The 57,671-nt window shown below is 52.1% G+C and carries 49 protein-coding genes and 6 pseudogenes; 26 read left to right on the top strand and 29 right to left on the bottom strand.

The window, feature by feature from the left end:
• Positions 1-88 precede the first annotated feature (88 nt).
• Together ACR1XV_RS18025 and ACR1XV_RS18030 are read left to right on the top strand one after the other, a co-directional pair.
• Positions 89-553: pseudogene (locus ACR1XV_RS18025) on the top strand (DDE-type integrase/transposase/recombinase); the annotation flags it as partial.
• Positions 554-942: 389 nt separating this feature from the next.
• Positions 943-1,701, top strand: coding sequence for a hypothetical protein (locus tag ACR1XV_RS18030; protein WP_480533882.1), 759 nt, complete (start codon positions 943-945; stop codon positions 1,699-1,701).
• 492 nt (positions 1,702-2,193) lie between these two features.
• On the opposite strand, the gene ACR1XV_RS18035 is transcribed toward ACR1XV_RS18030, so the two are convergent.
• From ACR1XV_RS18035 to ACR1XV_RS18055, 5 genes and pseudogenes are all read right to left on the bottom strand, one after another.
• Positions 2,194-2,730, bottom strand: a complete 537-nt coding sequence (locus tag ACR1XV_RS18035) for a hypothetical protein (RefSeq protein ID WP_480533884.1) — start codon at positions 2,728-2,730, stop codon at positions 2,194-2,196.
• Positions 2,731-2,922: 192 nt separating this feature from the next.
• The gene (locus ACR1XV_RS18040) at positions 2,923-3,117 is read right to left on the bottom strand and encodes a hypothetical protein (protein ID WP_480533886.1); all 195 of its coding nucleotides are present in this window, start codon (positions 3,115-3,117) and stop codon (positions 2,923-2,925) included.
• 41 nt (positions 3,118-3,158) lie between these two features.
• Complete coding sequence (locus ACR1XV_RS18045) at positions 3,159-3,287, bottom strand: hypothetical protein (RefSeq protein ID WP_480533887.1); 129 nt, start codon at positions 3,285-3,287, stop codon at positions 3,159-3,161.
• Between the two features lie 891 nt (positions 3,288-4,178).
• Positions 4,179-4,445, bottom strand: a pseudogene (locus ACR1XV_RS18050) (IS6 family transposase); the annotation flags it as partial.
• A gap of 149 nt (positions 4,446-4,594) precedes the next feature.
• A complete protein-coding gene (locus ACR1XV_RS18055; protein ID WP_480533889.1) occupies positions 4,595-5,512 on the bottom strand; it encodes a LysR family transcriptional regulator in 918 nt (305 codons plus the stop codon).
• A gap of 161 nt (positions 5,513-5,673) precedes the next feature.
• Here ACR1XV_RS18055 and ACR1XV_RS18060 point away from each other — a divergent pair, with 161 nt between their 5' ends.
• Positions 5,674-7,638, top strand: coding sequence for an alkyl/aryl-sulfatase (locus ACR1XV_RS18060; RefSeq protein WP_480533891.1), 1,965 nt, complete (start codon positions 5,674-5,676; stop codon positions 7,636-7,638).
• Between the two features lie 137 nt (positions 7,639-7,775).
• Here the strand turns inward: ACR1XV_RS18060 and ACR1XV_RS18065 are convergent, their stop codons facing one another.
• The 10 genes from ACR1XV_RS18065 to ACR1XV_RS18110 all read right to left on the bottom strand — a co-directional run bounded on the left by ACR1XV_RS18065 (position 7,776) and on the right by ACR1XV_RS18110 (position 18,366).
• Positions 7,776-8,186 (bottom strand): phasin family protein, encoded by a 411-nt coding sequence (locus ACR1XV_RS18065; RefSeq protein WP_480533893.1) that lies wholly within the window; start codon positions 8,184-8,186, stop codon positions 7,776-7,778.
• A 99-nt stretch (positions 8,187-8,285) separates the two neighbouring features.
• Entirely contained in the window at positions 8,286-9,554 is a 1,269-nt protein-coding gene (locus ACR1XV_RS18070; protein ID WP_480533895.1) for a DUF445 domain-containing protein, read from the bottom strand.
• A 9-nt stretch (positions 9,555-9,563) separates the two neighbouring features.
• Positions 9,564-10,379 (bottom strand): poly(3-hydroxyalkanoate) depolymerase, encoded by an 816-nt coding sequence (gene phaZ, locus ACR1XV_RS18075; RefSeq protein ID WP_480533897.1) that lies wholly within the window; start codon positions 10,377-10,379, stop codon positions 9,564-9,566.
• A gap of 12 nt (positions 10,380-10,391) precedes the next feature.
• Positions 10,392-12,026, bottom strand: a complete 1,635-nt coding sequence (locus ACR1XV_RS18080) for an alpha/beta fold hydrolase (RefSeq protein ID WP_480533899.1) — start codon at positions 12,024-12,026, stop codon at positions 10,392-10,394.
• Positions 12,027-12,048: 22 nt separating this feature from the next.
• Positions 12,049-12,516, bottom strand: coding sequence for a MaoC family dehydratase (locus tag ACR1XV_RS18085; protein ID WP_480533902.1), 468 nt, complete (start codon positions 12,514-12,516; stop codon positions 12,049-12,051).
• 174 nt (positions 12,517-12,690) lie between these two features.
• A complete protein-coding gene (locus tag ACR1XV_RS18090) occupies positions 12,691-12,936 on the bottom strand; it encodes a DUF6489 family protein (protein WP_480533904.1) in 246 nt (81 codons plus the stop codon).
• A 116-nt stretch (positions 12,937-13,052) separates the two neighbouring features.
• Positions 13,053-14,681, bottom strand: coding sequence for an AMP-binding protein (locus tag ACR1XV_RS18095; RefSeq protein WP_480533906.1), 1,629 nt, complete (start codon positions 14,679-14,681; stop codon positions 13,053-13,055).
• 76 nt (positions 14,682-14,757) lie between these two features.
• Positions 14,758-16,185 carry a coniferyl aldehyde dehydrogenase gene (locus ACR1XV_RS18100; protein ID WP_480533908.1) on the bottom strand — a complete coding sequence of 476 codons (1,428 nt, stop codon included), beginning with the start codon at positions 16,183-16,185 and terminating at the stop codon, positions 14,758-14,760.
• Between the two features lie 57 nt (positions 16,186-16,242).
• Positions 16,243-17,796: a GMC family oxidoreductase gene (locus ACR1XV_RS18105; RefSeq protein ID WP_480533910.1), complete on the bottom strand. Its 1,554-nt coding sequence runs from the start codon at positions 17,794-17,796 to the stop codon at positions 16,243-16,245.
• 12 nt (positions 17,797-17,808) lie between these two features.
• The gene (locus tag ACR1XV_RS18110; protein WP_480533912.1) at positions 17,809-18,366 is read right to left on the bottom strand and encodes a twin-arginine translocation signal domain-containing protein; all 558 of its coding nucleotides are present in this window, start codon (positions 18,364-18,366) and stop codon (positions 17,809-17,811) included.
• A gap of 434 nt (positions 18,367-18,800) precedes the next feature.
• On the opposite strand from ACR1XV_RS18110, the gene ACR1XV_RS18115 reads away from it, so the two are divergent.
• A complete protein-coding gene (locus ACR1XV_RS18115) occupies positions 18,801-19,442 on the top strand; it encodes a TetR/AcrR family transcriptional regulator (RefSeq protein WP_480533914.1) in 642 nt (213 codons plus the stop codon).
• Positions 19,443-19,532: 90 nt separating this feature from the next.
• Positions 19,533-20,120: a shikimate kinase gene (locus tag ACR1XV_RS18120; protein ID WP_480533916.1), complete on the top strand. Its 588-nt coding sequence runs from the start codon at positions 19,533-19,535 to the stop codon at positions 20,118-20,120.
• A gap of 240 nt (positions 20,121-20,360) precedes the next feature.
• Here ACR1XV_RS18120 and ACR1XV_RS18125 read toward each other — a convergent pair whose 3' ends face one another.
• Both ACR1XV_RS18125 and ACR1XV_RS18130 read right to left on the bottom strand, forming a co-directional pair.
• Positions 20,361-21,584 (bottom strand): MFS transporter, encoded by a 1,224-nt coding sequence (locus tag ACR1XV_RS18125; RefSeq protein ID WP_480533918.1) that lies wholly within the window; start codon positions 21,582-21,584, stop codon positions 20,361-20,363.
• A 55-nt stretch (positions 21,585-21,639) separates the two neighbouring features.
• The gene (locus ACR1XV_RS18130; RefSeq protein ID WP_480534123.1) at positions 21,640-22,056 is read right to left on the bottom strand and encodes a DAHP synthetase I family protein; all 417 of its coding nucleotides are present in this window, start codon (positions 22,054-22,056) and stop codon (positions 21,640-21,642) included.
• A gap of 683 nt (positions 22,057-22,739) precedes the next feature.
• On the opposite strand from ACR1XV_RS18130, the pseudogene ACR1XV_RS18135 reads away from it, so the two are divergent.
• A pseudogene (locus tag ACR1XV_RS18135) lies at positions 22,740-23,194 on the top strand (IS5 family transposase); the annotation flags it as partial.
• Positions 23,195-23,304: 110 nt separating this feature from the next.
• Positions 23,305-24,335: pseudogene (locus ACR1XV_RS18140) on the top strand (IS110 family RNA-guided transposase).
• 336 nt (positions 24,336-24,671) lie between these two features.
• Here the strand turns inward: ACR1XV_RS18140 and ectB are convergent.
• The 8 genes from ectB to ACR1XV_RS18180 all read right to left on the bottom strand — a co-directional run bounded on the left by ectB (position 24,672) and on the right by ACR1XV_RS18180 (position 33,956).
• Positions 24,672-25,928, bottom strand: a complete 1,257-nt coding sequence (gene ectB, locus ACR1XV_RS18145; RefSeq protein ID WP_480533920.1) for a diaminobutyrate--2-oxoglutarate transaminase — start codon at positions 25,926-25,928, stop codon at positions 24,672-24,674.
• A 147-nt stretch (positions 25,929-26,075) separates the two neighbouring features.
• Positions 26,076-27,017 (bottom strand): prephenate dehydrogenase dimerization domain-containing protein, encoded by a 942-nt coding sequence (locus tag ACR1XV_RS18150; RefSeq protein ID WP_480533922.1) that lies wholly within the window; start codon positions 27,015-27,017, stop codon positions 26,076-26,078.
• Positions 27,014-28,084, bottom strand: a complete 1,071-nt coding sequence (locus ACR1XV_RS18155; protein ID WP_480533924.1) for a hypothetical protein — start codon at positions 28,082-28,084, stop codon at positions 27,014-27,016. Before ACR1XV_RS18155 ends, ACR1XV_RS18150 begins: the two co-directional genes overlap by 4 nt.
• Positions 28,081-28,827 carry an SDR family NAD(P)-dependent oxidoreductase gene (locus tag ACR1XV_RS18160; protein ID WP_480533926.1) on the bottom strand — a complete coding sequence of 249 codons (747 nt, stop codon included), beginning with the start codon at positions 28,825-28,827 and terminating at the stop codon, positions 28,081-28,083. Before ACR1XV_RS18160 ends, ACR1XV_RS18155 begins: the two co-directional genes overlap by 4 nt.
• Complete coding sequence (locus ACR1XV_RS18165; protein WP_480533928.1) at positions 28,824-29,594, bottom strand: glycosyltransferase family 2 protein; 771 nt, start codon at positions 29,592-29,594, stop codon at positions 28,824-28,826. Before ACR1XV_RS18165 ends, ACR1XV_RS18160 begins: the two co-directional genes overlap by 4 nt.
• Positions 29,595-29,606: 12 nt before the next feature.
• A complete protein-coding gene (locus ACR1XV_RS18170; RefSeq protein ID WP_480533930.1) occupies positions 29,607-30,413 on the bottom strand; it encodes a hypothetical protein in 807 nt (268 codons plus the stop codon).
• 40 nt (positions 30,414-30,453) lie between these two features.
• Positions 30,454-31,677: an aminotransferase class I/II-fold pyridoxal phosphate-dependent enzyme gene (locus ACR1XV_RS18175; protein ID WP_480533932.1), complete on the bottom strand. Its 1,224-nt coding sequence runs from the start codon at positions 31,675-31,677 to the stop codon at positions 30,454-30,456.
• Positions 31,678-31,718: 41 nt separating this feature from the next.
• Positions 31,719-33,956 carry a CaiB/BaiF CoA transferase family protein gene (locus ACR1XV_RS18180; RefSeq protein ID WP_480533934.1) on the bottom strand — a complete coding sequence of 746 codons (2,238 nt, stop codon included), beginning with the start codon at positions 33,954-33,956 and terminating at the stop codon, positions 31,719-31,721.
• Between the two features lie 274 nt (positions 33,957-34,230).
• Here ACR1XV_RS18180 and ACR1XV_RS18185 point away from each other — a divergent pair, with 274 nt between their 5' ends.
• From ACR1XV_RS18185 to ACR1XV_RS18240, 12 genes are read left to right on the top strand one after another with little or no spacing between them, the layout of a single operon-like run.
• Positions 34,231-34,584, top strand: coding sequence for a Rid family hydrolase (locus ACR1XV_RS18185; RefSeq protein WP_480533936.1), 354 nt, complete (start codon positions 34,231-34,233; stop codon positions 34,582-34,584).
• The gene (locus ACR1XV_RS18190) at positions 34,577-35,251 is read left to right on the top strand and encodes an RraA family protein (RefSeq protein ID WP_480533938.1); all 675 of its coding nucleotides are present in this window, start codon (positions 34,577-34,579) and stop codon (positions 35,249-35,251) included. The genes ACR1XV_RS18185 and ACR1XV_RS18190 overlap by 8 nt, the downstream gene beginning before the upstream one ends.
• Positions 35,190-36,443: an MFS transporter gene (locus tag ACR1XV_RS18195; RefSeq protein ID WP_480533940.1), complete on the top strand. Its 1,254-nt coding sequence runs from the start codon at positions 35,190-35,192 to the stop codon at positions 36,441-36,443. Before ACR1XV_RS18190 ends, ACR1XV_RS18195 begins: the two co-directional genes overlap by 62 nt.
• Positions 36,440-37,780 carry an ATP-binding protein gene (locus ACR1XV_RS18200; RefSeq protein ID WP_480533942.1) on the top strand — a complete coding sequence of 447 codons (1,341 nt, stop codon included), beginning with the start codon at positions 36,440-36,442 and terminating at the stop codon, positions 37,778-37,780. Before ACR1XV_RS18195 ends, ACR1XV_RS18200 begins: the two co-directional genes overlap by 4 nt.
• Positions 37,781-37,785: 5 nt before the next feature.
• Positions 37,786-38,574: a class I SAM-dependent methyltransferase gene (locus ACR1XV_RS18205; protein WP_480533944.1), complete on the top strand. Its 789-nt coding sequence runs from the start codon at positions 37,786-37,788 to the stop codon at positions 38,572-38,574.
• Positions 38,571-39,521, top strand: coding sequence for a hypothetical protein (locus ACR1XV_RS18210; protein WP_480533946.1), 951 nt, complete (start codon positions 38,571-38,573; stop codon positions 39,519-39,521). The genes ACR1XV_RS18205 and ACR1XV_RS18210 overlap by 4 nt, the downstream gene beginning before the upstream one ends.
• Positions 39,518-41,365 carry a CoA transferase gene (locus tag ACR1XV_RS18215; RefSeq protein ID WP_480533948.1) on the top strand — a complete coding sequence of 616 codons (1,848 nt, stop codon included), beginning with the start codon at positions 39,518-39,520 and terminating at the stop codon, positions 41,363-41,365. Before ACR1XV_RS18210 ends, ACR1XV_RS18215 begins: the two co-directional genes overlap by 4 nt.
• Position 41,366: 1 nt before the next feature.
• Positions 41,367-42,704, top strand: coding sequence for a nucleotide sugar dehydrogenase (locus ACR1XV_RS18220; protein WP_480533950.1), 1,338 nt, complete (start codon positions 41,367-41,369; stop codon positions 42,702-42,704).
• A gap of 24 nt (positions 42,705-42,728) precedes the next feature.
• The gene (locus ACR1XV_RS18225; RefSeq protein WP_480533952.1) at positions 42,729-43,721 is read left to right on the top strand and encodes a DUF2332 domain-containing protein; all 993 of its coding nucleotides are present in this window, start codon (positions 42,729-42,731) and stop codon (positions 43,719-43,721) included.
• A 38-nt stretch (positions 43,722-43,759) separates the two neighbouring features.
• Positions 43,760-45,016: a CaiB/BaiF CoA transferase family protein gene (locus ACR1XV_RS18230; RefSeq protein WP_480533954.1), complete on the top strand. Its 1,257-nt coding sequence runs from the start codon at positions 43,760-43,762 to the stop codon at positions 45,014-45,016.
• Positions 45,013-45,792 (top strand): cyclase family protein, encoded by a 780-nt coding sequence (locus tag ACR1XV_RS18235; RefSeq protein ID WP_480533956.1) that lies wholly within the window; start codon positions 45,013-45,015, stop codon positions 45,790-45,792. Before ACR1XV_RS18230 ends, ACR1XV_RS18235 begins: the two co-directional genes overlap by 4 nt.
• The gene (locus tag ACR1XV_RS18240) at positions 45,776-46,882 is read left to right on the top strand and encodes a serine hydrolase domain-containing protein (protein WP_480533958.1); all 1,107 of its coding nucleotides are present in this window, start codon (positions 45,776-45,778) and stop codon (positions 46,880-46,882) included. The genes ACR1XV_RS18235 and ACR1XV_RS18240 overlap by 17 nt, the downstream gene beginning before the upstream one ends.
• A gap of 84 nt (positions 46,883-46,966) precedes the next feature.
• Here ACR1XV_RS18240 and ACR1XV_RS18245 read toward each other — a convergent pair.
• Positions 46,967-47,176, bottom strand: a pseudogene (locus tag ACR1XV_RS18245) (transposase); the annotation flags it as partial.
• Positions 47,177-47,526: 350 nt separating this feature from the next.
• Here ACR1XV_RS18245 and ACR1XV_RS18250 point away from each other — a divergent pair.
• Entirely contained in the window at positions 47,527-48,009 is a 483-nt protein-coding gene (locus ACR1XV_RS18250) for a GNAT family N-acetyltransferase (protein WP_480533960.1), read from the top strand.
• Between the two features lie 251 nt (positions 48,010-48,260).
• Here the strand turns inward: ACR1XV_RS18250 and ACR1XV_RS18255 are convergent.
• Both ACR1XV_RS18255 and ACR1XV_RS18260 read right to left on the bottom strand, forming a co-directional pair.
• Positions 48,261-48,913 (bottom strand): annotated as a pseudogene (locus ACR1XV_RS18255) (IS5 family transposase); the annotation flags it as partial.
• A 276-nt stretch (positions 48,914-49,189) separates the two neighbouring features.
• Positions 49,190-50,089: a S66 peptidase family protein gene (locus ACR1XV_RS18260; protein WP_480533962.1), complete on the bottom strand. Its 900-nt coding sequence runs from the start codon at positions 50,087-50,089 to the stop codon at positions 49,190-49,192.
• A gap of 708 nt (positions 50,090-50,797) precedes the next feature.
• Here ACR1XV_RS18260 and ACR1XV_RS18265 point away from each other — a divergent pair.
• From ACR1XV_RS18265 to ACR1XV_RS18285, 5 genes are all read left to right on the top strand, one after another.
• Positions 50,798-51,244, top strand: a complete 447-nt coding sequence (locus ACR1XV_RS18265) for a cytochrome P460 family protein (RefSeq protein WP_480533964.1) — start codon at positions 50,798-50,800, stop codon at positions 51,242-51,244.
• Between the two features lie 120 nt (positions 51,245-51,364).
• On the top strand, positions 51,365-51,961 hold the full coding sequence (locus ACR1XV_RS18270; protein ID WP_480533966.1) for a cytochrome P460 family protein: 597 nt from the start codon (positions 51,365-51,367) through the stop codon (positions 51,959-51,961).
• A gap of 115 nt (positions 51,962-52,076) precedes the next feature.
• Complete coding sequence (gene hemA, locus ACR1XV_RS18275; RefSeq protein ID WP_480533968.1) at positions 52,077-53,327, top strand: 5-aminolevulinate synthase; 1,251 nt, start codon at positions 52,077-52,079, stop codon at positions 53,325-53,327.
• A gap of 56 nt (positions 53,328-53,383) precedes the next feature.
• Positions 53,384-53,824, top strand: coding sequence for a pentapeptide repeat-containing protein (locus ACR1XV_RS18280; RefSeq protein ID WP_480533970.1), 441 nt, complete (start codon positions 53,384-53,386; stop codon positions 53,822-53,824).
• Entirely contained in the window at positions 53,821-54,666 is an 846-nt protein-coding gene (locus tag ACR1XV_RS18285) for an MBL fold metallo-hydrolase (protein WP_480533972.1), read from the top strand. Before ACR1XV_RS18280 ends, ACR1XV_RS18285 begins: the two co-directional genes overlap by 4 nt.
• Positions 54,667-54,749: 83 nt before the next feature.
• On the opposite strand, the gene ACR1XV_RS18290 is transcribed toward ACR1XV_RS18285, so the two are convergent.
• Positions 54,750-55,622 carry a LysR family transcriptional regulator gene (locus tag ACR1XV_RS18290; RefSeq protein WP_480533974.1) on the bottom strand — a complete coding sequence of 291 codons (873 nt, stop codon included), beginning with the start codon at positions 55,620-55,622 and terminating at the stop codon, positions 54,750-54,752.
• 381 nt (positions 55,623-56,003) lie between these two features.
• On the opposite strand from ACR1XV_RS18290, the gene ACR1XV_RS18295 reads away from it, so the two are divergent.
• Positions 56,004-57,539 carry a mechanosensitive ion channel domain-containing protein gene (locus ACR1XV_RS18295; protein WP_480533976.1) on the top strand — a complete coding sequence of 512 codons (1,536 nt, stop codon included), beginning with the start codon at positions 56,004-56,006 and terminating at the stop codon, positions 57,537-57,539.
• Positions 57,540-57,671: the final 132 nt, after the last annotated feature.

Genomic DNA, 57,671 nt, shown 5'->3' on the forward strand with positions numbered 1-57,671 from the left:
GCTTCGATAAATGCCTGACTTTGATTTTGGAATCTATCGCCTTGCCAATATCGGAGGCACAAACGGGTTTCAATTTGGCGGCACCGTCACCCTTCGAGATGATTACAGCCGCTATATCATCGCCTGGAAGGTCTGCACGACGATGAAGGCCAATGATGTCACCGATCACTGGACCTGACTTTGCATGCTTCGGGCTGTGCCCAAGCGACCGTCGCCCACAAACCGCGCCTGCTCAGCGACAATGGGTCCAGCCACATCTCTGGTGAACTTGCAGAATGGCTGGAAGATCAGAAAATCGATCATGTCCGAGGGGCACCATACCTTGAAGAACCGCATCTTGCTGGAAAACTACTACCTGCCCGGTGATCTCAGGCAGCAGATCGACGCCTTTGTCGATCACTACGCCCACCGGCGCTATCACGAGAGCCTGCAAAACCTCACACCCGCCGATGTCTACTTCGGGCGCGGCCACGCCATTTTGAAACAGCGAGAAAGGTTCAACCGGAAGACACTCGAAACCCGGCGCTTGCTTCACCGCAAATTCGCCGCATAATCAAACCAACAAGATGTGCCTGATCCTCTCTTAGCTCAGGCGGCCATCTGTCCCAAAATTCCTGACGACGGACAGCCAGGTTCGCAATAGAGATATCCGTTTGTGCTGGTCCGTGCTCAAAAGAGCTTTTGGGCGCTTCCAGATTCGCTAACCGGATAACAAAAAATGCTGAAGTATTGTAGAACCATTCTTGACGCAGAAAAGTATGAACTGCGTCAAGTTAAAGAAACAATCAGTTACAACCTTAAACATGTCTTTGTCCAGATTCGTAGGCGACCCAGATCTTTTAAATCCTGTACAGTAATTGAGGCTTTAGGTCTTGACTTACTGAGTAACCAATTTCGTGATCTGAACTTCAGAGCAAGTCGCAAGGAGTATTGAAAGTAAGTATGCCACTCATTGCAAACGCAGATTTTTCAATCGCATCGACTGGCTGGTCCGTCAGCGGAACAGATTTCACGGCTCCTGCTTACGATCCCGGAAACAACTGCATCATCTTCGGCAATGGTTACTACGATGCGCAAGACGGTGATCGGCTAGAGCAGGAAGTGGGTCTGCAGAGGGGCCAAGAATACGCCCTAACTTTTTCCGTCACCAAGATTAGATCTGCAACTGGAGATTTTAGACTGGAGGTTGAACTGATCTGTTTTAATGGCAGTGTTGGTAGCACTCAGCTTCTGGACGCCATTGCCGTCATCAACGATGTTTCCAGCAATGTCACCAGTACCTATTCTTCGCACTTCGATGCCCCTGTTCTTAGAATTCACGGGGCATTTGGGAACGGCGGCACCGACTCCCTGTTTGTCCATGATGGCTTCGTTCTGGCCTGTTTTACCGCTGGAAAGAGACTACTGACCAATCATGGCAAAGTTGAAGTTCAAGACCTGAAGATCAGTAACGTGCCCGTCACTCATCCAACGTCCGAGAGGCCTCGGGAATCAAGGCGCTTCATACGCAGGGTTGTCAGCCAATTCATCTACATAATAAGAGCGACGGGCAGATGGCAGGGAGAGTGGTTTCCGTCGAAATCTAGGTTTTCGCTCAAGACACCCAACTTGGCAGCATCTGCGTTAAAAGCCATCACTGAAGCGATACCCAAGGAGATGTGTCTAAACCTCCTGCGCCCTTCACGATGGGAATGGGCCTGAAACTCTCTGTCACAAACCGCGAATAAGGAACTAAAGAGCGTGACACAATTTTTCCATCTCTTGGCTACTGCTCTAATTTTGAGCGCATTGTTTTTTTCCTTCATCGCTGGAGTTCTCTATGAGCAAAGTCGAAACGACACGAGCGCCACAACATCAATATTGTTGGCCGTGCTTGCCGCGACAGCCTCGTTCGCGCTATTCTGGTTCTTTTGACGCCCAGCAGCAACAGCGTCTTTTTCCTTACAATAGCAAATCAGGAACGGATTGACAAAAAAAGAGCAGCGAACATGAGGAATGATCTTCGATGACGAATAGATATCGTGCCTGGCTGTCAATCTTGGCAATTTGTTGAACCTCGCGACGATCAACCGTAATTCAGAAAGAGAATTGGTTAATCTGGCGCATTGGCTCTCACCGGACAATTCGGTCAACGGGTCGCTACCGCTGTTTTAACGGCGACCACCGGCAGAAAGCGGAATGAACAGCTTAGTGCTACCGACAATTGTCCAAACGTATCTCCAGTTCTTCTATGCTGGAGATCATTTTGTCCTTTTGTTGTTGCAGTCTCCGGTGTTCAGAGTACGGTTCTTCCTCCGTATAAAGTTGCGACGCAGTAGTTTCCCCGCCAATTGATTTCCACATCATGGGAGAGTGAATACTTATTTCAGCATCGAGTCTGGCAATGTCGCCTTTCCTTTCACCAATTCTTGTTCGAATGTAGTCACATTGGGAAGCAACTTCGTTTTCTTCGAATTTGTCGATTTCTGTTTCAAGGCTCCTGATCCTATCATTCTTCCCCTCAAATTCTGCCTCAAGTTTTGCTAGATGCTTTTCAGCCTCTTCGTACTTTGCTTCCCAGCGAACGGCCTCCTTAGTTTTCTCCGAAATTTCTGAATTTGTACTGTGTTGCCAATAAATGAATGAAGCCGCTGCGCCGCTGACTACACCCATGACTGCTCCTGCGGCAAAAGCTATAGTAGCTTTGTCGCCGATACCTTCTCGCAACCATCTCAAAATCTTGTCGATCATACCTGTATTCCAAAAGCCGAAAACTAGTCGAAAAGTGATTTAGCTCTTGTCGAATGTCTACCCAAATAAGGCCTAACTGAACCGAACGCGTATATTTGGGCGGCATGAGGAACTTAGTGGGAACACCAGCTTGTGCGTTCGGTTGCTGTTCTCCCAGCCAATTAGGCTGGAAGAACTTAATGAGAGAGGCACTTAAAGCTCTAAGAATTGCGCGATTGCTAGGATGGAAGCTTCATGTGCCGTTGATCTATTCCAATCTTCCGGATCATCAAAAATGAGGTCTTCGCCTTCTTCAAGCAGAAATTGCGGCGCATCTTCGGTGCAGATCGGGAAAAATGAATAGTGATAGGCATCTGAGATCACATTATACGTGGCGTTCGGGAACATGTCAGCCAGCCACTGCCTTCGGCACGTACATCTGTTGCAAACTAAGGGAAACTGTCACCAAGTGATATTAGCGGAACCGGGCGATTGATGAACTCGGCGCTTTCTGGAACGGCGGCGTAGATGAAGCCGGGGTCCACCGCGACGATGTTTTTGAAACGTTCATCCGTCATATTGATGGAAAATTCCTAGGGTAGGTTATCAAAATCTACTCCACCGTGTATGAGGAACAGACAGTCTTGGGTGGTTTCGCCGAATTTTCGGCAATAATCACGGTAAGCTTCGGCATCAAGTTCCAGGCCGCCAGCCCAAGCACTATCGAACCGCCAAGTGAAAAGCCCAGGGCAGTTATCAGGTCGCAGTTGATATGTTCGGAGAATTAGGGATCTGCCAGAACATGGTCGAGCGCAGCGCTCATATCTGCGGCGCGCTCCGACAATCGCACTGTCTGGCGCGGTGAACTGTCGCCAGTTGTTGTGCCTGGATGATTCAGGACTAGAACCAACGCGCCGCGTTCGGCCAAGCCGGTTGCCGGCCAGGCGGTGCCATCTATACTACTGCCGCACCCGTGGGAGACGACAATCAACGGTAGTTTTTCATCGGGCAAGGCTGCCCCAATATTAGTTTTGATGGGTTCAAACACCGCGTTACCGCCGATTTCACCGGCATAGGTCGCACGACCGACAGGTGGTCATAGCCCTACTGCAACCTGCCCAACGCGATGGTCAGTCTTTATCGAGAAGCGGTCGAAACCGACAGCCGGATCTGCATGGGCGCTGACGGCTAATAAAATGGCGAAGGAAGAGGTGAAAAAGATTGAATGCATTTCAGGTCTCCAATGTTGAATTGATGACCCCTTATCGGCGGGTATTTTGTGAATGCGCGTCCTCGAACCGGTTTCAGGTCGCGATGAACGGGTTCTTGGTCTATTTGGCGACTATGTTGATAATCCCTATCCCCTTGATGGTTGATATGATTTTGGGCTTTCTTGCCTTTCGCCATTTGTTAGCAAAGGATCGGCCTGCGCTCTTCTTGGTCCTGATCGCGGTTTGCGGGTTTCAGTCTTTGATCGAGATGATCACTTCGTCCAAAACCCACTTGTCGGCCAGCCGTGGCCGGTCTCGCCCGATGCAATTGGCGAAATGGCCGCCAAAGCGATTAACACATTGCCGGACGGTTTCCCTACTGACCGAAACTCCGCGCTCAGCGAGCAGATCTTCTACATCGACAGTGCTGAGCACAATTCGATGGTTGGCCTAGGCAGCATAGGCGATGATCTCGTGCAGAATATGAAAACCCTTCAGGCCCGGCATTTTGGACGGTATCTTTATGCTTGAGGCGTAACCAGTTCGGAACGCTCAAACAAGTTGGCAATCACCTTGAATGAGATCGTCACGTTTGGCTCCTGTCAAAATAAGGGACACCACTAACACGAGGATCTAGTCTCAGACAGAGATGCCGAAAGATTGCGACAAAGCCCCTAGAACGTTTCCGAGGTCGAGACGGACTGGCTCCAGACATTCAACATGTTCCGCAACACTTGGAACGACGGAGACAGCTCGGAAATCCGATTGTGTATTATCTGAGCCTGCCAACGCAATGATCGATCCGAATGAACAATCACAGCGAGGCGTGACTCATTCAAATATGGTTGCACGAGATGCGACGGTGCTGCGGTAAGCGTATCGCCTTCCAAAACGGTTCGGAACAGCATGTCGTAGTCGTCGGTGATCAGCGATATGTGCGGTGTTACGGCCTCCGTACCGCCAAGAGACTGAAACCAATGCTGCATTTCCACGGGCACCTCGGGGATAGCCAGCGGGTACTTCCAAATTTCTGTTTTACTTACAGTTTTTTTGGTTGCCAGCGGATGCCCGGAACGGCCGACAAAAATCATTCTGTCTTGCAAAAGCGGTGATACAACGATGTTGGGTAAACGGGATTCGCTGCCCGTTGTGGCAATTCCGAGATCAATCTGCCCAGCTTCGACCATTTCGATGATACGTTTGGAATAGCTGATCTGGAGCCGAAGTTTGATGTTCGGAAAGGCATTTGCAAAAGCGGGGATGACGTTGCGCAATGCTCCATGCATGAGAACCGGTCCCGCTGCAATCTTTATCTCGCCACGTTCACCGCTCGACAACAATTGGATATCAGATTCAAGCCGGTCCAATCGCGAAAGGATATCAATTGCATTGTCAACGATATGCTGTCCAAAAAGAGTTGGCGCGACACCCCGGCTTGTACGGTCGAATAGTGAAACTCTCAGCCTTTCCTCGAGCTTTGAAATACTTGCGGTCAAGGCTGGCTGGCTCATGTTAAGAGCCACTGACGCACGATTGATTGTCCCGTATTCGGCTATCGCCAAAATCTGTTGCAAATGCCGTGCTGTGATCATAACGCCCTCGCATCTCGTTATTAAGTTTGTCTATAACAGTTACTGTTTTATTCGATTTCTATTATAACGCTTTGGCCTGTAAAACTTCAAACTTCATGTATCCGTGCCGATGGTGATCAATCGAAAACCGAAGATCTCCAGGCCGCTGAATGGAGGACAGAATGATACCCAGACGTTTGACCCGATCCCTGCTCTTGACGACATCGCTAATCTTAGCGGGGGGGCAGCCAGGGATAGCTCAGAATAATCCGGCAGAACCGTCCACGGCCACGGCCAACGCGGCGGTTTTGGACTTGCTGGACTTTTCTGACCGTCAGGATTTCGATGATGCCGAACGCGGATTCATCGCCGCGATCACAGACCCAGCAATCAGCAATGCCGAGGGCCGCGCTGTCTGGGATATCGCCGGATATGAATTTCTCGCGGGTGAGGCACCTGCCACCGCAAACCCTTCGCTCTGGAGGCAAGGGCAGTTGAACAACATACACGGTCTGTTCGAAGTAACCGACGGAATCTACCAGATCCGCGGATATGACCTGTCCAACATGACCCTCATTCGAGGTGAGACCGGTTGGGTCATCATTGACCCACTGCTTACTGCGTCCACCGCACGCGCGGGTCTTGCGCTGGCCAACGAAAATCTGGGCGAGCGGCCAGTTGTGGCCGTTATCTACACCCACAGCCACGCCGACCATTTCGGCGGAGTTCGGGGTGTGGTTGATGCCGAGGCGTACGCTGCCGGCGAGGTCGATATTATTGCGCCGGAAGGCTTTATGGAGCATGCCGTGGCCGAGAATGTGCTGGCCGGCAACGCCATGACACGCCGTGCGTCATTCATGTATGGTAATATGCTGGAAAAGGGTCCAACCGGCCAAATCGGCTCAGGGTTGGGACAGACAACTGCAAGCGATGTGGTGACGCTGCTTCCTCCGAACCGGATCATCTCGGAAACCGGGGACACTATGATGGTCGATGGCGTCGAGATCGAATTCCAGATGGCCAACGGGTCCGAAGCACCGTCGGAATTCCTGATGTATTTTCCGCAATTTCGAGCGCTCTGCATGTCCGAGGTGACGAGCCACGTGATGCACAACGTTTATACGTTGCGGGGAGCCAAGGTTCGTGACGCGCTGTTGTGGTCGAAATACATCAACGAATCGCTGCAGCTTTTTGATGGACGCGCCGATGTGGCCTTTGCCAGCCACCACTGGCCAACCTGGGGCGAGGACAATATCCGCGAGTATTTGATCAATCAGCGCGATGTCTACCGCTTCATCCATGACGAAACGCTGCGTATGGCCAATAGCGGCATGACTCCGCGCGAGATTACCAACTCGATCAAACTGCCCGAAGATCTCGCTAGGTCGTTTTCGACGCGCGGCTACTATGGCAGCCTGAAGCACAATGCCGAAGCGGTCTACAATTTCTACCTCGGATGGTATGATGGCAACCCAGCCAACCTCGACCGTCTACCGCCGGCGGAATCAGGTGCTCGCTATGTTGACTTCATGGGTGGTGCAGAAGCACTTCTTGAAAAAGCGCAAGCCGCCTTTGATGCAGGCGATTTTCGCTGGGTGGCTGAGGTTGTGAATCACCTGGTTTTTGCTGATCCGGAAAACACAGCAGCACGCAATCTGCAGGCAGCGGCGCTAACGCAGCTGGGATATCAGGCCGAATCCGGTCCTTGGCGCAATGTGTATCTGAGCGCTGCAAAGGAATTGCGGGATGGGGTGAAACCGGCGCCGGCCCCCATTATCGGCCCGGACGCTCTTGCAGCCATGACGAACGAGATGTTTTTTGACTTCATGGGGGTGAGCCTGAACCCGGAGAAGGCCGCTGGCAAAGAACTGGCGATCAATCTTCATTTCACGGAGACTGGCGACAAGCATACGTTGGAGCTGAGCAATTCCGTCCTGACCAACACGTCGAACGTTCAGTCGAACGATGCGGACCTGACCATTTCGCTGAATCGTCAAACGCTTGGTGCGCTGCTGCTGAAGACGATTACATTTGAGCAATTCGTAGGCTCTGAAGCGACGTCCTTTGATGGCGATCCGATGGTCTTTGCTCAGCTCATGGGCATGATGGACGCATTCGACTTATGGTTTCCGATCGTTACACCGTAGGAGGATTGGCTTGCGCTGCCCGTTAAGGGCAGCGCAAGCATACTGAAGGAGCGGCGCGACTTGACGGGAATTCTTAATAGAGAAAGGCATCGCCGGAGAATCCGGTGATGCCTCTTTTCTTTACGTCGTGTAGCAGATCAAGCCGCCGGCTTTTTTTCGGGCAAGTAGGCCGACATTGCTTCCTTAATCGGCACATATGCTTCTTTTGCTTTGGATTGAGCCAGATCGAGCACTTCGCGTGTGTTGGCAGCGCTTTGTTCGATGCGGTCATGAGCATGTGCAACATGCAGGTCCAAAAGTTCGCTCATACACTTGGCCTTGATGCTCTGGCGTCCCAAATCGGTAACGCTCTTGGTAGCTTCACCGGCATAGCCAAGAAGCGCCTTGTCAACTGCAATCACACCTTCCAGGGCGGTACGGCTGCCTGTGATCAAGGCAGAGAACAACCCGCTTGCCGCTTTTCCGGTCTCGGCCACTCGGTTGGTGACGTTGTCAATGGCACCGTGGGTTTCAGTGCCAGTAGCTTTCGTCTCGATCTTCTTAGACATGGTCTTGATCCTTATTCATCGGTGATGTGAGTGGAATGTAAGACGGAAATGCTGCAGTGCAACAATTGAAATGCTGCGACGCAGCGTAATATTCCATAACTAGAATATATAATGCCCGGTAACGTGAAAAACTCCACCCAGTACGGCGCCCAGTATCGATCCGTTGATCCGAATGAACTGAAGATCGCGGCCCACTTCGGTCTCGATCCGGGCCACGAGTGCGTCACTGTCCCACTCTGTGATAGTTCTGGCCACATATTCGCGCACCGGTGCGCGCATTGCTTCGAACATTGTCAAAAGCGCCGTTTCGAGCCGATCGGAAATTGCGGTTCGCGCTGAGTGGTTGTCTGCCAGATACCGGGCAATTTCCAGAATTGCATCTGTCATAGTGTCAGAGAACCCATCCGGATCGTTCGTGACCTGTCTGTCGATCTCGGTCAGTGCCGCCTGCAGCAAATCCTCGACCGCGTGGGTGAAGGCCTTTGACCCTGTCCGATCTCTCAGGCTATCTTCGATAAAGCGCGAAATGACCCGATCCTCGCGGAACCGATCAATAATCTCCGTGACTGAGTGAGCAAATGCGGCACGGCGCGGTGACTCGGCATTGCTCAACTCATTGAGCACCGACATGACACCCTCGACCAGCAACGACGCCATTTGCCGATCGATGCCTTTGGCGATCCACCAGCGGCTGCGATCTTGTACCATACGCACGATTGCCGGGCGGTTTTCGTTGATCGCCTTCTGTACCTGTACCAGAACCGCATCAAGCAATTCGGTATCCAGCGATTGCTTAAGAAGGGATGAGACCTGATCCTCAAGTCGGTCAGATGCGGCCAGACGTCGTATCGTTTTCGAAACCAACTGCCTGACAGGTGCGGGAGTGCCGCGCTCAACTTGGACGTGCAGGAGCATCCGGAGCGCCCAAGACAGTTCCTGACCGATGATCTTGGCATTTTCACGCTGTGCTAGCCAATCGGTGATTTTGTGCAGCGGATCCACGGCTCGGATTTGCGCCAGCAGTTGCTCGGGAATCACGAAGTGCTCGTCGATGAAACGCGCGATGTTCTCAGCCGCACGTTTTTGGTTTTTGGGTAAAAGCGCCGTATGTGGAATTGGTAGGCCCAGAGGGCGCCGGAATAAGGCTTCGACTGCAAACCAGTCAGCCAACCCGCCTATCATGCCTGCTTCCGCCATCGCGCGGGCGAGAAGGATCCAGCGGGGCGGGTCGTCCGGGATAGAGGTCGCAACGAAGACCAACAGCAGGCCGCCAAGAAGAGTTGATGCGGTCCGGCGGACCCCCCTGGCGTCGTCCGCCCCCGCGCCCGTGGCAGCGACGTGCGCGGATGGAGGTTTGGAAGCGTGCATGTTAGCCCCTCAGGCGGCAGCCTTACCGTCTTCGTGAAGGAATGACTCGACCCGGTCGGCAATACGCTCGGCCTGCGTCAGGACAAACATGTGTCCGCAATCGACTGTTTCCAGCCTGGCATTGGGCAGACGCCGCGCCAGAATGCGACCATTGACCGGCGGTACCAACGGATCGTCCTCACCCATCAGGATTAGCGTTGGTATCCTGATCCGGCTGAGCCAAAGATAGCTGGTCCAACCCCAGGCGGCGAGCAACTGGTAGATGTAACCGCGAGTATCGCCTGCCTGCATTGCCATCGTGTGGTCCTTCAGCAGCTCCTTTTCGAATGCAATTTCACCACCATAAATATCCTTGGCTATGGAAAACAGGTAATCGGGGTCGGTATAGCGTCGCGGGGTTGCCATCTTGCTGAGCACGCTGACGCTGCCGGGAACCATAACGGCTCCGGCTGTCGTTGCGGCCAAGGTTAAGGATTGACAGCGGCGCTGATGGTCATGCACGAATTGCTGCGCCAGCGCACCGCCCCAGGACACACCGAATACGTCCACGTTCCCGATCCCCAGCTGGTCAAGAATGTCCCCGAGCATACGCGACAGATTTGCAAACCGATAGGGCAGCGTTGGCGTCGGCGATCCGCCAACGCCCGGAACATCGAACGCTATGAGGCGAGTACGTTTGAAATGTTCTGCGAAGGGTCCGATTGTGGTCAGGCTGGCACCGATCCCGTTGCAGAGCAGCAATGTTCTTTCAGCGTCTTCGTCGCCGATGACCGCAACATTCCACTCCTGACCCGAGGCTGTTAGAGTTTGTTGTTCTATGTTCATTCTATTAGATCCTCAGGCGTCTTCCAGCAGATAAGCCCCCGGCGCGTCCATAAGTGGTGAGTGAGCCTTGTTGCCCAACGATTTTGGCGCCAGTTTCTTGTCATTCGCGCGCGCCTCCAGCCATTTGGCCCAGTAGTCCCACCACGAACCCTCGTGTTTTTCTGCGCCCTCCAGGAAGGTCTCGGGACTGCCGTGGCTGCCGGTGTTGGTCATGTAACGCGCCTTGGGATTGCCGGGTGGGTTGATGATCGCCTGGATGTGCCCCGATTGTGACAGAACGAATTCGTTGTCGCCGCCAAAACCCTGCATCGACAAATAACAACCCTCCCACGGTGTTATGTGGTCAGTTGTGCCGCCCAGAATAAACTTGTCACAGGTCACTGCCTGCAAATCGGTCTCCACATCTCCGACATACCAGGTGTTTCCCTTCTTCATTCCGCCTTGTTCCATCAGCTTGATCATGTCGCCATGCAACTTGCCGGGCAGATTTGTTGTATCGGCATTCCAATAAAGTATGTCGAAGGCTGGCGGTTCGTTGCCCAGCAGGTAATTGTTGACCCAATAGGCCCAAATCAAATCGTTGGGGCGCAACCACGCAAAAGCTTTTTGCAAGTCCTTCCCGGGCAGGACACCCTGCGTTCGAGAAAACATCCGCGCCAGTTCCAATGTCTCGAAATTGGCGAAGAGCCCCATAGCCGTTTCCTTTGCTCCGGCAATGTCCAAAATTGCCACCAGCTGCGTGTGGCTATTGGCACGGTGTATTCCCTGTGCTGCCCAATACGCCAAAAGCAGGGAAGCTGTGATCCCGCCGGAACAGGCACCGACGATGTTGAGATCTTTCGAATTGGTGATATCGCAGGCTACTTCGGTTGCACGATCAAGAGCATGCACATATTCGTCCATGCCCCAATGAGCGTGCTCCTCGCCTGGGTTACGCCAACTGACAATGAAGACCTGATGGCCCTGTTTGAGAAGATATTCCACCACAGAACGATCTGGTGCCAGATCCCAGATGTAGAACTTGTTGATCTGTGGCGGAATAATGAAGATTGGACGTTTGAATACCTTGGCAGTCTGCGGCGTGTACTGGATCAGCTCCAGCAGATCTTCGCGATAGATCACCGCCCCCTCGGTCAGGGCCAGGTTTTCTCCGACAGTGAACTTGGATTTATCAACCATCGAGGGCAAGCCGTTGTTATTCAGCATGTCTTCGATGAGATTTTTGGTGCCGCTCAACAGGTTCTTACCGCCTTTTTCCAGCGTCACCTTCATCGCCTGCGGATTGCCCATCAACATGTTGGTAGGTGCCATCGTGTCGGTCACAAGTGAGGTTAGGAACTTGGCGCGCAGTTTATCCCGGTCGTCGATTTCGAGTTCCTCGACCCAGTTGTTGAGATGATTGCACCAACTCAGATAGCTGGTCATCATTGCTTTGTAGACAGGGCTAGACTGCCAGATCGGATCGGAAAAGCGGCGATCACCGAGAGCCGGTTGTACATCTGATCGGCCGGTCATCGCGCCAACACTCTCCATCACAAAGCTGTAATATGAAGCGAGCAGTTGATCCGGTTGCTTCAGGGATGATGTATAGAACTCGGCCATCGCTTTGGCCATGTCAGCCGATGTTTCCATAGTTTTCTTAGGCATATCCAGCTCTCCCTTTGTGTCCTTAAGAAATGACCATTGCCATCAGTTCGGCAACAACGGCAGGAGCGTCTGCTTCCGCCTCGCCCAGTGTGCTGTCTATCGTGAGAAGTGTGCGGCCCTGGCCTTTGTCTTCAGCGGCTGCGAGCTTGTAACTGGCCTGCACCTTCGCGCCCGCGACTACCGGGGCCAGGAATCGCACCTTGCCCAGCCCGTAATTCAGAACGGCCTTGGCATCAGGTGGGATGACTCCGGAATTAATAGCATCTGCCGCCAGCAGCGACAGCGTCAGGAAACCGTGCGCGATCGGCGCGCCGAACGGACTTTCCTGCTTGGCGCGGTCCACATCAACATGGATCCACTGATGGTCCCCGGTCGACGTGGCGAATCCGTTGATCCGATCCTGATCGACAAGGATTGGATTCGTGCTGTCGAATTTCCAGCCTAGGAAATCGGCCATCGTTGCGGTGCTGTATCCATCGGGAGCAGCCATTGTTTTCCTCCTGTCATTTTTCGGTGCGCACCGGTCACGGCGAGCAGGTGGTGATTTCGAATTCGGCGGTCCGCGTAGGATCGGCGCTTCATGGAGCGTGAGATCCTGAAACAGCTTGCCCATTCATCAAGGGCGCTTTGGTTCGTCGGGTGTCGATCCTCGTCGTGTTGTCGGTTACGTCTTTTCCGGCAACGCTGATTTCATCAGATTTTGGACCATCTCTGGCATCATCTCGAACCCCGGAGCCGCCGACTTCGTCCAATTGCGGATCAGCGTCTCAGGTGAGAAGTTGTTGGGATCGGCCATCATTGCCGCGCTGATCTTCTCCAGCCATTTTTCCTGTAGAGAACGCACGTTCGGTAATCCGATGACTTCCCGGGCTTCTTGTGCGGTGCAATCGATTTCAACGGTGATCTTCATCCTTCAGCTCCTGTTGCGCGACGGAATTTGGGGGCTCAAGCCAGCGCGGCGCCAGCCTCGACCCTGTGGAGCTGCGCGCCGGGCCCAGTTTCGTGGGGTGGCGCACAGCGTTCGTATCAGAGATCGCGTAATTCGCGCCGGAGAATCTTGCCGACCGCGGATTTGGGCAATTCGTCAGCGAAGGTGATTTTGCGTGGTGTCTTGTAGGCTGTCATTTCCTTGCGGCAGTGCGCGACGATCTGCCCTTCGGACACCTCCGCACCGGTTTTTTTGACCACGAAAATGCTGATCGCTTCACCGGTTTTTTCGTCGGGAATGCCGATGCAGGCACATTCTGCTACCCCGTCGACGGCGGTCACGACTGCCTCGATCTCGTTGGGAAACACATTGAAACCCGATACGATGATCATGTCTTTTTTCCGGTCCACGATACGAAGGTAGCCACTTTCATCGAACACGCCGATGTCGCCCGTACGGAAATACCCGTCTTTGGTGAAAGCCTCCGCGTTGGCGTCCGGCTTGTTCCAGTATCCCGACATCACTTGCGGTCCGGTGGCGCAGATTTCGCCGCGTTTTCCCAGAGGAGCGATCTCATCGTTATCATCCAACAATTTAACGTCGGTTGATGAAACGGGCAGGCCGCACGAGCCGGTAAATTCTGGTCTGCCCACCGGCACGATAGTCAGCAGCGGAGAAGTTTCCGACAGCCCATACCCTTCGGTAATGTGCTGTCCCGTCAGCGCCTTCCAGTTCTTCGAAACGGTTTCGATAATTGCAGCTCCACCACCGATCGAGACTTTAAGCTTGGAAAAATCCACCTGCTTGGTGCCTGGGTGCATGGCCAGACCCGCAAATAGCGTGTTAACCGCCGGAAAGACCGTGACGCCGGCATCTTTGATCGCCGTATGGAAGGCGTCAATGTCGCGCGGGTTGGGGATCAGGATCATCTTGCAACCCAGCGACGTGTAGGTCAGCAGAAGCATAAGGCCAAAAATGTGATAGAGAGGCAGTGCCAGGACAACCACCTCTTCCGTTGGTGTCGCCGCATCCGAGACAAAGGCTTTGTATTGCTCGATATTGGCTACCAGATTCCGGTGGTTCAGAACCGCACCTTTGGACGGGCCGGTGGTGCCACCGGTATATTGCAGGAAAAGTAGGTCATCGCCGGTCAACTTGACCTTCGAATAGCTGAAATCCGCGCCCTGTGAAAGAATGTCGGTCAGCGCGATAGTATCGGACAGACGACCATCCACTTGCGGGCTCTGCAGAGGCAGACTAGTTCCATCCGCCAGATCCATGGTGATGACTTGCTTGACGGGTGTGTTGTCGATGATCTCGGCCAGAACCGGTGTCGAACCCGAAAAAATCACAATGGTCTCAGCGCCGGAATCCTGCAATTGGTGCTCCAACTCGCGCGAGGTGTAGAGCGGGTTCACATTCACCTGGCAGGCGCCTGCACGCAGGATACCCAGCATGGCAATCGGAAACGCAAAGACGTTGGGTGCCATCAGCGCAACCCGGTCGCCCTTCTTTACACCTAGTTCGTTTTGCAGATAGGCGGCCACCGCTCGCGATTTTTCCTCGAGCGTACCGAAGGTCATCTTGTGGCCGAAACATTCAAGCGCAACCAGATCCCTGTATCGCTCCGCTGCTTGCTCAAACAAGGCTACGATCGACGGATAGGCATCGGAATCAATATGATCCGGAACGCCGGGATCGTAAGAATTGAGCCAGTGTCTGGTCATTGTCTTCCTCCTTGAAAATGACTGGGCTGGTGGGGTTGTTACTTTTTTTTCCAACTTTTGCGCGCGGTAGGCGGGGTCAGACGATTCTGCGCATCGCCTTGCCTAAGACCTCAACTACGCTTCCGTAGGGCGGATGAAAAAGCTGGGTGGCGCGTAGTCGACGCTGATACATGACAGGTTTGACCTTGGACATGGCATCGAAACCTGCCTGACCGTGGTACGACCCCATGCCACTATTTCCGACGCCGCCGAAGGGCAGGCTGTCGTTTGGCACGTGCCAGAGGCAATCATTGACGACCACACCGCCTGAAACCGTCTCCGCTAGTATCTTGTCACGCTCGCTGCGGCCTTTGGCGAATAGGTAGAGCGCCAGCGGTCGGCTTCCTGCATTGATATGTGAAATAGCGTCATCGAGCGTATCATATGCCACCACCGGCAGGATTGGCCCGAAGATCTCCTCCTGCATTACTCGTGCCTGTTTGGGCACGTCCAGCAGCATTGTCGGCGGGAAGTAGCGCGCGTTTGATCGCTCTTTGGGGTCTCCGTGCGGGCGTACCGCAGTTGCGCCATCGCGTACCGCCTCTTCTACAAGTGTGTGAAGCCGTTCGAAATGCCGGTCGGTGATGATCGTGGAGTAATCCGGGTTGTTTTCCCAGGTCGGGTAGAGCTTGCGCATATAGGCTCCGGCCGCTTCGACAAAGCTGTCCTGCTCAGCACGCGGCACAAGTGCATAATCGGCCGCTATGCAGACCTGTCCGGCATTGGCCAATCGACCATGGGCGATGGACTTAGCCGCAGTGGTGATATTGGCCGACTTAGTCACCAAAGCGGGTGACTTTCCCCCTAACTCCAGCGTTACCGGGGTCAAGTTGCGGGCGGCGGCTTCTGCCACTTTGCGACCCACCATAGTTGATCCGGTAAATATGATGTGGTCGAAGGGCAGGGCGCTGAACGCCTGAGCGACCTCGACTCCCCCTTCAGCCACAGCGAGCTCGCCGGGCGAAAAAAATTCTGCAATGGCTTCGGCAAGTACCGCATTGGTCGCGGGGGCGAGTTCACTTGGCTTTAGCAACACGCGGTTGCCCGCCGCGAAGGCGTTGGCGATCCCGCCCATGGCGAGATAGACGGGGAAGTTCCACGGTGTCATAACACCAACCACCCCTAAGGGTTGTGGAATCAGGCGACTCTTAGCCGGCAAAAAATGCAACCGTGTCTTAACCTTGCGTGGGTTCATCCATTTGCGAAGGTGGCGCCAGTTGTCGCGGATCTCACTGATTGAAAGCAGAATGTCGAACATTGCAGATTCATGGTGTGATCGATGGCCGAAATCTTTACTCATCGCCTCGACCAACCTGTGCTCGTATTTACAGAGGAGCTTTTCCAGACGTTTCAAACGGTTTTTCCGGGCTCTCAAGGTTGGGAATCTCTCGGTCTCGTAACCCGTTCTCAAAAGGCTGAAGGCGTCATGCAGAGTAGTAGTTTCTGAGTTCACTTGAGTATCCATTTCAGTAGCCTCGCCAGTTTCTTATTTGTTGTGATCCCACGCAATCTGTCTGCGTCCTCAGGCCATTCGCGCAGCCAAGGCACCTGCATTTTTTAAAGTCATTCCGTAGATTGATTCCTGCGGGTTGGCTCCGATGGACGTTGGGAAGACTGACCCGTCGAACACGGACAGATTTTCGATTACGTGGTGCGATCCCTCGGAATTGACGACCGAGCGTGCGGGGTCTTCGCCCATCATGCACCCACCCATGACATGAGCCGAACCGACAAGAAGATTCATAATCCCCATGTCCACACGATCCAGCCAAGCCCCCGCATCATTCATCGAGGTCAGCCGCTCGGTTGCCAAATGCCATGGGTAGACTGCCGTCGCGCCAGCAGCAAACTGCACTTCCATCGCCGCCCCAAGAGATCGGACCAACCCTTCGCGAATGTAGTCGGTGATCGGGTAGTCGACGGTTTGGTGGCGCTCACCAACCAATTCGACCGTGCCACCCACCGCGCCATCATGAAAGCCATCGCGTAGGAGCGAAACGATAGATTGCATTCGCGGCAGGTCTTTCATCAATTCTGCACTGCCCCGTCCCATGGTCTTGTCGAAAACCCCCGCGGCAAACACAGGCTGCAGCGGTGTCACTTCCAACTTGAACCCAACGCGATCGTCCTCGGGCCAGAGGAATTCGTCCGAATAGGCTGATTGCGGTGCCCCGTAAAAAGGCTCAGTGATCTCGTCCATGACGGCCAGCGATGCGCTGACCGGGTGCAAGAAAGTCCGCTTGCCCAGCAATCCCGAAGGATCGGGGATGTCCGAACGCATCATTAACGCGGGACTGCGGATTGAGCCGCAGGATGCGACCACGTGCTGTGCCTCGACAGTTACTCGCTTGCCATTCGGATTACCCTGCGCATCTAGTGCGCGGCACTCAACACCGCTGGCACGGGTACCGTTATGAATGATGCGCACTGCCTCGGCGTTGTGAACAAGTGCCCCGCCCGCATTGAGCATGCCCGGAATGGTGGTGATCAGCATCGACTGTTTGGCGTTAAGAGGGCAGCCAAGGCCGCACAACCCGGTGTCACCGCAGTATTTGACATTGCGCTTGATGATGGCAGCATGAAATCCCAAAGCTTCACATCCGCGTTTGAGCGCGGCATTGTTGGCATTTGGTTCGAACTCGTCCCAGAGCGCAATGTTAAGCCGTTTTTCGACCGCGTCGAAATGGGGGGCAAGGTCGTCCACAGACGCCCCCCTTACTTCGTACACGTCCTGCCATTGGTTCAGGGTTTTTTCGGGCGTGCGAAAGCTGGTGGTCCAGTTTACCGTGGTTGATCCACCGACGGCGCGTCCCTGGAAGACAATGATGCCCTTATCCTTGGTTCTCTGGGCGCCGGCCTCCTGATAGAGCATAGGGTAAGCCTTGCCTTCGTTTTGCGAAAACGTTTTGGCGGTGTGATAGCCGCCAGCTTCAATCAAAACGACCCGCAATCCGGATGTGCTGAGCACCTCGGCGGCATAGCCGCCGCCCGCTCCAGATCCGACAATCACCACGTCTGCCGAGAGTGTTAGATCAGCTTCGATCCTACTTCCGTTGTAAATTTCATGAATATTCAAGGTCACCCCCCATCAAGCTTCGTTGTCAACAAGTGGTCCGTCGTAGCCCACCATTTCCCAACTGTGCCGACTGCTATAAAATGCCGTAACAGGCAGGTCGCGCAGTACAACGAAGGCTGTGCGCTTTAATGCGAGGGAAGACGATGCGAGGTCATTGAGGTATTTGTGCACCTGGGCACGGCTGGCCGTTTCCCAATTGCCCCACCGCCCGCCAAGAATGAAGCGCGTCGGTGCGTTGGCGAGTAGCCCCAGAAGATCGGTGATCTCCTTGCGGCTGGTTTCTGGCAGATCGGTCAGCAGGACGTCGACGCCGCGCAAAACATCGTCGATCGCCGCGGTGCGTTCGGTTTCCTCTTCTGGCAGCATGCCATCAAGAACGGTATCTGAAACGGCGCCGAAAACACTTTGTGCGCCAGCATCAAGATGGCTGAGAGATTCAAGTCTTTTAACCACGCCTCCATCGGTCAAACGGGTCGCGACAATGCCACCACCTGCCAGAAGCGCAGCGCCGACGGCACCGTACTTTAAAAACCTTCGACGGGACACGTCGAATGGCGCCGAGTACTTCATCTCATTTCCTCTCAGTTCAGCTAACCCTTGCAGCCTCTGATAAGTCGCCGTGCCCTCACACGGCATCAATGTGGCGCTGTCGTCACCCGTTATCGAGCGCGCCTTCTCCTCCGAGACGCGGTTCGAGCGGCCCTATCAGTACTCCGAACAGACCGGGCAAACGTTACGCTGAGCCTGTGCCGGAAATCCCTGAAAGCGGATTCACTACCGCTGTCCGTCATCGAGACTCCCCGATGATGGGTCCTGATGCCCAGCATGGCTCTGTGATTCTGTTACCCAAACACAGTAATCATATTTTTGAAACATATTTTTAGGACAATTGTCCAGATTAAATGTATTATTTTTCTTCTAGTCCAAGAAACCACTCAAACAAAGCCGCAGTTTTCTTGCCGGATCCACTTGATTTAAACAGGTAAAAAATTCAAATAGTGGACATGGATGAAATGCCCGCAAAACTCAAACAGCGTGTCGAGCGAAAAATTGCTAAGCGGGACGCGAAGCGCCGGGAAATTGCATCAAGTGCGATCGAGGCCCTGAAAGAGTTGGGCTATGCGAACACATCGCTTCGGGATATCGCCGAGAAGAGTGACTTGTCCCTTGGAATGATGCACTACTATTTTGAAGATCGCTCTGAACTCATCATCTACTGTATCCGGATTTACAAGCTTGTATTCGTACAAAAAATCGCTGATGCATTGGATTCCGTCGGGCACTCTTCACAGGTGATCGACACACTTTCTGAAGCGTTCGTTGCTTCGATTATCGACGATAAGATGATCCATCGCCTTTGGTACGACATTCGCACGCAAGCGATGTTCGACGAGAACTTTCGCCCCGTAGTCGCTGAAATTGAGGCAATGCTGATCGATGTCTTGCGCCGAGTCCTCGTAAAATCGGGGCATCTCAACCCCGTTCAGGTTGAAATCAAGTATGCTTTGGTTGACGGTATTTTCCGTTTCTTGATGCTAAATCAGATTACCGGAACGCCACTCACACGCGAGGAATTGTTACTCGAGTTTAAGGCGCATTTGACACCCATTTTGGGTCCTACAACGACCGATTCCGGTGCGAGTTAGGGACCAGCTACATTAAACGGTTTTGATCGATACGCCGAGCGCTTCAAAGCCTTCGCACACGGAAACGAATGGGATTTGCAGGAGGTCGTTGTGGTTTCACCGCCCAAACGGATCATTTTTGTTGGCCCCGGTGGAGTAGGAAAGACGACGCTCGCCAGACAGGTTGCCAAGGCCCGATCCCTCGTCCATTTTGATCTCGATGAGATGTTCTGCGCCGAAGTTCAGAACATCCGACTTTTCATAAGAAACTACGGTTATTCAGCCTACACTCGTCGAAATGGCGAACTTTTATTGGCATTTTTGGAGAATTCGCCAATTCACATGGTGTTGTCGCTTTCATCAGGCATCCTCAGCGAAGATATGGTTGGGCCGATGCGGTCGGTTTTGCTGTCCGCTGTGAAAGCCAATGGAGCGCCCTTCCTAGTTATTCCTCACACTGACGATGAGAATGCGGCGCAGATTGTAGCCGCGCGGCAAATCCGACGTGGGTTTAACCTGGAATCCGAACCTGAGCGTATGAAGTACCTTCGGCGGATCATCGAATACCGTCGACTCGGATTTCCTCAATTGCTGAATGCGCAAGCCGCAGCCTTCGATTTGGATGGCGTACTGAAGCGCATTGATGCCAGCTTCAATGGTAGCAGCAGAAAGCGCGAAGCTCCGGTTCAATTGAGCTGACAGGGGTACTGATCAAAGTACTGATGCTTTGACAGCCGCGGAGTCTATGCCACCTTGTGTCATTTTCTTTTCGGCTCGTGCCCGGTTGACAGCTAGAAGCGTTTCCAAGCCAGAGTCATGAGAACATTCGCTGTCCATCTTGGCCTAACCGGACTGAGCGTGCATATTCGGGCACTATAAGGAACAAGAAGCGAACTTTGAGGCAGATCATTGAACCAACTATAGTGTTCAATGGTCAGATCAAATTCTTTTCGGTCTACGGAAATGCCAATCGGCTTGCTTGCGCGTACCGTTTAAAACCGAGGTCAGGATAAGGGCGGCGGCGACCGCAGCAGAAAGTGTGAATGACCAAGCACTTGTCAAAACGGGATTATCGATTAGCATTGAAAATGTGGTAGCGAATAGGAAAGCTACGAGGCTGGAGCATGATGCAACAATTGAAGAACCGAGACCGGCCAGGGCACCGAGTGGGCGCATTGCAAACGCATTGAGATTGCCGAACAAAAGACCAAGGGCGAAGAAACCTAACCAAACTATGCAAAGCAAACCCGCCAAGGGTGGGTGCTCGTCGAAGAAAGATGCGGCAACCAAGAGGCCAACGCCCGACACCGCCTGAAGAGATACGCCGGTAAGAATAAGAAGTTCCATGCTTTTGCGACCGACCAGCCAGACATTCATCAACAGTGCCGCACCAGTTCCGGTCGCGATGAAACCAAAGAGCGCAGGCACAAGCGAAGGAAGGCCGTACAACGCACCGAATATGTCCGCCACCACCGAAAAATAGGTCAACTGTGCGCCGAAGATTAAGCCAGTGGCTATCACCGCCGTAAAGACATCGAGACGGCTGACCACAAACCAGATGTTGCGCGCCTGAAGTCGAGGTTTTAGTGGCACGCGGTTCTCGACGGAAAGCGTTTCGGGATGCCGTACCCACAACCATTTGCCAAGCCCAAATGCCAGTACAAGGTAAGCCCAGAATACACCGCGCCACCCAATAATAACCGCGATTGCTGCGCCGACGGCTGGTGCGATCATAGGAACCAAAATGAGCAAAGTGAAAATTACAGACATGATCTTGGCCATGTTAGGCCCAGCGTAGCAGTCGCGGATCATCGAGCGTGTACCAATTTTTGGTCCAGCCACACCTATGCCTTGAAGGATGCGGCCAAAGACCAACACAGCGAAAGAATCCGCCATAGCTGCAACGACCGACCCCGAGACAAAGACCGCGAGACCCGCAATCACGGCAGGGCGACGGCCCACTGCATCGCTAATCGGTCCTATTATCAATTCTCCGATAGCCATGCCGAGCACAAACGCCGTAATCACCTGTTCTCCAGATACCTGAGAAGCTGGATGAAAAGAGGCTTTAATCATCGGCATTGTTGGCAAAATACCATCTATAGCAAAAGCCGTAAGCGCAGTCAGAGCGATATAGAGGGTAATACGTTCGAAACGCTTCATCACCGTCATCGAACTACGATTGCGTCACAATGCTGGCTCCTTGTGGCGGGTAGCATTAGGCCAGCTCGAATTCGGGTAAACTCTTGACCAGATCATCCACAGATTTCATCTGAATGAGGTAGTCTTTCAGCCGATCAAGGGGCAGCGCGCTAGGGCCATCGCATTTCGCATTGTCCGGATCAGGATGGGCCTCAAGAAACAGCCCCGCAATTCCCACTGCTAGGCCTGCTCGACCCAGCTCTGCAACTTGGTGTCTGCGGCCACCTGATGCGCTAGCTCCTGTATCTCTCATTTGCAGCGAATGCGTCACGTCAAAAATTACTGGCGCGTCATTGCTGCATTCTTTCATCGTTCTGATACCCAGCATATCCACGACCAAATTGTCATAGCTATCAAATGCAGAGATATTTTGCCTTTCCGGAACGATTAACCCTTTGTAGTTAAGGCCAATTGTTTTGACCGCCTTTGCAATCCTGCCTTCGCCGCCAAGAAAAGTTGCCTTTTGTGGTTAAATTTAGGGTAAAGGTTCGCCCCTCCTTGCAGTCGAACATCAAACTCTGGGCTCAAACAGCTAGAAACTTGCCTTTACTTCGGTGTCAAGCGGCTACCAGACCTTGAAAGCTATATTGAAATCAAATCTCGCTGGGATCTGCCGTAAGTAAGCAGCTGTTTACCTTCTCAAATTGACCCGCTTGCAACATGGAAGTACGCTACTTGATGATTGACAGCAGTTTCGGGAGAAGAAGGCGATGGCTAGAATCAAATTTCCCTCGGACGCAGAGCTTTCCGTTTTAGTTCGCGATGCACTGGCTCAATCGATAGAGCGGGCGACAGAGCCAACTTGGCGCATTGTACTACTGCCAATGTTTCTGGGGGCCGCATTTGCCCTGGCGACAATGGTCCTTGCTAAGTGGCTCGTAGATATCGGCTTGTTGTGATAGCTTCTACTGAATAAGTGGCTGCTACAGATACGATATAGTCGCCTGTTGCTGGGTGTTTCGGTTTTTCTAGGTAGAAGCACCACAACGAGGAATGGTTGGAAACCCCAGAAAACACCTATGCCTGAGACCTCGAGTGTAGACGAAACCCAAGATACTTTTTGGATGTATTCTGGTGTCGCCATGTTCGAGCGGGCATAATCTTCCATATAATAAGCTAGCCTCCAGCCTGCGGTTGAAATAGGGGGGCGTGGCAGACTGATCGGTAGGACCAAGGGTGGCATGAACACAAAGCTGCACGCCGTCGCCGACAGTGTTGGTCGACCTATTCGGCTCTTCTTCTCTGCTGGTCAGGTTAACGACTCCACAGGAGCCAGGGCTCTGGTGAACGGCCGACCATCGGCTGAATGGTTACTGGATGATTGCGGTTATGATGCGGACTGATTCCGTGAAGCCCTGATAGACAAGGGAATAATGCCTTGCATTCCAGGCCGAAAATTACGCGACAAGCCTGTCCGGAACGACAAGCGCCGCTACAATCGTCGCAACAGAATCGAGATTATGTTCGGACGCCTGGAGGACTGGCGTCGTGTCGCCACTCGCTATGATCGATGCCCGAAGGTCTTCCTCTCGGCCATCGCGCTCGCAGCCACCGTCTTGTTCTGGCTGTAAATCAATGAGATGCCGTAACAGGGCCTGCGTCACGCACCGCCGTTGCCACTTGTCATATCTGCGTCGCGCTGTCGCCATTCCCGTATTGAATCTGCATGGAGGACTACGGGATGAGATTGTTTATTGGATTGGATGTATCACTCGCCATGACCGCTATTTGCGTGATCAGTGAGCATGGCGAGATAGTCAAAGAGGCTGAGGCGGCGAGCGATCCCGAGATTCTGGCCCGTTGGCTGGGTGATTTGGCCCACGGCATCGCCGCGATTGGCTTAGGGGCTGGACCTATGTCGCAGTGGCTACATCGAGGGCTGGCAGAGTTAGGCTTGGATGCAGTGCTTATGGAAACCCGCCAGGTGAAGGGTGCATTGAAGACTATGCCGATCAAGACGGATCGGCGGGATGCCGAAGGGATTGCACGTCTGCTCCATCTAGGCTGGTTCCGCCCTGTTCACTGTAAATCCATCTCGGCTCAGGAAACTCGCGCTGTACTCGGTGCTCGGAAAGCTATTCAACAGAACATGATCGCTTTTGAAAAGTCACTAAGAGGACTGCTGAGAAACTTTGGCCTCAAGGTGGGGGCACCTCACGCGGCAAGTTCGAGCTACGTATCCGCGAGTTGGCAGATGGCAATCCCATGTTGGAAACCGCTACCGAACCTATGCTGCGTGCCAGAGCTTCTCTGCGACAGGAGCTTGCGGTGCTCGAGAAGCAGGTTCGCCAGCTCACTCAAGACGATCCGGTTTGTCGTCGCTTGATGACGATGCCTGGGATCGGCGCAGTTGTGGCATTGACCTTCCGGGCAGCCGTCGATGACCCGTCCCGCTTTCGGTCTTCAAAGAGAGTTGGTCCTTGGGTTGGCCTGACGCCTTCTCGCAACCAATCCGGTGAGCGTGATGTGTCCGGCGGCATAACCAAGGCCGGGGATGTCAATCTGAGGCGAGCATTGTGTCAGGCAACAACCGTCATGATGAACCGCGGGCGGTCGACATGGCTTCGAACATGGAGAACCCAGCTCGCCCAACGCCGAGGCCGGAAAATAGCAATGGTCGCCCTCGCGCGTCGCATCGCGGTCATTCTCCATCGAATGTGGGTCGATGGCACCATATTCCAGCCCGACGCAGCACCGAACACTGTCTGCTAACCTATCCGTTGCCTGCCTGACAGCAGGCCTTTGAGGTCCCGCAGGGACGTGGTTCCGATGATGCCGAGGTCTGGACCGTCGCTGACTTCCGTCAAGCACGCCTATGAGATGGGTACATGGGAATTACATCGAACCAGCATCATGTTGGCAGCCGTCGCGCTGACCACGAACCGAAGCATGTACCCGAAGGATCTCAATCGAAGGCCATGAAAGAAAGCAGGACGGACACAAACCAAGAAAAGCTACACCGCCTTGGCGGATCAAGTATTCTGCGTAAAACAGCTTGAATGAGACGACCCCGTTACCGAAGTCTGGAGCCTAGACTGAATACTTCGATTAAGAATACTGTCGGCATGTGGTCGTGGCTTGCGCCACGATTTCCAGACCCGTGGAGAGCACCTCGTCTGAAGTGGTCAAAGGCGGCAACATCTTCAGTGTATTTTCTTTGGGTCCGCAAGTCTCGACGATGAGACCATTTTCAAAGCACTTTGCCGATACTGCATTCGCTTGAACTGCGTCGTGAAATCGAAGCCCAAGCATCATTCCTTTGCCCACGACAGATACACTTTGGCAGTCGTCCTGAAGTTTGCATAACTGCGCCCGCATCCAGTCCGACTTTTTACGCACGCTTTCGATAAATGACGTGGAAGACCAAAACTCTTCGAGAGTTCGCGTAGCTGCCACAAAGGATAGGCACGATCCTCGAAAAGTGCCGTTGTGTTCCCCTGGTTTCCAACAGTCAAGTTCGGGCCGCAGCAAATTGAATGCCATGGGAAGGCCAATGCCACTAATGGACTTTGAAATGCAAATAATATCTGGTTCGATTCTGCTGTCATCAAAGGCAAAGAAGTCTCCCGTACGACCGCACCCGGTCTGAACTTCATCCAAAATCAAAAGCGACCCAAATCTTCGGCAAAGGCTCTGCAGCGCTTTTAACCACTCTGAAGATGCGACATTTAAACCTCCTTCGCCTTGAACGACTTCAACGATAAAGGCAGCAGGAGGACACCAGCCAGAACAGGGGTTTTTTAGCATTTTTTCGATAAAATCTATACTGTCGAGTTCATCGAGAAACCCTTCGAAAGGCACTCTCGTTACGTTGTCCAATGGCACCCCAGCTGCAGCCCGTTTGGTTTGTTCCCCGCTGGTTGCTAGGGCTCCTAGGGTCACGCCGTGAAATGCATTTGAAAAAGCATAGATACCACTGCGTCCAGTCACTTTGCGTGCCAGTTTAAGTGCAGCCTCTACCGCATTAGTGCCGGTCGGGCCTACAAATTGGAACTTGTAATCCGCAATCCCGCGATCACGCAAGATTCTGCGTACTAAACTGTTAACAAATTTACTCTTCGCGGTAGTATAGAGGTCGAGCGATTGAACAATGCGACCTTCCGTTAGATAGTCGATTACTGCGTCGCGGATTGCCGGATTATTGTGGCCATAGTTGAGTGATCCGGCTCCGGCAAGAAAGTCGATGTAGCGGGTGCCCTCAGAAGTGAAAATGTAGGATCCTTCTGCTCGGTCAAACTCGACGGGAAATTGTCGACAATAACTCCGCACCTGCGACTCGTGCATTTCCAGCGTGCTTGGTCCCATAGTGGTTTCCTTTCATTTTATTGACTTCCGCAAGCGATTGGTGGCTCTTACGCGCTGCTACCAGTCTGTAGCTGTAAGCGCCCACGATAACTCTTCAATTGCTTCCTCCAGAGAGCGAGCCCTTCTGAAGGGGGGGTGAGCACCGAGTTAATTGGATGACAGTGCCTCAAATGAGAGCAGAGGTACGTCAGGTGAACGATAGTGATACTTGCCTGTACGCGTGAGTAACTCAGTTAATTTCTCAGCCTCACCCCATCTTATGAACCGCTGCATTGAGGCAAGTAACTCTGAAAAACGGCCCAGCACTTCAAGCATGACGTCTCGATTGGCGACACAGCTGTCGCCCAACTGACTAGGATCAAAAGGAAGGATCGAGCTTGTAAACCTACTAAATATCTCTGCAGAGAATTTTGTGCATTCGACACCAACCGTGGTCTCTAAATCTTCTATTGTGGCGACAATATTGTGTGTTATCAAATGTGGAAGTAACAACATAACCGCAATCATCGTATCGCGGTCTTTTGGGTTCAATATTTCCACCTTGGCTCCAAAACTTACCCAAAAACCTTGAAGGGTTAAAATAGCTGGAATGTCGGCCATTGGGTTCGGCATTATGACACACAAGTACTCGCGATTGGGATCGGCCAATGACGGGTTATCGGATTTCATACTAGCCAATAGTTGTGACTGCACAAAACGCAGGTGCGGAGGAATTTTCGATTTGAGTTGCTCGAGAACTGGATGGTTAACGGCGTTCAGTTCCGTAATTACTGCGCTTGGTTTCAGCACAGAAGCAAGTTCGGCGATGACTGCCGGAAAAGAACTACAAGACGTGCCTAGTACCACCAAATCAGCATCGGTCACAGCCGCTTTGGCTTCCGAAGAGAAAGTGCAGTTGTTTTTAAGCACTGTCGTATTGACCGTGAGCCCCGGATCCATTTCTGCGGCACCTTGTAATACCAGCTCAGCGTGCGATGTCAGGTCGATACGGTGGATGGGTCGCTCCAACGACGCGCGTACCCCTTCGATTTCAATCAAGGCGATCTTACTAATTCGGTCGGGTGGTTGGGTGTCTTCCAGTTCAGTCATTTTCTGACCTCGTCTGTAATAGGGCTGGAAGACGAGATTGGATTGCTCGTTAGCTTGGGTTCGCGGGGTACGTTTAATGCTTGGTTTGTCTCGACGAAAGGAAGGAGCTTACCTCGAGTATGGATAAAGTTTTTAGCATCCATCGATTTGACGGTGAATTCCGCGCCGGATATGGCAAATTGGATTTCATAGTTGGAAAAAAGCTGTTCTTGGAGTGCGTCACGATCAAAATTGTGAGCATCAATGTTGAGTTGAAACCAAGGCTGATCTGAACGAGAATACAGGCATTGAAATTTTGGTATAGAACCAAAAAAATGTGATAGCTCGTGTTCGAACTGCGATTTTTTCAGCAATCCACCCTGAAAATTAATAGAATCCGATAGGCGGCCGAGTAGTTCGAATATCCTAGACTCTTTGTCTGGCACCATTTGAATCATGTCGCCAGTAGACATGAGATCAGGAAAGCTGCCGCCTCGTAGCCGAACTTGCAGTTCGCCCTTTAGTGGATTTTGGGGTTTTGTGGGAACAATTTCCATTTCGGTCTCGTCGAAAAACTTGTACAGAAATCGATCTCCACAGCGTCTGTGGAAATGTGCAATCGGGCCGTGCTCGGTAGTTGAATAGGCTAAGGGGAGAATAGAAACACCCTCACGTTTTGCTAAGTCAAGCGCAACAGTGGTCGGCGCGTCGCCAGCAAAGAGAATCTTCTTTACACGGATTCCGCTATTGAGGTACTTGCTGACATTGGTCCCCGTGGTTGCTATGCATATATCTGAGATCGTTTCGGAGAGATGCCTAAGTTCTTCGAGGCATCCGGGACCGAGACCAATATAGCTGACGCCGAGGTCGCGACAGATTGCTTCCGTGAAGTAATAGGCTCCGTTGAGCTCTGCTGGCCAAAAGGCATTCACGACGACTTCGCCGTCGTATACTGAACGCAAACAACGAACTCCCCGATCAAGCGCTTGCTGGTCCGCTTCTCGCGAGTGTGCGATGTATCGTGCCGGACCGCTAGTGCCACTTGTACGAAACAAAACAAATGGAATGTTTAAATCACCCTTGATCATGTTTTTTCCTCCCAATTAAGTGCTGTGCCGCCGTCAAAAGCTATTATTTGACCGGTCAGGTACGGAGATTTTGTGAATAGAAGGTCGATCGTAAAAGCCGCCACCTCGTCAGGGTTTGCAGCGCGCTTGAAGGGTGAATAGCTCTTCATTCGCTTTTCAATTTCCCCGCGGCTGATCCGACCGTGATTAAAAACTCTTTCGGTAAGCGTTTGGGACGGAGCAATGGCGTTGATGGCAATTCCCCGTCCAGCATATTCTGCCGCAGTACCTACAACGAAGCCATTCAATGCGGCCTTCATGGAACTGTAGTGAAATCCGCGCCGCCTAGTTCCTCGTACAGCGGCATTGGAACTAAAAAGGATAACACGCGCGCCATCTGCAATTCGAGCATCTGCCCGGATCAAGAACTCCATCGCTGAAAAAAGCCCCACTTGGAACTCGCGACCAACGGTTTTCATATTGGCTTCGCCAATTTTTACTTTGGTGAAGTTTGCCGCTGCACAATGCACGAAATAGCCAACCCTTAGGTTTTCCTTTTCAAGCGGTGCCATCGCGTGCATGCACCAATCCGAATCTTCAAAATCGATATCAACTGTGATTACTTGTGGGTGATCGGCCAGAGAGGTACTGCTCGCATTGCGGCTAACCGCGATCACGGTGACACCACGTGCTAGTAACGCTCGACAAACCGCGCCGCTGATCCCTCTATCATTGAGACCGAAAAGGACCGCACAGGTGCTCATGTTTCCCGTGCCTCTAGCGGCCAGTACTGTGACAGCATTGGTTCGCGGTTCACTGACTGTTCTAAATCGGCTTTGATCCTATCGCCAATTCCAGAAAGGTTTTGAGTGTGCATGCGATATTGAAATAAAGGCTGATTGACGTAGTGTCCGCGTGCTCCACCGGCAACCAGCCGCTGCCATCGGTGATGTTTGGTGCCTTTGCGCACGCTCTCGTCAAGCGGGAGTACAGTCCGAATGAGATTCGTTCTCGTTGGGGCGTTGTCGGGAATAAAGCTTGCGGTGCGGACGAGATTTGCATCGAAGTCGCAGGACCGACCTAATCCAATGACGTCTCCATCTTCGTCTATTAGTTCATTGTCGCAGTAAACAAAATCTCTGCCGCTTTGTTGCGCTGCTGCCAAAAGCGTTTCAAAGAAGAATGGCATCAAGATGTCGTCAGCATCCACGATAGACGTGAAACTTCCTCGTACGCAGTCGAAGGCAAGGTTAAGCGCGTGATTCTTGCCGCCGTTTTGATCGTAAAACAGGCACATCACCTCTAGGTCTTTTGTCTTGGATGCCCAGTCCGCGAGGACATCGCGTGAGTTATCGTTCGACCCGTCATCGACAAGGATTACCTGCGTAGGAAGTAAGGTTTGAGCAGAAATGCTTTCGAGGCAGCGTGCAACATAGCGATCGTAATTGTAGCAAGGCACAATTACAGAAACATCCGGGCGATCCGTTGTATAATGGTCAGTGAAAATCGGGGCTGGGTTGAAATGCGACATTTAAGTTTATCTCTAATTTAAAGTTGAGGTGTCGGAGGAAGGAGATGTTGTAACAACGCCTGGAACGTGTCTTTTGCGACTTGTGTTTTCCCAAGCTTGGACAAATGCGTAGGCTTCTCGAAACTCGGAGGCGTCGTCCTGAAAAAGCATGATAAGGGTATTATCTTTGGGATATTCGGAAAGAACTTCCATTGGAGCGATACCTGTAAACCCGCGACGTTTACATTCGACTTGGTTGTCCGTTTGCACACTGCCAAATGTCGCCGCGTTGACTTCACAGTCTACAGGAGATGTCTTGTTGCCAACAGAAACGACTATTGGCGCTCGTGATGCCGCCGCTTTCGGTAAAACAACCGGCGTACTGGCGTCGGTAGCGAGGACAAGCATGCTGGTCGACAAATCCATATGTGGGATGGCGGCCCGCCCGACAAGTTGAACGGGTCCAATAGTCGATAAACTGCGTGCTACGGCACGTCCGACCTTACCGCGGCCTGCAACGACAAATGCTGCCGTGTTAACGTTGTTGACTGCAAATGACAGAACCGCCCGAGCGAGACGCTCAGTGTAAAGGCTGCTGCCACAAACCAGATACACACGCCCTGGCAAGCAGACTAGCGATAAATCGAATAGTTTCTTTCTCGGAAGGTAGTTGAGATAAACACGCTTAACCCGAATTGTCCCGTTATTGCCTTCCGCTCTGTAGGTGCCGAGCTGAAACCCCCAACGGCGTTTGCGTCGCTTGAGAAAACGCTCGGGGTCTACGTCAATTGGTGACATGCAATGGAAGTAAGAGGCGTCTGCTCTCAGTATTCGGATCATAGGTGGAACTCCTTCAATTGGAGCCAATGTCCTGCTGCATTTAGTGCATTGCGTCAGCGAGCGCATCGGCAAATCGCGTGATGTCATTGTGAGACAGGTCTGCACGCGCCATGACCCGCAGACCCGCAGTTCCGCGTTTGACAATCGGGAAGAATATGGCCGATGTGTAAAAACCTTGCCGGTACATCTCTTTTGAAATCGTAACAGCTTTTTCTGGCGTAGGCATCGGCACAACGCGGATTGGACTCTCGCTCCCGGTGTTTAAGCTAGGTACCAGTTGATCCATGAGCGCGATGTTTTTACGAAGTGCTTGCTGGCGTTCCTCGAGTTCTTCCGACATATGGATTTCGATCGAGGCGCTAGCTGCGCCAACACCAGCGGGGTTTAAGCACTGCGACCAAGCCATCGGTCCGCCGAACCTCTCGACTAATGCACCGTTAATGGCCTTGCCAGCCATAACAATTCCGCCGCAGGCTCCAAATGCTTTGCCGAGTGATGCGGATATGATCGTCCGGTCATGCAGGCTATCGGAGGCCGTCCGTGCATAACCTACGCCATTCCTGCCGTACACTGACAGCGAATGTGAATCGTCAAGATATAGGTAGAGACCGTACTTTTCCTGCAGCCGGTTCAAATCCTGCATTGGTGCAAACCCGCCCATACTATAAGCGGCGTCCGACACATAGGCGACATTTTTATGTTTACGGCATAGTTCTTCGATGTATTCAACGTCGTTGTTTCTGCAGGTGAAAACATCGGTTTCATCACCGCATATTGGCTTGGTCAGGTTCATCGAGAAATGACAGTTCTGATCGAATACCATCACCGGCTTGTTTCCTCCCGAAAGGGCGCCTGATGCAATGATAGGGAGAACTCCAGCGGATCCAGCGGCGCAACTGATGGTGGTGAAAACCTTAGCATTGAACAGGCCGCTAAATGCTTCTTCAAGTTGATCAACTTGTCGTAAGTGGATTCGTAGCCGCGCGGTGGAAAGGTTAAGAGTGCCTGCATTACGAAGAGACTTAACCGCGCCTTCCACGATTTTTGGATGTCCTTCGAGACCAAGATACGAACAAGAACACATATTAATGAAAGTATGGCCATTCTCGTCGATGAGCCGCCCTGAATCGCAGTGTTCGACTCCGATGTTTAGAAGCCCTGCATCGTCAACAGCCTGCCAAGCCTCATTGCCAAGAGATATGGCTTTACCAAGATTTGTGAACTGATTGGTCGGCCTGTCGAGATTTAGATCGGTGATGTTCATAAAGTGTCCTCGTGTAGGCGTTTGGGTTTAGGCTGTGGGGCTTAGCGACGTTCTCCGATGGTTTTGGAGATGTCTCGAAACGGTGTGCGAATGAGCCGAAATCCGTCCCAATCCTCGAATAGGTTTCTGTCGCGAAAGAGCGGACTTTGTACTGCTGAGAGAGGATCGAGAACGGGGCTGTACAGAATCCCTGCTGCTTCAAGTTCCGCGCAGAGCGTTTCGATGCGCCATTCCTTGCAAGCCTGTTCGATAGCGGCATCAATCTCTGCACTCGCATTCTGCCGTGCAAGCTTGTCAAGAGCCACGAATTTCTTGTGCGTGTCATTCATTTTGAGTATCTGAGTGAGTTTAGCGAAACTTTTGTCGTCAGCCGCCGAAAGATAGATGTACCCGTCGGCACAGGCGAACATTCCAATCGGGGTGCCGCCAGAATGACGCCCCCCGGCTTTAATGACTGCGGGGTGGCCGACTGACTGTCGTACGATTAATGGCTCTAGTATAGCCATCAGTGAGTCGAACATTGGGATTTCGAGGGTTGCCGCCCTGTCTACTTTCCGCCTCACGCTCGCAAGCTCGGCCACCACGCCGAACGCTGCGAAAAGCCCGGTTGTAATATCCCCAGCAGAGAAACCAAGTCGCGTATAGTCGCGAACGCTATGGCCGGTTTGGTGCATGATGCCGGTGAAAGCCTGCATCGTCATATCGAAGGCCGCGCGGTTCGAAAAAGGCCGGTCACTTCCATAACCGGAGATGGACACCCTCACGAGATTCGGATTGCGTTCTTCAAGCGCCTTCTGCGTCAATCCAAGCCGGTCCATCACACCCGGGCGGTAGTTATCAACAAGGATATCGGCTCGCTCGACCTCCTCCAAAATCCTGATTCGGCCATCTGGTTCCTTGAGGTCTACAGTAACGGTGTTTTTGCCGCGGTTTACAGACGCAAAATACCCGCTCTTTTCTCCGAGGAAGGGGCTGAAACGTCGGGCAGGATCACCCCCAGGCGGTTCAACTTTCAAGACATTGGCGCCTAGATCGGAAAGAATAAGCGTGGCAAATGGTCCAGATAGAAATCTCGTCAGATCAAGCACCCGCACTCCATCCAGAACTTTACAGGTCGGTTGCTTCAACGCAGCACCAGATCTGCGGGACCAACCTGGAGTTGCAATATCCGACGGTCCCTTGGCATTCCCAAATCCTCGCGCCGCACGGCCACCAGGGATCGCCACGATATCGCATTGTGAATTGCCATAGGGCAACGGGTGGATCGTACCAAAATCCTGTGTTTTGGCGGTCTCAATGGCTTCGTCCAGCGTCTGCAAAGGTGCACAAGCTATTCCTAATGCCGAAAGCCGCTCAAACCAGAATCCGGTATCATTTGTTTTCAGTACAACTTCGATTTGCTTTTCAAGCATGTCGCGGTTTCGCAGGCGGGCCGCATAAGTATTGAAGTGAGAGTTTTTCGGGAGGTCGCGAAGTTCTAACGCGGTCATGAGTTTGTCGAAGTCCGTTTCGGAGGCCGCCATGATCGCTAAAAAGCCGTCTTTGGTCCGAAAGGGCTGACTAGGAGAACTTGACGGGTGGCGCCCGCCGTTACGCGCAGGCACTTCGCCAAATGTTGCTGCTTTCATGAGAGGGAATTCAAGACAAGTGGCAAGTGAATCGACTAGGGCGCAGTCAACAGACGTAGAAACGCCGCGGGCCCAAGCGGCTGTAGCAACGATAGCGCCAAACAGTGCCGAAACAGTCGCGCCGATGGGTATGGGGGCCAGAATCGGTTCATCATTAGACCAACCGGTTGCATGCGCAAGACCAGACGCTGCCTGTGCCGCACCGTCATCCATACCGACGGTGCGAAAGCCATCTTCCCACCCACAAGAAGACAGGCTGAGATAAATGGCTGTCGAGTTTATGGCCTGAACCGCGTCCGGGCCCAGTCCCAGCTTTAACAAAGTGTCGGGTCTGAAATTGGTGACTACGACATCACATCCTGAAATCAGTCTTTTTGCAACTCGCAGGCCCTCTTCTGTGCGCAGGTCGGCTCGAACGATGCGCTTACCTCGATTGGTAGCGGCGAATGGTGCGCCGTATTCATGACCTTCGGCAAAGACTCGACGTAACCGATCACCCGCAGGGTGTTCGAGGCGAACCACGTCAGCGCCATATTCAGCTAGATAGAGACCACATAACGGACCGCTAAGGTGATGCGAAATCTCACAAACGCGCATTCCGCGAAGTGGCATTTTGGGGAGGCGCAGGGGCGCATTAACTACTGGCGTCATTATTAAACCTAAAGGCGATTCTAGAAAATTTACACATACAGAACACGATTCATTTTTAAAAATCAAGAGCGCTGAAATATGCCAGAGATTATCCGTTTTTTGAAAAAATATGTTTACGAATCGCTTAATATGGAATTAGGTTAAGGAAAAATTTTTGGTATTTAATTAGTGTATGTCGTTGGCAAAAAAAGGGGCTGAGCTGCTCCTTTTGTGAAGGATTGGTTTGGTCAAAAAGTAGCATAAAATTGTGTTTTTAAATGAAAAAGGCTGAAAAATGCGTACATATGACAACGATGGACACTATTCTGATTTGGTGAAATCTCCAACCGGGCATTTTAAGTTGTCTGGGATAAAGTCATGGGATCGAGATGTCATTCAAGGTGAAACTGTATCCGAACAGTTTTGCATTATCATTAATCATCTTAATCATGCATTGAGCATACATAACCTAAAGTTGAAAAACATTAACTTTGTCACAGTTTTTTTATCAGATCTAACCCTTTATTCCGAGCTGAACGAGATTTACGCCAAGAGTTTTCCCCACAAACCATGCCGGTCTGTCACTGGTGCAACGCTCCGCAATGGGGCTCTGGTGGAAATCGTAGCTGAGGGGTGGTCTGATGCTTGAAGAAAAAGTAATCAACCTGTCGATAGACAGGAGCGCTGCGCAATATGTTGCAGAAATCGAGAAAGCCTATGTTGCTTTCGTAAGTGACCGGGTTGGAAAGCACTACTTGCTTGACCAGGCAATTAAACCCCTCGACCCGACTGATATGATCTGTGGCACTGCCGTCACTTCGCTTGGCACCGATTTGACAGTACGTCGAGCCGCAATCGATACGATGACAGTCGGCGATATCCTCGTTGTCGCCGCTGGTGGGTCGACAGATTGGGCTTCATTCGGAGACGGCACGGCGCAAAAAATAGCAGCGCGCGGAGGGGTGGGTGCTGTGATAGATGGATGCACCCGCGACAGCCCTGGTCTCGTACGAATGGGGTTTCCGACATTTTGCCGTGGTACGACGGCACGAAACTACTATTACCCCCACGCTATCAAAGCTGGCGGTGTTAATGTACCGGTTTCTGTCGGGAACGTTTGGATCAAACCGGGAGATTTGATTTTCGGTGATCGCGACGGAATTGTAGTGATCCCTTCGGACCTAGCGGCTGGTGTCGCTGAAATTGTTCCGCGTGACCTAGCGGCGGAACGGCAATTGCGCTCGGAAGTCAACCTTGGTTTTCGTTCTAACGTTAATGATGAATTGGCCGCTCAGGGTTATGTTATTAACAAATGATTCTACTATCCGGGCAAGAGCTGTCACCGAAAACCTAGCCCTGGTTGGGATTGCATCATTTTGCACCAATATGGGAACTTGGCTCTATCGATTGATTACTTCCTATGTTGTCTGGGAGGCAACAAAATCCGGTTTTGCATTATCACTGCTGGCGATTGCAGAATTTCTGCCGAACCTAGTTCTTACGCCCTACGCCGGTGTTGTGGCTGACCGAATCCAATTGATCCGCGCCAGCTATGTCATATGCTGTCTCTTGGCACTCCTTTCGTTTTGTGCTGTGGCGGCACAAATTATTATGCCACTGCAGAACTTTGCTTATTTTGTGATTGTAATATCCGCTGCAATGTCAATCGTGTCCGCGTTCAGTCGAACAGTTCACCAGAAAATCTTAGGATACGCGTTTTCAAAGCAGAGCATCGGTAACGCTTTGTCCTTAAATACGATTTGCTTGAACGTTGGTCGCGTCACTGCTCCCCTAGCACTGATGGGCGTCTTCGCAGTTGAAGTGCTTTGGCTCCCATATTTAGTAAATATGTTGTCGTATGCTGTATTAGGCGCAACCACGCATTTGTTCCGCTATCATCGGTCTCAAGAGAATACACCTATACCCAAGGCTGGGATACATACTGCCATCGTTTCAGGTCTACGTGCGCTGAACGGTCATGGGGTTTTACGATCGTTGCTTTTCCTGACTGCGTTCGAAGCTGTTTTTCTGAGCGCTTTTTTTGAACTTCTTCCGATGCTAACCGAAAGTTATCTCCATGCCAGCGCGAAGAGTTTCACAACGCTGTCGATCGTCGTCGCAATCTTTTCGTTCTTCGCTGGTCTTGCGAAGTTCCTCACCACATTTCGCCTCACGAACCACCACTTCCCGACTACATTCTTCGTCGCATCATTGCTAATTCCTCTAGGCCTGTTTTCTGGAAACTTGCCGACTGCATCTGTTTCTTTTGGTGTCGCAATGCTTCTTGTCGTGCTTGTCCGTATCAGTATCGCCGAACACATCCACACTGAGGCTCCGGAGCAACTTAAAGGTCAGGCACTGGGGTATTATTTCCTCGCAATATCTGGTGGTAGCTCTGCAGGTGCCGCGCTTTATGCCGCACTGCATAGCTGGGGACTCAAGTCGGTGATGCCGTTCGGTCCGGTAATTATCTTTTTGAGCATTCTGGTTCTGCGGGGTATAAGATGACTGCAACGCGCATATTTATTCCAAATATCCACCGAAACGGCAGCTATGCTTTGGCAGTGAAGGCGCATGAAGCTGGATACCAAGTCTATACTTCGACCGAACATCCTCGCATGCCTTATACTGGTTGCCGCTGGATCAAAGCTTATCTCTACCTTCACACGCCTTCCGAAAACAACAAGTCGCACTCGGACACCGATAAATACCTGAAGCGGATGCTGCAATTTTTGCATTGTCACAAAATTCAGGTGGTCTTTCCCTCTAACGATGCCGACATTCGAATTGTCGTAGAAAACCGTTCCGTATTTGAAGGTTATGCAGTTTGGGCACCGGATAGTGAACTTTACGAAACACTGTCCAATAAATTCAGCAGTATCTCAGTGCTAAAAGAATTGGGTGTTCCTGTGCCGGAATGCCATACTATTAACGATGTATCCCACGCGGGTTCATTGCTAAAACTTTGGGGGTCCCCGGTCATCGCGAAGCGCTCGCAATCGACCGGCGGCCGTGGAGTCGCCATGTGCTACTCCAAGGCCGAGATCGGAGCTTTCCTTGCCGCTGAAAGACCTATAGCGCTCCAAGAATGGCTCTCGGGAAACGACGAAGTGTCATTCCACTTCCTCTTCGACCTTAACGGCAAAACTATTATGCGGTTCTCACTACGAAAATACCGGCATCTGGCACCTTCGGTGAGCACTTCGATCTCTATTATTGAAGATCCACCTGAAATCGAGTTACTTGAAAGAGCCCTTAAGGCACTGAATGCAAAAGGATTTTTTGTCGTGCAGATGCGTTTCTGCCGACGTTCAAAAAAATATAAGCTTGTCGAAGTGAACTGCCGGTTTGGATCGAATACACGCATGCTCGTCATACTAGTGCCACAGCTCTTTTCGCTGTTCGCAATGATCAGAGAAGGCAGGAGTGATTTGGATTTTGTCCCTATAGCTCCTTCGGTGCGTTGCATCTCACGGGTTGAGGATACCTATGCTTTCCTGCGCAACACGTACGCATATGTTCTTGATCACATCATCGGAGGTCACCGCAGTCAAATCGCGTCTTATCGCAATTTCGCAGGCCAGTTCTTTTGTGACATGTTGAACTTGCACAATCGGAGCGACCTGCTGTGGAGGCGATTGTTCACAGATACCAAGGGCGTGATGCGCATGTATGTGGCGATGTTCCGCAATTGCCCTCTGTCGCTTCGGTCAATGCAATCCATGACACTCGCCTCTGTTTGGTGCCCGCCACATGTTGAGGCCGCATTAGCGGAACGGCACCTCAGGCAAAAGGCACAAAAAAGGCATTCTTCCCGAGATTATAAGTACCCAAATAGAGACTGAGAAAAATGAAATCACCATATGGAGGCGTCGCAGACGCCTATTTGAACCGCCCATCCTATCCTATCGAATTGTTTGAGTTCATTCGGGATTGTTCCCCACGGCGGGGAACAGTCTGGGACGTCGGTTGCGGTAGCGGTCAAGCATCACATCACTTGGCGGGTTTCTTTGACCAGGTCATCGCCTCGGACACCAGCGTTGCTCAGCTGGAACGCGCCAAACTCCATCCACGCATCCGCTATGAGCATTGGCCGGCAGAACATAGTGGTCTCAAAGGTAATTCGGTTGATTGCACCTGCGTATTTATGGCGGCGCATTGGTTCGATTTGAGCAAGTTCTACAAAGAAACGTGCAGAGTTAGTACGGCGGACGGCGTCATCGCCATTGTCAGCTACGGTGAGCCGGTTATCGACGGCGATCCAATCATATCGGATTTTCTTGGGGACATTGCATGTAAGATTTCGCGTTTTGGTGGACCCGCTATTCAACGTATGCGCGACGGATACAAGAATCTGCCTTTCCCCTTCCCAAGCGAAATCGCGATGCCTGGGATGAGCACATTTAAGAAACTGACTGGACAACAAGTAGTTTCTTATTACCGAAGCCGGGCGTCCGTCATCGACTACTGTCGGCGCACAGGTGTGGATCTGGGGTTCGAGCTTGAACAATATCTAGCTGACCATGGCCGGAGCGACGAGATTTTTGATCTCCGTTGGCCGCTTGCGGGACGGATCGCACGAGTGCACGCGAAAGAAGCGTCGCTCGCCTGTATACATGCGGGCAGTGTTGACCAATGACCGCTGAAAGTTCAAGATTTGCGGCCGCCGCGTTGAACCGTGGCGTACCCGATCTGCTTGGGTGGGTTGATCGGACGCGTCTTGTGGCGCATTTCGAACGTGCACTGCGTGAAGGCGGTCGATATGCAGCGCATACGCCTGCGCGCTCGATCGTACCCCTAAAAAATGCCGTTGGCGTGTCCATGCCTTGCTATTCACCGCAGGATAACCTTTTCGTGGTCAAATCTGGAGTTGTGAAACTTACGTCAGGCGGCGTGACTACTCCTACGGTCGCGGCGGAGGTAACGGCTTTTTCAGCAGGCGATGGCCAACTCGTCGGGCATTTCGACGGCGCCACAGTCACGCGCCTTAAATGCTATGCGCTTTCGGCGGTGGTGTTAGCGAACTGCGCCGGACCTGGCCCACACAACGCTGTGATCGTCGGCACCGGTGTTCAGGCTTGGGAGCAATTTCTAGCGATGGAGCATGCGTGCTCAATTCGAGAATACTGTGTGATCGGGCGAAGCAAGGATCGAACCGAAGCATTCGCCAACCGGATGCGCAAGTTGACCCAAGCGCGAGTGCGCTGCGCGGTTCTGGACAAGCTCTCTGACGCACTCGCCGGGGCTTCACTCGTGGCAACTGCAACACGCTCCAATACACCGCTTGACGACTTCAGCGGCCTCGCGAGGGGCGCTCACATAAACTGTATGGGCGGACATACAACAGTGAGCCGTGAGGTCCCACGGGAGAAATTGCGTACCTCGCTGATGATCGTAGAAGAGCGGACGCAGGCGATGCAGGAAGCCGGACTTGTGCACGAGAAGGCAATTGAAGTTGAGGAAATGTTCTCTAGGAAGGATGCCTCGGTGCGTCCTACGGTTTTTAGCTCGACCGGTAACGCATATCATGATCTGCTTGTGGTGTCTTTCCTTCTTTCCGAAGGGTACCAAGTAGGTGCCCCATGAACACGCTAGGTCAGTTGCAGGCAGCAAATGCGGCTCTGCCACTTAATGGAATATCAGTCCTATGCGTTGACACAACTGTGCCGTCTGTGCTCTGCACCCAAGCTCTGGCTGCATTGGGGGCGCAGGTCACATTTGCGGAGTGCCTTGAAGACTGGCCGAATATTTATAAGAGAAGGATAATTCGCCCTGACATTGTCGTCACGTCAAGCGAAGGCGAGAAACGTACAACGGTGAGTACCGCTGTAATGGCGGCAATGGGCATAATTGTGTGCGATATAACAACTTTCGGTGGCACCGGGCCTCTCCGCGGGCTGTCGCTGAGTGATCCGGAACTTCAGCGTTTTTCGTCATTTGCGGACTACACTGGTTTTCCGGGTGGCCAAGCGATATGCGCTCCAGGCTATCCAATCGACTGTCAAGCGGCGTTTTACGCAGCGGCTGGCGCGATTGCTGGGTTGATTATGCGCGACCGCGATGGTGCCGGGCGCGTTGTCGATATAGCGCGCTTCGACGTGGCGGTGAACGCACTCCTGACTTTTTTGCCAGCCGCAATTGCGGGTAGTGAGCAGACGCGACTCGGCAACCGCCACCCCGCACTAGCACCTTGGAATATCTACCCGACCGCTGAAGGTTGGATCATAATATGTGCGCCGACAGATAAACAATGGCAACGGCTCGTCGAGCTCATTGGGAACACTGCGCCACACGATCCGCAGCTGTTCGCCACGGCACAGAGCCGGTTGGCTCATATTGAGGAACTCGACGAATTGATTTCGGGGTGGACAATTAACTTGTCAAAATCAGATTGTCTTTCGTCGTTGATGGAGCAGGACATTCCTTGTGGTGAGATTGCCCATGCGGGCACCGCCGACCGCGCGGTCGGCTCTATGGAGGCAAGTATTCCGTGGCGTTTTACACAAGGCTGTAGCTTGAAAAGCTTAGTTAGTGATCAGAACGCCCCTGACCGACCCTCACCTTTGTGTAACCTAAAAGTCGTGGAAGTAGGCACCAACACTACCGCACCGCTTGCCGCAAAGCACCTTGCTGCACTAGGCGCGAACGTCACAAAAATTGAAGCCCCCTTCGGCGATCCGGCGCGCCAAAGCGGAATTCCACATAGCGACGGGAATTCGATCATTTTTCATTTGACCAATACCGACAAGCGAGGCATCCGGCTCGATCTTAAGGCGCAAAAGGGCCGCAACGCCTTGATTGATCTCCTTGAGGAAGCGGATATTCTGATTGACAATTTAAAGCCCGGCAAGCTTGCTGAGTATGGGCTCGGAGCCAATGTTCTGGCTGAGGCTTGTCCGCGTCTTGCCCATTGCTCGATTACTGGTTTCCAGCATTGTGAGGGTAAGATTGGCCGACCCGCTTATGACATCATAGTACAGGGCTCTTCGGGTCTGATGGCCGCAAACGCGGTAGACGGTCGTCCCCTGAAGATTGGCCCTTCGATAGCTGATCTGATTGGAGCGCAGGTGGCGTTGGTGAATGCGCTCGCCTTGGCGCGTCAGTTTAGGTTGGCTTCTTACCGACATGTGGACATCACAATGCACGATTGTGTCGTCTGGGCAACATCCAACGCGAGCCGGGCTGCAAAGGTTTCGCGCACCTATAATCCAGGAAAAAGGCTGACAGCAGAATTGCAGGCCAATTCCCAGCGCGCAACGCCGCTCGCGCAAGTGCTGAACATGCCACAGACACAACATCGCGGTCTTATCAAACATATTGGAGATGCCAGAGGCGGACTTTCGGTCCTCGAGACACCGCTGCGTATTCGTGGCGCGAGTATCGGCGTTAAACGGCTCTTTCAAAATCTTAACGGATTAGGAGATATCTGAGATGAAGGATTTTACGGCGCAGGACCTGTCTCTTCTTTCGCTAATAGAGGGCCGAGAGGCACATGTGGGAGTAGTGGGTCTGGGCTATGTTGGATTACCTATTGCAGTGTTGGCAGTGGAAGCGGGGTACCAAGTCACTGGGCTGGATATTGACTGTGATAAAGTCGACTATTTACGCAACGGCAACAGTTCCACTGACAGTGTCTCAGGCGAACAATTGCACGCGTTCGTTGAGGCGGGCAGGCTCGCATTTACATCTTGCTATGACAGACTGTCGGAATGCGACATTGTGGTGGTTTGCGTGCCAACGGGTCTTGACGGCGACCGGCAGCCAGATCTGTCGAACGTGACCCATGCCGCGTCTGCCCTAGGCAAAGTTGTGAAAGACGGGGCACTAGTTATTCTGGAATCGACTTCCTTTCCAGGAACCACGCGAACCATCTTTGCGCCGTCCGTTCGCGCTAGTGCCAAGCCTCGTGGTTTGAACACGATTCATGTTGCTTATTCACCGGAGCGAGAGAATCCCGGCTGTGACAGTTTCGATACACGTAACACGCCCCGTATTGTCTCGGGGCTGGACGGATTTGAGCGGCACGCAGCCCAGGCGTTTTACTGCACATTGGTGAATACCGTGGTGCTGGTGGATACACCCGAAATCGCTGAAGCCGCGAAGCTTCTTGAGAACACATTTCGGTTGGTGAATATATCGCTGATCAACGAATTAAAGATAATATACGACGGAATGGGGCTCGATGTCTGGAAAATAATCGAAGCCGCCGCAACAAAGCCCTTTGGTTTCATGCCATTCTACCCTGGGCCTGGTGTGGGAGGGCATTGCATACCAGTTGATTCCCACTACCTAAACTGGTGTGCTTCGCAATACGGGCACCGAAGTCAGTTCATCGACCTCGCCCACGAGGTTAATGAGAAGATGACGTTTTTTGTTTTGGATAAGATTAAGGTGGCGTTGAAACGGGACAAGTCAGCGTTGGATGGCGTAATGGTTCTGATTGTAGGTGTTGCCTATAAACCAAATGTCGCCGACAAACGTGAATCCCCAGCGGCAATGATCGCCCAGGAGGTCCGCCGCCTCGGTGGTGAAGTTTGTTTTCACGACCCTTACGTGGATACTCTAACAGATTTGGAAGGCAGACCGATCCAACGGATCCATGATCTTCGCCAACTATCGAATGATTTCGTATCAGTTTCAGTGGTTGTGACCAACCACACCAAATTCGACTACAACGTATTGGCTGATTGGGGACAACCGATCATCGACACCCGCAATGCGATAGTACTAGGCAACGATTCAATAGACAGGCTGGTGGTTCGGGCCTGATATTATTGAGAGGGATTTCGACACATGTACGAAGATACTGTTAAAATCGCACAATCCTATCTGGGCTTTGCTGAGCTGGAAGCCAAGGGGGTCTCGACCATCTATGAACGACTCGCTCGAGAAGTGGCCGAATGTGCGACTGTTCTACAGTTTCTTGCAACTCTTCCAGTTGACAAGCGACAACCCAACCTTCTTTTCGCCGCGCTTCGCTATCTGGTTGGAGTACCCAAGCTAGGCGAAATCGGAGATATAGTCTGCGAAAATTCTCTCGAGTTGGCGGAGCTCATGAAAAACCGGCGTACGCAGACGAACGAACCTGGTCGGTGCGCCACACTCATGCCATTTCTCTCCGCAATCGGCCAACCGATTGCACTGATTGAGGTGGGAGCATCTGCGGGCCTCTGCCTATTACCCGACAAATACGCTTACACCTATGTTACTAAAACTGAAGAAATCCGAATTCAGGCATCAGAAGGTGCGCCTGAATTTCGCTGTACCGTCGAAGGAGAAATAGATTTGCCCGATCGCCATCCAGAGATCGTCTGGAGGCGTGGGCTCGACCTTAACCCGCTGAGCGCTGCAAGCGAGAATGACGCTGCATGGCTTAGGACGCTTGTTTGGCCGGAACATGAACACCGTAGAGCGCGTCTTGACAAAGCGCTTCGATTAGCAGCCGCAACGCCAGAGCTAACGGTTGAAACCGGTGATCTTAGTTTAGGCCTCAACCGCATATTGGCTGAGGTGCCATCAGGCTCGGTACCGGTTATCTTTCACAGCGCGGTGCTTTCCTACGTGCAAGATAGAGATCAGCGCGAGACATTTCAAAAGCGTATGCTTGCCAGTGACGCTGTATGGATTTCAAATGAAGCTCCTAGTGTTTTTCGAAACACCAACGGGTGGATGGGCCAAGCCGCACGGGGTTTGAGATTCCTCACCCGCGTCGATGGCATGGCCTGCGCCTGGTCGGCTCCGTATGGTGACCGGCTTTCTGGTATCAAGAGTACCGAAAACATTTAGACACTACCTAACAAAGGGCACCGGAGGCCTCATTGAATATGAGCAATTCAGTAGAATATCCCCTGAAAGGAATTACAATTCTTGACTTCACGACCGCGCTAGCAGGACCTCTGGCCACACTGCGGGCGGCGGATCTCGGGGCAACTGTTATTAAGATTGAAGGACCAGAGCATCCCGACATCACGCGCAACATGGCAATCGGCGGCGTCAGGTTGGGAGAAATGTCGACGAGTTACATGATGCTCAACCGTAGCAAGCGTTCGCTTGCCATCGAGCTCAAAGCCGACGAGGGCCACGCGGTTTTGCGCGAACTGATCTCTCGGTGCGATGCTGTAGTAACCAATTACCGACCAAAGGCGGTAAAGTCTCTCGGTCTCGACTATGCGTCGGTTAAGGCGTGGAATCACAAGATTGTACACGTCGCTATTTCTGGATTTGGCCATATCGATCCGGAAGGCACGCTTCCTGGTATCGATCTGCTGCTGCAGGCCTACACTGGGATTATGACTAATGCAGGCACACGAGCGGTCCCCCATCAGTCTAGCCCTGTTTTCTGCGTTGATGTTTGCACATCTCATCTTGCCACCGAAGCTCTTCTGGGTGGGCTTCTGGGTGCAAAGATAACCGGTAGGGGATCGTGTTGGGAAGTAAGCATGATCTCAGCTGCATTGGAGCTCCAGATGCAAGAAATAGCCACATACCGCAATTTCCAGGTAGGTCGCCTTTTGGGCGATGAACCACACGCCTCGCGTTATATGAACCCACCTTATGGCTTGTTCGAATTGGCCGATGGACATTTAGCCATAGCACGTTCAGATGTCGGATTGGTCGGGCGCACAACCGGATCGTCCGAACTTCTCCGTCTTGCCAAGCAGCGCCCTGCAGAAACAGAGCAAGAAGCTATGCGTGAATGGCGGGACGCGGTGTTTCGAGCTGTGGCTGAAGTTTTAAGGACATGGCCGGTCGAAAAGGCGCAATCAACGTTGAACGCTGCGGGCATCTGGTGTAGCCGCCTACAAAGTTTTGACGAATTCTTAGCACTTCCAGGAGTTGAGGATTTCTTCCTTTCCGTAGAGAACGGTGCGCACGGTACTTTCAGTACGCTTGCCGGCATGGTCAATTTTCCAAGAATCTCAGAAAAGAGCCCTGCAGTGCAAAAAGCGTCATTGCTGGGTGAAGACACTACCGAGATACTGCGTGAATGCGGTTACAGTCTGGCAGAAATAGAAAGCCTTAACAGCACTGGGGTTGTTTTCTCGCGTGAGATGCAGAAACGCGAGGAGGTACGAGCATGACCATCGTTGATTTGTCGATGACGCTTGACCCCGATACTGTTTATAACTCACCCGTGAAAAATGCCGCGATACGTCGAATATCGCACGCAGAGGCGGGTAAAGGTTTGACCCGACTGTTTGAAGGTCTTGTCATCAGTGATTTGCCGGATGGGGAGGGTTGTGCCATGGAGAACATTAACCTCTCTACACATCACGGAACCCACCTCGACGCGCCGTTTCACTATCACTCCAAAACAGCAGGCTTGCCGTCGCCGACAATCGACGAGGTGCCGCTCGAATGGTGTTACGCGCCAGGTGTGAAATTGGACCTGCGCTTTCTTGACGATGGGCATTTAGTCTCTGTTGATGACCTGCAAAGAGCACTGGATAAGGTAGAGCATCAATTATCCCCTTATGAGATAGTGTTGGCAAACACATCTGCTGGCGGAGCGCACCATCAACGCAACTATTTTGCAAAGGGTTGTGGATTCAGCGATCAAGCAACGAAGTTCTTAATTGACGCTGGAGTGAAAATCGTGGGAACCGATGCGGCCAGTTGGGATATTCCATTGCCGCATATGATAGAAAACCACTTGCGAACAGGCGATGCTCGCGCAATCTTCCAAGCCCATAAATTCGGACGGCATGTCGCCTATTGTCAACTCGAGAAGCTCGCAAATCTCGAAGCGTTGCCAGATGCCGGGTTTCACGTTTGCTGCTTTCCTTTCAAAATCAAGGGCGCTTCTGCGGGGTTTACGCGCGCAGTCGCGATTTTGTCTGATGCCCTCAGCCGATAGCACCCAGACTTCTAAAATACTCAAGCCTTCATCTGTTCCAGAAAAACTACCGTACTACGGTGTCGCTACTCAGCATGGTATACCAATTTACAGTGTCTCAGGGGGTAGAACACACGGAGGCACGCAGGTATCGGAGACCTCGGTCTTTCGAATTGCTTCACTGACTAAAGTTGTAACTTCGATGGCGGTTATGCGAATGATCGAGACCGGTGCACTAGAGTTTGAAACAACCATCGGTGATCTTGTTCGCAGCTTCCCTGAGCTAAACTTCGATTACCCCGCCATGGGAGCAGATGTCAAACACCACCCCCCTGAGGAAATCACGATACGCCAGTTGTTGAATCAGACTAGCGGGCTTGCCTACGATTTCACCAGTCCCGATGCAGTGCGCCAGCAGCTCTTAGCACTCGGAAAGACCGGGTGCAGACTCTATCCACCCGGAACACGTTGGCATTATGGTCCGGGCCTCGAGTGGCTTGGGAGAGCCCTTGAAGCACTTTCGAATGACACACTCGATAATGTTTTGGCGAGGATCGTACTCAACCCACTTGGTATGACCCAGACAACCTATTCAGTGCCTCAGGATTCGAGAGATCGCATTGTAGACGTTTTCAAAGAAAGCTGTAGCGGCTTTGAACTTCATCCCGTTCGCTCGTCATGGGTGTCGAGTAAACCTTCAGGCGACGGCGGCCTTTTTTCGACACCGGTTGATATGCTGAAGCTAGCACAGTCATATTGTGATGGTTCGGTGCCAATTTCGGAGCATTCTCTACAACTTATGCTTAGTAATCAAATTGAGGAGCGACCGCTCTATCGACAGTTGTCGTCGCGCCCTGATTTCTCGGCTTCTTTTGATTTCATGCATTCTCAGGACCGATTTGGCTATGGCTTTGTTGTTTCAGGACCGCGCGCCCAAATAGTGCCATTTGGTGCCGCAATCTGGGGTGGTTCCTATAATTGCTTCCTATGGGTTGACCGTCGCAGCAGTCTTTGCGGCGTATATCTGACACAAGTATTGCCATTCTGTTCTCCAAAAACAATGGCTGTTATCCAACGGTTCGTTTCCGACGTCTATGCTTGCGCAGCGTAGAGCCGTCGTAGGCTGAATCTGTTGAAGAACAACATGTTGCGATCTCAGAAAGTGGCGCGTTGGACGTGTACGCGTGCCTTTCATTCAGGCTTTGTGCATTTGCTGCGGTGCGGGAAAGAACTTCACCAAATTGCGGAGGTTCTGGGCGGTGGCAGCGAGGAGGAATTCGTCATTGGCACCTCATGGGCCGCGCAATCGGAGCCGTTCGAGGCCCAGGATGCGTTTAAGGTGGGCAAAGAGTATTTCGACCTTCTTTTTGAACTTCGTCGATACGTCGTACTGCCGGGTCTCCGATGATCAAAATTCAAAGTCAATCTAGACACACGTATCCTGCGATTTCCGCAATAGCCCGAAAGCTAGCCACCCATATGGTCAAAATTTCCTTTTTCAGATCACTCTATTCACTTCGATATCTACTAAAGTGGAAAAACTGACTGCCGGTAGGTCCCACAGGAGGGCAGGGAGGCATAAAATTTGCCGTCATTGACAAATCTCGAGTTGCTACGAAGAAAAGATCACAAACATGAATACCATTAGAAATATGGCTTATTTCTATCGCACTAATAAAGTGCGGTGAGCTTTTAAATTTTACCGCGGTATGGTGACACATGACTTACCTCCCGCAGCGAATTTGGAATAAAATAATGAAACGACTTCTCCCCTTGCCTACTAATTTTGGATTGATACGGCGCGCCCTCGCAGCGGATATTGATCGAATTGTGCAGTTGGTCAGTCATTTGGCCAAACATCATGGCGACATTCCGTCTCTTACACATGATGATCTTGCTCGAGATTTATTCAGTGAAAACCCTTGGATTTACATCGTCGTCGCAGAGATGGACGGCGAAATTATTGGATACGCAGCCATGTGTAGAGTGGTTCAACTCCAATTTGGGGCCAGGGGAATGGACATGCATCACCTTTTCACTGAGGCAGCGTTTCGGAACCAGGGTGTGGGCCAGAACCTCATTAAGGCCTGCAAGATTCAGGCGGCTATGCTGTCATGCAGCTTCTTGATGGTCGGAACTCATCCGAACAATCAAAAAGCTCAGGCTTTTTACACATCCCTTGGGTTCGAACGTAGAGAAAACCAAGGGGCGCGGTTTTCTGTCCGAATTGCCTCATAAGTGTCAGTGGGAGCTGTCCGCTTGCCGTTCCCCGGGGGCTCAAACGGCTGGAAACTGGCCTTGGCTATGGCGCTAAACAGCTGCCGCAACTTTGAGACAATCGCTTCGGGCCTTGGTCGCCATTCCTGGTCCTCCGTTTCCTAAACATAGCGGTGGACTATTTCAGGTGGCGAGGTTCATTGAGGTTACTTTTTTTGAGATTGCCCTGAAATTCACTAACGAGACTCCTGTGCATTCTCTAGGGTCAGGACTCATAGCCAATAGAGTACGGTTGCAGCAAGGGCGATGGCTGAGAGGAAGACCTTGGGGCATCTGTCGTATCGAGTTGCCACGCGTCGCCAGTCTTTCAGCCTGCCGAACATGATCTCGATCCGATTGCGGCGTTTGTAGCGGCATTTGTCGTACTTCACCGGTTTCTTGCGCTGCTTCCGGCCCGGGATGCATGCACGTATCCCTTTGTCTTTCAACGCTTCTCTAAACCAGTCGGCGTCGTATCCGCGATCTCCCAGCAGCCATTCCACCTTTGGCAAACTGCCCACCAAAGCGCGGGCACCGATGTAATCGCCGACTTGTCCTGCCGTGACGAAGAGGTTGAGCGGCCGGCCTTGGCTGTTGCAGACGGCGTGCAGCTTCGTGTTCATGCCACCTTTGGTCCGACCAATCAGGCGTCCACGCCCCCCTTTTTCACGCTCATGCTGGTCGCTGTTCGGTGGGCCTTGAGATAGGTTGCATCGATATTGACGGTTCTCTGTTCAGCGTGCTCGGCTACCAGACCCGCCATTATCCGGGCAAAGACGCCCTTGCCTCTCCACCGCTTCCAACGGTTGTACAGCGTCTTGTGTGGGCCATAAGCGGCAGGTGCATCACGCCACCGTAAACCATTGCGATTGATGAAGATAATCCCGCCCTCAGTTGGAAATCAATGGGTCCTGACCCTACACACGCAGCAGTTGCGAGCATGTGGTTATGAAAAGCACCATTCCAATACATGTCGTAACAGGCGACCGAGATGAGCTGCCGGGTTTGAGCTATTCATGCTGACTTGCAAAACTATCGGACAATGGCCGCCTGCATGTGATCAAAGACAGTGGCCACTACGTTCCGATGACGCAACCAAACGCGCTGAACAATCTGATCTCTGATGTTGTTAGAGATGCCGACATAAACTGTGTTTTCTAGTTCAAGCCCAAGCAGGCTGTGTTAGCGTTCCCGCGTCTGCGTCGATCCGCGTATGAGTGCCAATCAAGATGGATCGCGCATCTGGATCGTGACCAATCGGGAGTCCGCCGAGGATAGGAACGCCAAACCCTTCAAGATATTGACGCAGCAACCCGACTGCATCAATCGGCGGATTCGACGGCGTTCCGGTGATGTGGCCTATTGCAACACCCGCAACGCCTTCAAGATGACCTGCTCTTAATAACAGGGTCAGGTCTCGTTCGAACTGGCCGATTGCGATCCCATCAGACTCGATCAAAAGGATTGCTCCGATCAGGGAGGGTAGCGCCCATCCGGCGGCAGTAGCCAACATTGTGAGACTGCCGCCGATCAGCGGGCCACTTGCTTGCCCTTCTGTTGTCAGCGCCATTGATTTAATGGCGGGATCGGACGTGACGGTGATCGGTTCACTCCCCATCAAGACGGCATGTAAAGAATGCGCTGCAATATCGCTAAGCTGGTCGTCATCACTGCCGGTCAACGCGCCGTGGACGCTGGGAGCCGCGCTGTTTCGCCATAGGGCCATTTGAAGCGTGGTGATGTCACTGAATCCAATCAGCGGCTTCAGGTCGCGGGCAATTGTGTCAAAAGGCAGTCGGTGGGCAATACGATAGGACCCCTTGCCGCCCCGCGTCGCAAAAACCGCGCGCACATCCGGGTCAAGAAAAGCGTTGTTGAGGTCGGCAAGACGTACATCATCTGAGCCAGCTAAGTAGCCCATCTTGTCGAACGCGTGCGGCCCAATTTCGACCCGCAAGCCCCATGATCGTAAAACTTCGGCGCGTCGTTCAATTGCTCCCGGTTCCGCGCGGCTGGCTGGCGATACGAAGCGCACCAGATCGCCTGATTGCAGCAGGGGCATAATTCAGTCTCCAATTGGGGATTGGCTGTACGGGACAAAGCTGACCGGAGAGTACGACCGGGGTTCTGTTGGGTCAATGTTGTGACGGAAAAGTCAAACATCTCTGACGTTCAACAGCAGCATCGGTTCAAATGGGCTCGAGGCAAACATCTTCTGCAACCCGTCATCGATCTGCAGCTCGTTGCCCATTTCATTGCATAAGAACTTTTCGGCTTGGTGCGCCATCTTATGTTGATCGTTCACCCTGCCCTGGTCGCACTGTGGCGGTTGGGGTCAGGTTCGTGTGACGTTCAAGATTTTGAGACTTTCCCATTCCAAGCCTGTGCTGTCATAGCATTTTATCCACCCGGACGACTTGGTTATACAATTGATAACTTCAATCCATCTCATCATTCCTTAACCTTATCAGCAGTCTTTGAAGAAAAAAGAGTGAAATCAGATGGCTTCTTTTGATCGGGAAACTGATCGCGCGATCGAACTTTTGAGATGCGTTCAAGTTGGCATTTGTTCGACCTTTGGTATTGGCGAGGGATCTGCATGTCTGAAATCCTTCCTTTTCTAAGCCAGAAGTTCAGCTAGGGGATTGAGAGTATGAGGAGTTTTCTTGGAGGCGCAACAATAGCCTGCTTGATCATGACGTGTCCTGCGCTTGCGCAAGACTTCAGCATTTCAACAAATAGAGCTGTTGGACCGGATGGGACGATCCAAATGCCAGATGCGAATATTCGAGCCGATTGGTCAATGCTCGGAGCTTGGACCATATTGGAAGACGGAGAGGCCATCGGACAGCACGTCGTATACACTCAACCCGGTGTCATTCAGTATTACCTTGAGAATAAAGCATTTCCTGATGGAGCTGTGCTCGTAAAAGAGCTACTCGAAGCCAAGACTGGAGAGTACACCACGGGAACCGCTGCATATGCTACGAATGTCTCCGGATGGTTCGTGATGGTCAAAGACCACAACAACAGGTTTGGCGGCAATGACTTGTGGGGTGATGGATGGGGTTGGGCGTATTTTGATGTCGACGACCGCCAGAGCACCACAACAGAAGACTATAGCGGAGAGTGCTTAGGCTGCCACGTACCCGCCGAGGAAACGGACTGGGTTTATGTCGAGGCATACCCAGCCCTATCTGCCCCCCAAAATAAGTAGGCTGCCTGTGAGACCCCCTCGAACACAGGACATCCACCACTCGGACAGTGTAAGCCACCACAGAGCCAAACGCTGCAATGCAATCGAAGCCGCAGCTTAACACCAGAAAGGAACATAGCCATGAAAGCCTTAAAACCCTTAGTAGTGGGCGTCGCGTTAGGCGCTTCGGCTTTGGTGCTGAGCCAGTTATCATCATCTGTTAGCGCACAGGTGTCGGATGACTGGCAGCCAAAATGGACGGAAGATGGCCAGTTAGTCTTGCCCGAGGGCTATCGTGAATGGGTGTATCTCGGGTCCCCGCTGACACCAAACGCCCTGAATGGTGGCGAGGCAGGGTTTCCCGAATACCACAACGTGTACATGCATCCAGCGGCTTACGCCCTATACAAGGAAAGCGGGGAATTTCCTGAAGGCACAATTTTGCTGAAAGAATTGCAACTCACTCAACCAGGCGAGGAAGAAGACGGATCTCGCTTCGAAGTATCCGGGAGAGGCTATTTCCCTGGTGCATTCAACGGCATTGACATCGCGGTGAAGGATTCGTCCCGGTTTTCCGAAAGCCAGAACTGGGGTTACTTCAACTTCGGCCACCACGCCCCGCCTTATGCTGAGACTGCGGCTGCGGCGCCAGTTGAAGCGTGTGCAGCCTGTCATATCGACAACGCCGACGAAGACATGGTGTTCACAAGATTCTATGGGATCCTCAATTCCAACTAAATCACTCTGACCGGTGGGGTCACCTTGCTTGAACGACAAGGTGACCCATTGAAATGCAAAACCACCAACAACGTTTGGAAGGGCTTGGCTTTACTTCCCTTAAGAGGAAACCCGCATGGACCTGGATCATTTCGCCGAAAACCAGCTTAAAGCTCTGCGGCGTGACGGCAATTACCGTGAATTTGCCGAACTACAGCGTCACGCGGGCGCCTATCCGAATGCCTCCCGATACTGCGGAAATGGACGCATCGAGAATATCAAAGTCTGGTGCTCCAACGATTATTTGGGCATGGGGCAAAACCCAAAAACTCTGGCAGCAATGGCAACCGCACTGGAAGCCTACGGTGCGGGCGCAGGTGGAACACGGAATATCTCGGGGACCACTCATCATCATGTGTTGCTGGAACGGGAACTTGCGGACCTTCACGGAAAACCCTCGGCACTTGTGCTGAATTCAGGCTATGTCGCCAATTGGGCTAGTCTGGGCACATTGGCCGAGCGTCTGCCAAACTGCGTTGTCTTCTCTGACAGCCTGAATCACGCTTCGATGATTGAGGGCATCCGACACTCGCGGGTGAACAAGCAGATTTGGCGTCACAACGACGTCGCTCATCTGGAAGATTTGCTGGCTCGGGCCGATCCGTTCAGCACCAAAATTGTTGCCTTCGAATCCGTTTACTCAATGGATGGGGATGTTTGCCCGCTGCAAGATATTCTCGAGGTCTGCGAGAAATACGGTGCAATTTCTTATCTCGATGAAGTGCACGCCGTTGGCCTCTACGGCCCAAGAGGCGGAGGCATAGCGGAACAGCTTGGATTGATGGACCGGGTCGATATCATCCAGGGGACTTTGGGGAAGGCGTTTGGTGTGATGGGCGGATACATCGCCGGTTCAAAAAGCGTCACTGATTTCATACGGTCTTTCGCATCCGGGTTCATTTTCTCTACTGCCCTGCCACCGGCGTTAGTCGCGGGCGCTCTTGCATCGGTCCGGCACCTCAAAACCAGCAACTTCGAACGTGATGGCCAACGCCGTGCAGTAAGAGACCTGCGAGCGCGACTGGATGAGATGGAAATTCCGCATCTGAGCAATGACAGTCACATTGTTCCGGTAATTGTCGGTGATGCCCATAAATGCAAACGCATCTCGGACATGCTACTCGAAGACTATGGGATGTATATTCAGCCCATTAACTACCCGACAGTTCCCGAGGGCACTGAGCGCTTGCGAATTACACCTGGCCCTTACCATACGACAGAAGACATAGATGCGCTGGCGACAGCACTCGGTCACATCTGGTCGCGCTGCGCTTTGTCACCAGCGCATCCGGTTCACACAGAGATCAGAGCAGTCCAAGTGCGTTAGCGATATAATTAGCCAGAGCAAACACGAAATGGTTCATACAATCTTTGAGTACGGACATGAAAACAGCATTGATACCCAGTAGCTGCCGGCTTTTTGCTATTTGCTTTTTCTGCGTGTTTGCATCCAACGCGCCCGCCCAAATGGGTGTTTCTGTGGATCATTGTCAGGCTCAGGCTGGTCCCGGCGTGGATTGGCGCGGCTGTGATTTGTCTCACGAAGATCTCTCGGGCATCGATCTGAGTCACTCAGATCTGCGGGATGCTAAATTTACCGCGGCAAAGCTGCGTGGCTCTGATCTCTCGAATGCAGATCTCAGGGGCGCCATTTTGATTGGCGCCGACTTGCAAGAAGTCGATTTCTCTGGAGCGGATCTGCGGGGGTCTTTCATGACAAAAGCCCAACTGGGGAAAAACAACTTTGAAAACTCCCTTTTAGAAGGCGCGTATTACAACAACGCCCATAAGTGTGCGGTAGGATCAGTTGGCGTTTGCAAATGAGCCGGAAACCACCCGCCTCGCTGTCACGTCGGCGATGGTTAACCGTAGCGGGTGGGACCCTGTTTAGCGCGCTAAGTTACCCTGCGCGACCCGAAGCAAGTATTGATGAAATCGAGTTTCATCGCCATCCGGCGTCTTTGCCAGGGTTTTTTTCGAATGCATATCTGATTGAAGGGCGCGAGAGTTGCATCCTGGTTGATGCACATCTGAACATTGATGAAGCGCGCGACTTGGCAGCACTAATCGGGACCATTGGCAAACCGATCTCTGGTTTCGTCATCACGCATCCTCATCCAGATCACTATCTTGGGTTGGAGTTCCTTGGTCCTCTTTTTCCTGAGGCCGCCATTGCGAGTTCAGAAGTATCACTGGGCTACATTCGGACAGCTGCGGCCGACTGGAAAGATTTTAATAATATCCTGAGGCCACTTCGGCCGGGGCCGATAGTCTTAGCCGAGACAGTATTTGAATGTCTTGTGATGCCTGATGCCGAAAGTGTTGCTCCGGTCGTGCTTTTCGAACCGAAAACTCGAACACTTTTGGCCGGGGATCATGCGCTAAACCGTCAACACTTGTGGCTGGTTGAAGGTCGGCCTATTGCCTGGCGTCAAAACATGCAGCAGTTACTTGCATTGTCTCCTTCTAGTGTCCTGCCCGGCCATGGTGAAGTCGGTGGAATAGAGATCCTTAGAAATACCGATGCTTACTTAGAAGACTTCATATCCTTAAAAAAACGAGGTCTTTCTTCAAAACAAATCTTGCAGGCAATGATAGAACGCTACGCTGACTATGTATTTCCTGAAGCTCTCCAATACAGTGTGTTGGTCGGCAAGATGCAGTGAGCACCATCAGTGGCTTTGAAGCGATTTTCGGTGCCAGAAAGGCCACCTGCACTTTGATTGTAGAAAACCCTGCTACCGAGCTTCTACCATTTGAATTTTCTTGCTGCGGACATGACATTGCGTACAGCTTCATTGTCTTCGCGGCCAGTCGCGACAGCCATAGAAATGGTTCGCCAATAAGGTTCGGGTCCTAGTTCTGACCACCCATGGCGCATATTGTCCACGGCATCTCGTGGAGCAATAGATATTCCTATACTCGCGGCCACGGCGTCATAAACCCAGTCCTCGCGTTCGGAAGCCATCGCCACATCCAATGCCACCTCGCTACTCCGCATGGCCTGCGCAAACATTCCACGAAATTCGCAAGACAAACGGTCCACGTATTGCTCGCTTCCTATCTTGTCGAGTTCCACGCAGGGTAGATCAGCAAAGCGATGTCCTTTCGGCGTGATCACCACCATATCTTCTCGGTAGAGCTCAACCTGTTTTAAACGCAAGGATTCACCAAATGGAGATGCCATGATCGCAAGATCACAGTGTCCGGACAAAAGAACCTCGAGTATTTTGTCGGTTGAAGTATCGTCCATCACAAGCTCAATCTTAGGATGCGCTTGTCGGAACTCTGCCAAAAAAGGCATAAGACGACTTGGGCTGATCGTACACATCACCGCAATTCTGACTTGTTGTTGACCTCCGGTTGTCATTCGCTTTGCTGCTTCTTCCGTTTGCAGCATGGCCTCTTCAACGTCGGACAGGCGTTCGACCATGACGCGACCCAATGCGGTCAGATGAGTCAGGCGCCCCTCTCTTCTAAGTAGGGTGCCGTTCAGGTCCTCTTCCAATCGTTTGATCGCCTTGCTCAAAGCAGGCTGAGAGATCTTATGAATCCGCGCGGTTTCCGAGAAATTCAAGCTGTGTGCGAGATGTAAGAAATACTGAATTCGAGTTCGGTTCACGATCTTCAGGCCTTTTTCAATGCGGTCCCTTGAGGTAACTTTATCATATTGAAAGTAAGAGAAAATGTCATCAAAGGAGTTGCTGAAATGAAGTCAGAAATCTGCTAAATTGGGGTAGTTAAACGGTTAATTTGTTGTTGCGTGAATCGGAGGTTGTTTCGCAATCACTTTCTGCAAGCCGTATTGGGTTAGAATTGCCTATCTAGTCGGTGCATTTCTGCATCGATAACGGTCATTTGTTGGAGAGGCTGTTCCTGGAGAGCCTTAAGACCAGGCTTCAAACAAGCTGCTCACCAAACCTGACAACCAATCTAGAATATTTGCAATGTGCCACACTAAGAATGAAAACGGGCGCTTAACAGATGGACGAAAGAAGGCTCAATGGGTGTCGTACGAATTGTAGATAGATTTTTTTCTGATCAACTTTTGCTTTCTTGTGCCGCCATAGCAATGTTTGTCTTGTGGGTTTTTTGGCGACGGCTGCTAAACGCGAATTTAAGGCACTTTGGGACACGGGTACGCCAACTTTTCAATTTGGTTGAAGGCTTCCTGACAATATCGGCAATATTTGCTTTTCATGCTCTGCTTAGCTTGGCGCTTGGATCCGAGCAGCATTCAGGAATCGCCGTTTTTCTCGAGTTTGCGACTTTTTTGATGGTCTATCTCGTTGTAAGCTTGGTGGTCGCACGTGCAATAGAATTGCTGTGGGTCAACCAATCCTTTTTCATTGAAGATGGGCATATTCCCGGGCTGTTGCGGGTATTGTTGTTTGGCGCCACTCTCGTCATCGGTGTAACTGCTTTCGGTGTCGGTCAAGGACTGTCCATCAATGGGCTTTATGTTTCGACTGGGGCGATGGCGGCACTGATCGCATTTGCGATGCAGCGGACGTTGGGTGATTTGTTTTCAGGTATTTCTCTCAGCGTTGAACGCCCTTTCAAAATCGGTGACTGGATAGAGTTGGAAGATGGCACAAAGGGTGAAGTTCGAGATCTGAATTGGCGGGCGACGCGGTTGAGAGACTGGGACAACACTACTTTGGTCGTGCCCAATGGAAAGCTAGCAGCCCAAACAATCCGTAACCTGCATGGGGCGGACCATCGTTACTCGCCGGTCTACACTGTAAGTCTGCCTGCAGAAGTGGACCCTCGGTTTGCGAAGTCGCTTATTCTCGAAGTCGCCCTGAAATGTAGACACAGGTCAAAAGAAAAGCTTCCCAGTGTACGGCTGGTGAATTCCGGAACTGTTCCATACACTTATATGGTTTGGCTGCATTTCTCGACCTATCCTGCGATGTTCGCTGGCCGAGAAGAGTTCTTTCGAGATTTGCACTATGAGTTGAAGCTGGCCGGGGTCCAAAGCGCTCCACAAGCACAAGATGTAAGACTTCGCTCGGCTGAAAAAGTCGATGCAAAACCTCCTTCGGTCTTGCACGCTTTGCGCAGTCTTGATTTTGCAAACCTCTTCAACGAAGGCGAATTCGAAACCCTTGTGGACAGAAGTTATCCAACATTTGTCGACGCCGGTACCGTCATTTTGTCCGAAGGCGAGGTGGCGCCGTCTGTTTTCATAGTTCTGAACGGCGTGGTTGAAACGAGTGTTTTGGTTTCACCAGAGAGAGATCGAAAACTCGATCCGCTTAAGTCCGGAGAGTATTTCGGGCTTGCATCAATGCTGACAGATGCACCGTCCTTTCAGACTTTCACGGCCTCTTCAGATGTGTCGTTGATACAAATCGATCGCAAATGTTTCAAAGAAATTGCGTCCCAAAGAGAAGAGTTGTTGCAGGGATTTGCAGAGATCGTTGAACATCGCATGATGCTTGTGGACCAGGCACGTAACGATCCAAGTCTCTATGGCAATTCCGGGCGTCTCTATGACATTCTGCGGAAAATGGAGAAGATAATCGGAAAATAGGATCAACTTCAGATATCGCTGGCGGATAATCGAATTCCCAGAGTGCTGCCCCTCTCACAAATGGTCTTGTGAGAGGGTTTTTCGAAAGCCAGAAACGCGTGATATCCGTTCATCAAACCTTGGTGGTCGTGA

This window comes from Ruegeria sp. AD2(2025), from assembly GCF_056542385.1.

Bases quoted from the DNA above. Each gene is read 5' to 3' on its own strand.
- ACR1XV_RS18205 (WP_480533944.1), top strand. From the start codon at position 37,786: ATGAAATCACCATATGGAGGCGTCGCAGACGCCTATTTGAACCGCCCA.
- ectB (WP_480533920.1), bottom strand. From the start codon at position 25,928: ATGGGACCAAGCACGCTGGAAATGCACGAGTCGCAGGTGCGGAGTTAT.
- ACR1XV_RS18295 (WP_480533976.1), top strand. From the start codon at position 56,004: ATGGGTGTCGTACGAATTGTAGATAGATTTTTTTCTGATCAACTTTTG.
- ACR1XV_RS18115 (WP_480533914.1), top strand. From the start codon at position 18,801: ATGGATGAAATGCCCGCAAAACTCAAACAGCGTGTCGAGCGAAAAATT.
- ACR1XV_RS18060 (WP_480533891.1), top strand. From the start codon at position 5,674: ATGATACCCAGACGTTTGACCCGATCCCTGCTCTTGACGACATCGCTA.
- ACR1XV_RS18215 (WP_480533948.1), top strand. From the start codon at position 39,518: ATGAACACGCTAGGTCAGTTGCAGGCAGCAAATGCGGCTCTGCCACTT.
- ACR1XV_RS18250 (WP_480533960.1), top strand. From the start codon at position 47,527: ATGAAACGACTTCTCCCCTTGCCTACTAATTTTGGATTGATACGGCGC.
- ACR1XV_RS18260 (WP_480533962.1), bottom strand. From the start codon at position 50,089: ATGCCCCTGCTGCAATCAGGCGATCTGGTGCGCTTCGTATCGCCAGCC.
- ACR1XV_RS18125 (WP_480533918.1), bottom strand. From the start codon at position 21,584: ATGAAGCGTTTCGAACGTATTACCCTCTATATCGCTCTGACTGCGCTT.
- ACR1XV_RS18065 (WP_480533893.1), bottom strand. From the start codon at position 8,186: ATGTCTAAGAAGATCGAGACGAAAGCTACTGGCACTGAAACCCACGGT.
- ACR1XV_RS18045 (WP_480533887.1), bottom strand. From the start codon at position 3,287: ATGACGGATGAACGTTTCAAAAACATCGTCGCGGTGGACCCCGGCTTC.
- ACR1XV_RS18055 (WP_480533889.1), bottom strand. From the start codon at position 5,512: ATGATCACAGCACGGCATTTGCAACAGATTTTGGCGATAGCCGAATAC.
- ACR1XV_RS18180 (WP_480533934.1), bottom strand. From the start codon at position 33,956: ATGACGCCAGTAGTTAATGCGCCCCTGCGCCTCCCCAAAATGCCACTT.
- ACR1XV_RS18270 (WP_480533966.1), top strand. From the start codon at position 51,365: ATGAAAGCCTTAAAACCCTTAGTAGTGGGCGTCGCGTTAGGCGCTTCG.
- ACR1XV_RS18095 (WP_480533906.1), bottom strand. From the start codon at position 14,681: ATGACCAGACACTGGCTCAATTCTTACGATCCCGGCGTTCCGGATCAT.
- ACR1XV_RS18175 (WP_480533932.1), bottom strand. From the start codon at position 31,677: ATGAACATCACCGATCTAAATCTCGACAGGCCGACCAATCAGTTCACA.
- hemA (WP_480533968.1), top strand. From the start codon at position 52,077: ATGGACCTGGATCATTTCGCCGAAAACCAGCTTAAAGCTCTGCGGCGT.
- ACR1XV_RS18235 (WP_480533956.1), top strand. From the start codon at position 45,013: ATGACCATCGTTGATTTGTCGATGACGCTTGACCCCGATACTGTTTAT.
- ACR1XV_RS18280 (WP_480533970.1), top strand. From the start codon at position 53,384: ATGAAAACAGCATTGATACCCAGTAGCTGCCGGCTTTTTGCTATTTGC.
- ACR1XV_RS18160 (WP_480533926.1), bottom strand. From the start codon at position 28,827: ATGAGCACCTGTGCGGTCCTTTTCGGTCTCAATGATAGAGGGATCAGC.
- ACR1XV_RS18165 (WP_480533928.1), bottom strand. From the start codon at position 29,594: ATGTCGCATTTCAACCCAGCCCCGATTTTCACTGACCATTATACAACG.
- ACR1XV_RS18200 (WP_480533942.1), top strand. From the start codon at position 36,440: ATGACTGCAACGCGCATATTTATTCCAAATATCCACCGAAACGGCAGC.
- ACR1XV_RS18190 (WP_480533938.1), top strand. From the start codon at position 34,577: ATGCTTGAAGAAAAAGTAATCAACCTGTCGATAGACAGGAGCGCTGCG.
- ACR1XV_RS18240 (WP_480533958.1), top strand. From the start codon at position 45,776: ATGCCCTCAGCCGATAGCACCCAGACTTCTAAAATACTCAAGCCTTCA.
- ACR1XV_RS18035 (WP_480533884.1), bottom strand. From the start codon at position 2,730: ATGATCGACAAGATTTTGAGATGGTTGCGAGAAGGTATCGGCGACAAA.
- ACR1XV_RS18285 (WP_480533972.1), top strand. From the start codon at position 53,821: ATGAGCCGGAAACCACCCGCCTCGCTGTCACGTCGGCGATGGTTAACC.
- phaZ (WP_480533897.1), bottom strand. From the start codon at position 10,379: ATGAACATAGAACAACAAACTCTAACAGCCTCGGGTCAGGAGTGGAAT.
- ACR1XV_RS18085 (WP_480533902.1), bottom strand. From the start codon at position 12,516: ATGGCTGCTCCCGATGGATACAGCACCGCAACGATGGCCGATTTCCTA.
- ACR1XV_RS18225 (WP_480533952.1), top strand. From the start codon at position 42,729: ATGTACGAAGATACTGTTAAAATCGCACAATCCTATCTGGGCTTTGCT.
- ACR1XV_RS18265 (WP_480533964.1), top strand. From the start codon at position 50,798: ATGCCAGATGCGAATATTCGAGCCGATTGGTCAATGCTCGGAGCTTGG.
- ACR1XV_RS18070 (WP_480533895.1), bottom strand. From the start codon at position 9,554: ATGCACGCTTCCAAACCTCCATCCGCGCACGTCGCTGCCACGGGCGCG.
- ACR1XV_RS18030 (WP_480533882.1), top strand. From the start codon at position 943: ATGCCACTCATTGCAAACGCAGATTTTTCAATCGCATCGACTGGCTGG.
- ACR1XV_RS18090 (WP_480533904.1), bottom strand. From the start codon at position 12,936: ATGAAGATCACCGTTGAAATCGATTGCACCGCACAAGAAGCCCGGGAA.
- ACR1XV_RS18230 (WP_480533954.1), top strand. From the start codon at position 43,760: ATGAGCAATTCAGTAGAATATCCCCTGAAAGGAATTACAATTCTTGAC.
- ACR1XV_RS18100 (WP_480533908.1), bottom strand. From the start codon at position 16,185: ATGGATACTCAAGTGAACTCAGAAACTACTACTCTGCATGACGCCTTC.
- ACR1XV_RS18110 (WP_480533912.1), bottom strand. From the start codon at position 18,366: ATGAAGTACTCGGCGCCATTCGACGTGTCCCGTCGAAGGTTTTTAAAG.
- ACR1XV_RS18040 (WP_480533886.1), bottom strand. From the start codon at position 3,117: ATGTTCCCGAACGCCACGTATAATGTGATCTCAGATGCCTATCACTAT.
- ACR1XV_RS18155 (WP_480533924.1), bottom strand. From the start codon at position 28,084: ATGATCAAGGGTGATTTAAACATTCCATTTGTTTTGTTTCGTACAAGT.
- ACR1XV_RS18185 (WP_480533936.1), top strand. From the start codon at position 34,231: ATGCGTACATATGACAACGATGGACACTATTCTGATTTGGTGAAATCT.
- ACR1XV_RS18170 (WP_480533930.1), bottom strand. From the start codon at position 30,413: ATGATCCGAATACTGAGAGCAGACGCCTCTTACTTCCATTGCATGTCA.
- ACR1XV_RS18150 (WP_480533922.1), bottom strand. From the start codon at position 27,017: ATGACTGAACTGGAAGACACCCAACCACCCGACCGAATTAGTAAGATC.
- ACR1XV_RS18220 (WP_480533950.1), top strand. From the start codon at position 41,367: ATGAAGGATTTTACGGCGCAGGACCTGTCTCTTCTTTCGCTAATAGAG.
- ACR1XV_RS18080 (WP_480533899.1), bottom strand. From the start codon at position 12,026: ATGCCTAAGAAAACTATGGAAACATCGGCTGACATGGCCAAAGCGATG.
- ACR1XV_RS18210 (WP_480533946.1), top strand. From the start codon at position 38,571: ATGACCGCTGAAAGTTCAAGATTTGCGGCCGCCGCGTTGAACCGTGGC.